The organism is Pseudomonas sp. 14P_8.1_Bac3 (genome assembly GCF_025466085.1).
Lineage (GTDB): Bacteria > Pseudomonadota > Gammaproteobacteria > Pseudomonadales > Pseudomonadaceae > Aquipseudomonas.
This window is the reverse complement of the sequence record NZ_JANLOD010000066.1, coordinates 1-57671: the sequence shown is the minus strand read 5'-3', so window position 1 is coordinate 57671 and position 57671 is coordinate 1. Positions and strand designations below refer to the sequence as shown.

Genomic DNA, 57671 nt, shown 5'->3' with positions numbered 1-57671 from the left:
TCGCCCCCACCGGCGGCACGCGCATGACCGAAGGCCTGATCCCGCCGCAAGTGTTCGAGCAACTCAAGCCGGAGCTGGTCAGCCCGCTGGTGGTGTACCTCGCCAGCGAAACCTGTCAGGAAACCTCCGGTCTGTTCGAAGTCGGCGGCGGCTGGATGGGCAAGGTGCGCTGGGAGCGCAGCCTCGGCGCCGGGTTCGATCCGCGGGTTGGTTTCTCGCCGGAAGACGTGGCGGCGCACTGGCAGCAGATTTGTGATTTCGAAAGGGCGGCACATCCGAAGGACAACATCGAAGCCCTGAGGGAAATGATGGGGAACTTGCAGAAGTATTCGCTTTAACGGCGTGAACAAGGCCATCGTCGATGGCCTTGCTGGTGTTGATCTTCATACCCTGTTCAGGGGAAGTACTTGCTCACCAGCGCCGCCAGATTCGCCGCTGTTTGCGCGTCCATGATCCCGTCGTAATTCTCCGGACGAAAGTGTAACTGGAAGGCCCGAACCAGTTGGGTGAAGCCTTGTTCGGTTCCTGCGCCGGAGACGTCATACCCATAGGTCTTGAATAATTTCAGCAGTTCGCTTCGGGCCGGAATGGCTGTTTCGGTATAGCGTTCGAGGAAGGTATTCCGGGTGGCTTCGTCATACCAGGCGCCGATACCTTTCAAATAAAGCGCATGCCAGGGAAACTGCGGCCCCGGATCACTCTTGCGGCCGGGTGCAATATCGGAATGGCCCAGCACACGCGTAGGCGTGATATCCGGATAGCGTTTCAGGATATTCCGCGCCAATCCTTCAATCGCCGTAATCTGCGCCGGGTGATAGGGCGGAAACGCGAACACGCTGTCTTTGAACGTCGCCAGGTTGACGATTTCTATACCGATGGAGGTGTCGTTCAATTGGCTGCGATTGGCCCAGCTACTGACGCCGGCGTGCCATGCGCGATTGTTCTCATCGACCAGGTTAAATATTTCCTGCTCTGTAAAACCTGCATCCAGGTAAGTCTGATCGGTAATGTCGGGGACCAGGTAGTGGGCACTGACGTTCGGTCCTGTCAGTGTGCTGATCGAGCTGGAGAAGTCGGCGGCTGTGTAGTGAAACGTCAGAAAGCGAATCCGGCCGTTGAAGCCTTTTATAGAGCGGTACTTGTTGTAAATAATGGGTTTCATAAAAAGTGCTCGTGATAAATAAGTTCAAGTAGGCGCACGCAAATGAACGTGGACCTCTGTGAGCTTTGATCATTCGGCACTTCTCATGTTTACAGGTTGGAGTAGTCACTTTCCGAGAGTGCTGTAGGCGTGAAAAACGTCGCCCATAAAAAAGGCCGCTGCAAGCGCAGCGGCCAAAGTAAGACGTTGGATCAAGGAGCTACAAATCAACGTCAGTGAACACGGGGAGATGAGTCGAAGCGTTCGATTCATCTGAAAACGTTCGCCAATGGCGAGGACTGATCATGCGGCAGAGGCTTCACCGCGACCGCCAGGCAAGAATAAGCGCTTGAGCCCAAAGGAAAAATAGCGATTCCAGACATGCAGTGTTGCAGTCTCGGCAACAGTCCCACGCCCCCAAAACGCCAACTTCACCTCATGCGATTCGCTGATAGCGCGTCATCCAGACCGTTCATATCCCGCGCATCCCCCCGTTGCGCAAGGCCATTCATCCTTTAGAGCGACACAACGAATACCTCCTTGGTGCGCTTATCGCCCCGCACTGGCGGCAGTAGGGTGTGGCCTTCTGTCACTCACCGGGGAAGACGCATGACAAAAACAACAATGCGCGCCATCTTCACGCCGCAGGCGCTGGCCACTGCGGTTGCCTTGGGGTGCTGCGCCCAGGCGCAGGCCGTTTCATTCAACATTGGGGAAATCGAAGGGACGTTCGACTCCTCGCTGTCGGTCGGCGCGAGCTGGGGCATGCGCGATGCCGACCGTTCGCTGGTGGGCATAGTCAACGGTGGGACGGGGCAGGCGTCCACCGGTGATGACGGAAGACTCAATTTCAAGAAAGGCGAAACCTTCTCCAAGATCTTCAAGGGCATTCATGACCTGGAGCTGAAATACGGCGACACCGGGGTGTTCGTGCGTGGCAAGTATTGGTACGACTTCGAATTGAAGGACGAAGACCGCGCGTTCAAACCCATCAGCGACCACAACCGCAAAGAGGGCTCGAAGTCCGCCGGTGCGGAGATTCTCGATGCCTTCGTCTATCACAACTATTCCATTGGCGAATTGCCGGGCACGGTGCGCGCCGGCAAGCAGGTGGTCAGTTGGGGTGAAAGTACCTTCATCGGCAACTCGATCAACAGCATCAACCCGATCGACGTTTCCGCGTTCCGCCGCCCCGGCGCGGAGATCAAGGAAGGCCTGATTCCGGTGAACATGTTGTTCGCTTCGCAGGGCCTGACCGACAAGCTCACCGTCGAGGGCTTCTATCAGTTGGAGTGGGACCAGACCGTCCTCGACAACTGCGGCACCTTCTTTGGCGGTGACGTGGCGGCGGACGGTTGCACCACCGGATACACCGTCGCCAGCCCGGCGATCGCACCGTTGCAACCGATCGCCGCGGCGTTCGGGCAGGGCTTTCAGGTCGGCCGGGAGGGCGTGATCGTGCCCCGTGGCGGCGATCGCGATGCCCGTGATTCCGGGCAATGGGGCACGGCACTGCGCTGGTTGGGCGACGACACCGAATACGGCCTGTACTTCATGAACTACCACAGCCGTACGCCGAACGTCGGCACCACCACTGCCGGACCGGGGACACTGGCGCGAATTCCTGGCATCGTCGCGGCGGCCAACGCCATCGCCCCCGGCAGCGGTTCTGGTCTGGCTCAAAGCGTGATGCTCGGTCGCGGCCAGTATTACCTCGAATACCCGGAAGACATCCGCCTCTACGGCGCGAGTTTCTCCACCACCTTGCCCACCGGCACCGCATGGACCGGCGAGATCAGCTACCGGCCCAACCTGCCGGTGCAAATCAACAGCACCGACCTGACCCTGGCCATGCTCAACCCGATTGCCGGCGGCACGCTGTCGCCGATCGCCACCCGTCCCGGCGCTGACAACAAAGGCTATCGCCGCAAGGAAGTGACGCAGGTCCAGAGCACGCTCACGCACTTCATCGACCAGATCGCCGGCGCGGACCGCCTGACCCTGGTGGGCGAAGCCGCGGTGGTGCATGTCGGCGGGCTGGAAGACAAGAGCAAGCTGCGTTACGGCCGCGATTCGGTGTACGGCCAATATGGTTTCGGCGGTGACACCGACGGGTTCGTCACCTCGACCTCCTGGGGTTATCGCGCCCGGGCGATCCTCGATTACAACAACGTCATCGCCGGGATCAACTTCAAACCCAACCTGTCGTGGTCCCACGACGTCGCCGGTTACGGCCCCAATGGCCTGTTCAACGAAGGCGCCAAGGCGATCAGCGTCGGCGTCGATGCCGACTACCGCAACACCTACACCGCGAGCCTCAGTTACACCGATTTCTTCGGCGGTGACTACAACACCCTGAAGGATCGCGACTTCCTGGCGCTGAGCTTTGGCGTGAACTTCTGATCTGGCTGAGAAGGATGATTTCCATGCGCAAGATGATTCTGCAATGCGGCGTTCTGGCCCTGAGTCTGTTGGCCGCCAACGTGATGGCCGCGGTGTCGCCGGAAGAAGCGAACACACTCGGCACCAGCCTGACACCGGTGGGCGCCGAGAAGGCCGGCAACGCCGATGGCTCGATTCCGGCCTGGACCGGCGGCCTGCCGAAAAACGCCGGCGCGGTGGACAGCAAGGGTTTCCTCGCCGATCCGTTTGCCAATGAAAAACCGCTGTTCACCATCACCGCGGCCAACGTCGACCAGTACAAGGACAAGCTGTCCGACGGCCAGATCGCCATGTTCAAGCGCTACCCGCAGACCTACAAAATCCCGGTCTATCCGACCCATCGCACCGTGGCCTTGCCGCCGGAAATCTACGAGTCGGCCAAGCGCAGCGCGCTCAACGTGACGCCGATCAACGACGGCAACGGCCTGGCCAATTTCACCGGCAATCGCTACTACGCCTTCCCGATTCCGAAGAACGGCGTCGAGGTGATCTGGAACCACGTTACCCGTTATCACGGCGGCAACCTGCGCCGCACCGTTACCCAGGCGACGCCGCAGTCGAACGGCGATTTCACCGTGATCCGCTTCAAGGATGAAGTAGCGGTGCCGTACCTGCTGGGAGATCTGAAGCCCGGCAGCGACGACAACGTGCTCAACTATTTCAAGCAGGAAGTGACCGCACCGGCGCGCCTGGCGGGCAACGTGCTGCTGGTGCATGAGACCCTCGATCAGGTCAAGGAACCGCGCAAGGCCTGGATCTACAACGCCGGCCAGCGACGCGTGCGGCGTGCGCCGCAAGTGGCGTATGACGGCGTCGGTACATCGTCCGACGGCCTGCGCACCACCGACAATTTCGACATGTTTTCCGGCGCGCCGGATCGCTACGACTGGAAGCTGATCGGCAAGAAGGAGATGTACATCCCTTACAACAGCTACAGGCTCGACTCGCCGAATCTCAAGTACACCGACGTGATCAAGGCCGGGCACATCAATCAGGACCTGACCCGCTATGAGCTGCACCGGGTCTGGGAGGTGGTGGCGACGGTCAAGCCCAACGAGCGGCACGTGTACGCCAAGCGTCACATGTACATCGACGAAGACACCTGGCAAGTGGCGCTGGCCGATCACTACGACGGTCGCGGGCAACTCTGGCGCGTGGCCGAAGGGCACGCTCAGTTCTATTACGATCACCAGGTGCCGGCCTATACGGTTGAAGCGCTGTATGACCTGATCGCCGGTCGCTACATCGCCCTGGGCATGAAGAACGAGGAGAAGCGCAGCTTCGAATTCGGAATTGATGCTAAAGCAGGTGACTACACGCCCGCAGCACTGCGGAGTACAGGCGTGAGGTAACCATTCCTACGGGCTTTACAGAAAAAGGTGACTTTGCGGTCACCTTTTTTATAACGGTCGATCAGTGTGTTGAATACTTCTTCAACAAGCCGTGTGGAGAAGACTAGGGTGGCGCCACAACAATAAAAAGGCGCACCCCTATGACTGCCATGACGCCGTGTCCGGACCGTCCTGGATTCCTGCCCCGTCTATCGTCCCATCACCTGTCTCGCGAGCGGTTGATCGAGCCGTTACTGGCCTCGACCGCACGGGTGAAACTGCTCTGTGCGCCGGCCGGCAGTGGCAAGAGTGCATTGCTCGTCGAATGCCTGCTGCGCGCGCCGCAATCGTGCCACATCTGTTGGCTGCCGTTGGCCGGGGCGTCGATCAGCGCAGCTGAATGTTGTCAGCGCCTGACCCTCGCATTAGGCGTGGCCGCGACGGACGAGTCCGAATTGCTCGCGTACCTGGCCCTATTACAAACGCCGACCTGGCTGTGCCTGGATGACTACTGCCGCACACCCAACCCGGAACTGGATCAGCTGCTTGATCGCTTGCTGGCCATCAATAATCCGATGGTCACCTGGTGGCTGAGTGCGCGCCGCCGTCCGCCGTGCAATTGGCCACGACTGTTGCTCGCCGATGAACTCTACGACTGCGAGCGCGAAAGCCTGGCCTTCACCCAAACCGAAATCGCCCGGCTGTTGCATCACCTGGAACCGGAGCAGGCGGCCAAACGAGCCAACCGGATTATCGAACTGAACGGTGGCTGGTGCGCGGGCGTGCGGATTGCGCTGCTGCAAAAATGCGACGGGTCGCACAACGAGCACCTGCAAGGTCGACCGGACACGCTGCACGATTACCTCGAGCACGAACTGTTCGGCATGCTGACTTCGGAGCAGGCCGAAGCCTGGCGCGTGCTGGCCCATCTGCCGCGTTTCAATGCGCGCCTATGCGAGCACTTGTTCGGTGCCGGTGAGGGCGCGCAATGCCTGAACACGTTGCAGGCGCTGGGTTGCTTTATCGAGCCCTGGCGGGATTCCAGCGACTGGCTGCAGATTTTCGCCCCACTCAGCCGGTTGATGCGCGAAGAACAATGGCCTGAAGGGCGGTCCTGGCATCGTCGCGCCTGTCAGTGGTTCGCCGCCGAACTCGACTGGAAAGCCGCGTTTGAACAAGCCTTGCTGGCGGAAGAATTCGAAGTCGCGGTCAGCCTGTTGCAGCACTTCAGTTTTGAACAGCTGTTCGAAGAGCAGACCGTAGTGCTGTTGTTGCGCCTGCATGAGCGCCAAGGCGAAGCGTTGATGCTGGGTTCGCCGCAACTGGTGGGGCTGATCACCGCGGCGTTGCTGTTTGCCGGACGGTTCGAGCAGGCGGACGAATGCATCGAGCATTTATCGCGCTTCACGCCGCAACCGTCGGCGCCCGAGCAACGGCAACTGGTCGCGCGTTGGCAGGCGCTGCAGGGCTGGCTCCTGCATTTGCAGGGACGGATGGAGCCCTCGCGCATCCACTTGCTGGCGGCACTCGAATCGCTCGGACCGGAGCTCTGGGGCATTCGGCTGATGTGCTTGTCCGGCCTGACTCAGCAAGCCCTGCTCAGGGGGAAACTCGACGTTGCCCAGGCCCTCAACCGTGAGGCGCTGTGCCTGGCGCGGGCGCAAAGTTCGTTGGTGTTCGAAGGGCTGCTGGAGCTCGATCATGCGCAGTTGCTTGAGCAGCGCGGGGCCTGCGCCAGGGCCGAATTGCTGTTGGCGAACATGCATGACCTGCTGGTCCAGCAGCAACCGCTGGCCGAACCGCTACTGGGACGGATTGCCTTGCGGCGTGGGCGCTTGAGTCTGTCTCAGGGCCAGGATGCCAAGGCCGCTGCGTATTTCCAGCGCGGCCTGCCAATCTGCCTGCGCAACCACGACAAACGCGTGCTCTACGGCTTTCTCGGCCTCGCGCAACTGGCGGCCAATCGCCTGGATTACGCCGAGGCGTTTGTGCTGTTGCGTGATGCCGAGCGGTTGATGCAGCAGCGGCGGATTCCCGACACGGTCTACCGTGGCGTGCTGCTGCACATCAGCAGCCATTTCTGGCTCCAGCAAGGGCGTCCGGAACTGGCTCACGAAGCCCTGACCCGATTGTTGCGTCACTATCAAGGCCCCCGCGCACGACAGGCACCGCCAGCGACCCTTGAACTGATCCCCAGCCTCGAATATCTGCTGGTGCTGACCGAGGTGTATCTGGGACAGGCGCACACACCGTCGGACCGACTCGATGACCTGCTGCAGTGGGCGCGGCAGCGGGGGATGTCGGGGTTGCAAGCGCAATTGCACCTGGCGTTGGCCGAAGTCGCCTGGCTGTCGGGGGACACGTCGATGGCCCGAGAGTCGTTGCAGGAAGGCCTGGCGTTGATCGAGCGCTGCGATCTGCGACAGACATTGCGCGATCTTCAGTTGCGCCAGCCCCGGTTGCCGGAGGCCATCGGGCATACCGGGTCGGGTCAACCTGCCGAAGCGCCGCCCCCGCTGCAAAACCGATTGAGCCAGCGGGAAATAGAAGTTCTGGAGCTGGTGGCGTTGGGTAATTCCAATCAGCAGATCGCCGATCAGCTGTTCATTTCGCTGCACACGGTGAAAACCCATGCGCGGCGAATCAACGGAAAGTTGGGGGTGGAGCGCAGGACCCAGGCGGTGGCGAGGGCGAAAGTGCTGGGGCTGGTTGTTTGAACATGCCCGAGCCCGACGCCCACGAACCCATGCCGCTGGAGTAACGTCGCTTTAACCGGAAGCGGCCGCAGGCTCATGGCCCATCCGCCAACTCACGGCCTGCGTCGCCGCGAGCAGGCGCTGCGCTGCCGGACCGTTTTCGTCGGCGTGGAACAATGAAGTCGGGCCAACAATGGTGATCACTGCCGCGACGTTACCGACCGCATTGAACACGGGCGCCGACAAGGCATCGACCCCCGGCATCAATAAACCGTGCACATGATGCAGGCCGCGTTCGCGGATCTGCTCGCACAACGCGGCATACACCTGATCATTCGCCAGCGCATGGGTGGCAGTGCCGTGCAGTTCCTGCTCGCGCAGGTCCACGGTTTCGCGCTTCGGCAGGTAGGCGCCGAACACCAGCCCTGTGGACGAGCTGAGCAGCGGCAGCACCGAGCCCAATTGCGTCACCACCGTCACTGCGCGCACCGCCGGTTCGATGTGCACCACGGTCGCGCCCTGATTACCCCACACCGCCAGAAAACAGGTTTCGTTCAGTTCGTCGCGCAGTTCGGCCAAGGGCACGGCGGCGACTTTCACCACGTCCATACTGTTGAGTGCGGCCAACCCGACACGCAAGGCTTCGCGACCCAGGCCGTAGTGGTTGGTGGCGCTGTTCTGCTCGGCAAAACCGCTGGCGATCAATGCCTGCAGATAGCGATGGACCTTGCTCGCCGGCATTTGCACGTGCTCGGCTAGGCGCGACAACGATGTCGAGGGCGACAACTCGGCCAGGGCCTTGAGGATGTCGGTGCCGACCTCGGCCGAGCGGACCTTCTGTTTGTCGTTATTGCGCGGGGTTTCCATGGGGCGATCTGATCCGGGACGAATGGGCGTCTTTATAGCTTGACGGTCACTACCAATCAAATTACGTTGTGCGTAATCGAATTACGATAAAAATAACCCAGGCGTACCAGGACCTCTTCGACAGAGCGATGGGCCATCGCCTACTCCCTGTTCAGGAGGCTCCATGAACCTCGATTCAACGGCGCCAGCGCTGGTTTACCAGTCCGGCTTCGGCAACGAATTCAGCAGCGAAGCGTTGCCCGGCGCACTGCCCGTCGGCCAGAACTCCCCGCAAAAAGCCCCGTACGGTCTGTACACCGAACTGTTTTCCGGCACCGCGTTCACCATGGCCCGCAGTGAAGCGCGGCGCACCTGGATGTACCGCATCCAGCCGTCGGCCAATCACCCGGCGTTCGTCAAACTTGAGCGGCAACTGGCGGGCGGAGCGTTGGGGGAAGTGACCCCGAACCGCTTGCGTTGGAACCCGTTGGACATCCCGAGCGAGCCCACCGATTTCATCGATGGCCTGGTCAGCATGGCGGCCAATTCGCCGGCGGAAAAGCCGGCCGGCATCAGTATCTACAGCTATCGCGCCAACCGCTCCATGGAGCGCGTGTTCTTCAATGCTGACGGCGAATTGTTGCTGGTGCCGGAGCAGGGTCGCCTGCGCATCGCCACCGAACTGGGGGTGCTGGAACTCGAACCGCTGGAAATCGCCGTGTTGCCGCGAGGCCTGAAATTCCGCATCGAACTGCTCGACCCGCAAGCGCGTGGCTACGTCGCCGAGAACCACGGCGCGCCGCTGCGCCTGCCGGACCTCGGGCCGATTGGCAGCAACGGCCTGGCCAATCCCCGGGACTTCCTGACCCCGGTCGCCCATTACGAACACCCTTCGCAACCGACCCCGCTGGTACAGAAATTCCTCGGCCAGTTGTGGGGTTGCGAACTCGATCATTCGCCGCTCAACGTGGTCGCCTGGCACGGCACCAATGTGCCGTACAAATATGACCTGCGCCGTTTCAACACCCTTGGCACGGTCAGTTTCGACCATCCAGATCCATCGATTTTCACCGTCCTGACCTCGCCGACCAGCGTCCACGGCCTGGCTAACCTGGACTTCGTGATTTTCCCGCCACGCTGGATGGTCGCCGAGAAAACCTTCCGTCCACCGTGGTTCCACCGCAACCTGATGAACGAATTCATGGGCCTGATCAAAGGTGTGTACGACGCCAAGGCTGAAGGCTTCGTGCCCGGTGGTGCGTCGCTGCATAGTTGCATGAGCGCCCACGGCCCGGACGGCGAAACCTGCACCAAGGCGATCAACGCCGAACTGGCCCCGGCGAAAATCGATAACACCATGGCCTTCATGTTCGAGACCAGCCAGGTGCTGCGCCCGAGCCGGTTCGCCCTCGATTGCCCGCAACGGCAACCCAACTACGACGCTTGCTGGGCCTCGCTGCCCGCCACTTTCGACCCGACCCGGAGATAACCCATGACTCAGACTTCCATCACTCGCAGCTGGGTTGCCTCCGCCAACGGCCATGCCGATTTCCCCCTGCAAAACTTGCCGCTGGGGGTGTTCAGCGTGAACGGTTCGGCACGGCGCAGCGGCGTCGCGATCGGCGAGCATATTTTTGACCTGGAAGCGGCGCTGGAGGCCGGACTGTTCGAGGGCGCTGCCAAAGCGGCCGTCGAAGCCACGCGTGGCGGTCAGCTCAACGGATTTTTCGAACTCGGCCGCGAGGCCCGGGTTGCCCTGCGCGAACGCCTGATCGAACTGTTCAAGGAAGGCAGCACCCTGCACGGCACGCTCGAAGCCCAGGGCGCGAAACTGCTGCCGCTGGCGACCCACTGCGAACTGCACCTGCCGGCGAAGATCAACGACTACACCGACTTCTACGTCGGCATCGAGCACGCGCAAAACGTTGGCAAACTGTTCCGCCCCGACAATCCGCTGCTGCCGAACTACAAGTATGTGCCGATCGGTTATCACGGCCGTGCGTCGACCATTCGGCCGTCGGGCACCGACGTGCGCCGCCCCAAAGGCCAGACCTTGCCGGCCGGTCAGACCGAACCGACCTTCGGTCCGTGCGCACGGCTGGATTACGAACTGGAACTGGGCATCTGGATCGGCCAGGGCAACGCGATGGGCGACTCTATCGCCATCGGTGACGCCGCCGATCACATCGCCGGTTTCTGCCTGCTCAACGACTGGTCGGCGCGGGACATCCAGGCCTGGGAATACCAGCCGCTGGGGCCGTTCCTGTCGAAGAGTTTCATCACCAGCATTTCGCCATGGGTCGTGACCGCCGAAGCGCTGGAGCCATTCCGTCGCCCGCAACCGGCGCGCCCTGCAGGTGATCCGCAGCCGCTTCCATACCTGCTCGATAAACGTGATCAGGCGGCTGGCGCCTTCGACATTGAACTGGAAGTGCTGCTGCTCACCGAAACCATGCGTGAACAAAACCTGCCGGCCCATCGCCTGACGCTGAGCAACACCCGACACATGTACTGGACCGTCGCGCAAATGGTGGCGCATCACAGCGTCAACGGTTGCCAGTTACAGGCCGGTGACCTGTTCGGTTCTGGCACCTTGTCGGGGCCGGAAAACGGTCAGTTCGGCAGCCTGCTGGAAATCACCGAAGGCGGCAAAAAGCCGATCGAACTGGCCTCCGGCGAAGTGCGTAAATTCCTTGAGGACGGCGACGAAATCATCCTGCGCGCCCGGTGCAGCCGCGATGGTTTTGCCTCCATCGGTTTCGGCGAGTGCCGCGGCAAAGTGCTGCCGGCGCGCTAAGAGGATCGGCGCATGGAACTCTATACCTACTACCGTTCGACCTCGTCTTACCGGGTGCGTATTGCGCTGGCGTTGAAGGGGCTGGACTACCACGCGCTGCCGGTCAACCTGATCGCACCGCCCGGTGGCGAGCATCGCCAGCCAGCGTACCTGGGCATCAACCCGCAAGGCCGGGTGCCAGCCTTGCGCACCGATGAAGGCGAATTGCTGATCCAGTCGCCAGCGATCATCGAGTACCTGGAAGAACGTTATCCGCAGGTGCCGCTGCTGTCCAAAGACCTCGCGGCCCGCGCCCATGAACGCGGTGTGGCAGCGGTGATTGGTTGCGATGTTCATCCGTTGCACAACGTCAGCGTACTGAATCGGCTGCGCCAGTCGGGGCACGACGAAGCGCAGGTGGCGGAGTGGATCGGCCACTGGATCAGCCAGGGGCTGGCGACGGTGGAGCAGTTGATTGGCGACGATGGATATTGCCTGGGCGAGGGGCCGGGCGTGGCGGATGTGTACCTGATTCCGCAGCTGTACGCGGCGGAGCGCTTCAACATTCCGTTGGAGCCGTACCCGCGGATTCGCCGGGTGCAGGCGTTGGCCGCCGCGCATACCGCGTTCATAAAAGCACATCCGTCCAACCAGCCAGACACCCCTTAAAGGCATCACACCAATCCCGTAGGAGCGAGCTTGCTCGCGATGAACGTTGACGCGGCATTTCTGAAAGACCTTGGCGTCTGGATCGCGAGCAAGCTTGCTCCTACAAAAAACAAAACAGGTACCTGCGATGCACAATCAGATTGCCAGCTTCCGGGCAGCACTCGACGCCCGTCCTGTGTCCCGCTATCAGTGGTTGATCCTGTTGCTCCTGGCGTTGTTGCTCGTCACCGACGGCTATGACGCCCAGGTGCTCGGTTATGTGGTGCCGGCGCTGGCTCAGGATTGGGGCCTGGAGAAAGCCGCGTTCGGGCCGGTGTTCAGCGCCAACCTGCTGGGCTTGACCCTCGGTTCTCTCGCAGTAACACCCTTGGCGGACCGGTTCGGCGTACGCCGCATCCTGCTCTGCTGCGTGCTGATCTACGCCAGCCTGACCGTTTTGATGGTCTTCGCCGATTCGTTGAATACCCTGATGGCCGCGCGTTTCATCTGCGGTATCGGCATGGGTGGCGCGATGCCCAGCGCCATGGCGTTGATGTCGGAATACTCGCCGCCACGCCTGCGCACCTTGATGGTGACGTTGGCCGCGTGTGGATTTTCCTTGGGTGGCGCGGCGGGCGGGTTTGTCGCTGCCGGGTTCATCGACAGCTTTGGCTGGCAGGCGGTATTCCTCGCCGGCGGTGTGACGCCGTTGCTGTTGTTCCCGCTGCTCGTGGGGTTCTTGCCGGAGTCGTTGCCGCGATTGTTGCGCGATGCCCCGCCGTATGCGCGTTTGCGCAAAGTCTCCGCACGCATGCTGCCGGATTGGCAGCCCCCCGTGGCTTCGATCGCGCAAAACGAGCAGGAATACGGCAGCAAACTGACAGTGGTGGAGTTGTTTCGCAATGGCTACGCGCGGCCGACATTGCTGATTTGGGCGACGTTTTTTGTCAGCCTGATTCTGTTGTATTTCATGATCAGCTGGTTGCCGTCGTTGCTGCTGGACAGTGGCCTGAAACTCAACGAAGCCAACCTGGTGACCTCGATGTTCCTGTTCGCCGGCACGCTCGGCGCCATCGGCATGGCCTGGTACGCCGACCGGCTGAAAAGCAAGGTGCGTCTGCTTTCGGGGATTCTGGCGGCGGCAGCGGCGTGCACGATCTTGCTGGGGTTGAATCACGACAACCCCGGTTATCTGGTGGCCTGCGTGTTCGCGGCGGGGTTCTGCATCATCGGTGGGCAACTGACCCTCAATGCCTTCGCCAGCAATTTCTACCCGGCCCACGTCCGCGCGACGGGCACCGGTTGGGCGCTGGGCGTGGGCCGCTTCGGTTCGATTCTCGGGCCGTTGTTTGGCAGCATGCTGCTGGCGATGCACATCCCGGTGCAGCAGATTTTCTTTTTCTGCGCGATCCCGGCGGTCATTGCGGCGTTGCTGATCATTCAGGTGCGTTCGCCCGCAGACGCGGCGCAATCCTCTCTAGGAGCCCGGCTTGCCAGCGATGAACGATAACGCGGTGATCGTGCCCCTGTAGGAGCGAGCATGCTCCTACAGGGGATGATGTGGGTCAGTGGACGATGGAGTTGGGCGGCAGGTGGCCCAGGCGCTCAGTCAGGCGGATCCGCTGGATTGGGTCGTCGCTGAGCAGCAGCGCGTGTTCCAGGTCGAAGCGCTCGGCGTTCGGGCAATCCAGTCGTTGGTAGAGGCTGGCCCGGGCCAGGTAATCGGCGGCGCTGGCGTTGCCCAGTTCCAGAACGCGTTCGGCGTCGATAAGCGCACCGATGTAATCGTCGTGGGACAGGTGCAACTGGCGCAGGTTGCGGGATAAGCGCTGGAGCATCTGCACCGGTTCAGCCGTGAGCAGGTGGTCCGCGCTGAGTTTCATGTTCGGGCCGTACTGGCGCTGCAGCAGCTCGCGACAGTCGTTGGGGTACAGCCGGCGTCCGCCGCACGGATCGAGCAGATGGTCGGCCCCCGGCACCCGCAGCAGGAAATGCCCAGGGAAGTTGACCCCGACCAGCGGAATCTCCAGGCCTCGGGCCAGTTCCAGCGCAATCAACCCCAAGGCCAGGGGTTGTCCGCGCCGACGCTCCAGCACTTTGTCGAGCAACGCTGCTTGCGGGCGCAACGGCGTGAAGTCGTCCTGGGCGAAACCCAGATCATTCAGGCGGCGCAGCAGCGGTTGTGCCAGTTCGCTCACCGGCAGCATCGGCAAGCCATAACTGACCCGTTGCTGCAGATCCCGGAAGTCAGCCATTACCCGTGCCGGATCAACTTCCTTGTCGTGTTCAACCGCCATCCACAGCGCCGCCTCGAACAGCGCGGGCGGTGATCGTTGCAGGCAGTCGAAAAAACGTTGGCGGGGCGTCATCGAAATCTCCGGGGAATGCCTCGTTTTAGCCCCGTCGCCGGCATTCGTCCAGTGCCAAGCCAGGTTATGCCGGAAACCCTTGAACAGCGGCGACGCTTATTCCGGTGCGCTTCTGCAATTTTTGGGCGCGAGCCTATACTGGCGACTACAAGAAGTGATTCGGGAGCCTTTACGATGTTCGCTCTCATGCAAAGCACTCGCCTTGAATCGCTGCATCTGAGCGTCGACCCGGTCACCGGGTTGAAGGCGGTCATTGCCATTCATAACAGCCGTCTCGGGCCTGCCCTGGGAGGTTGTCGTTACCTTGCCTACCCCGACGACGATTCCGCGGTCGAGGATGCCATTCGCCTGGCCCAAGGCATGAGTTACAAAGCCGCGCTGGCCGGTCTGGCGCAGGGTGGTGGCGTGTCGGTTATCGTTCGACCGATCCACGTGGAAAACCGCGCCGCGCTGTTCGAGGCGTTCGGCCGCTGCATCAATCAGCTCGACGGGCGCTACATCACCGCGATCGACAGCGGCACGTCCGTGGCGGACATGGATTGCATCGCCCAGCAGACCCAGCATGTCACCAGTACCACCTCGGCAGGCGACCCGGCACCTCACGCGGCGATGGGCGTTTTCGCCGGCATTCGTGCCACCGCCATGGCCCGGCTGGGCAGCGACAACCTCGAAGGTCTGCGCGTGGCCATTCAAGGCCTGGGCAACGTGGGTTACGCCCTGGCCGAACAGTTGCACGCCGCCGGTGCCGAACTGCTGGTCAGCGACATCGATCACGGCAAGGTGCAACTGGCGATGGAGCAACTCGGCGCGCATCCGGTTGCCAACGATGCGTTGCTCAGCACACCGTGCGATATTCTCGCGCCCTGCGGCCTCGGCGGCGTGCTCAACAGCCACAGCGTGACGCAACTGCGTTGCTCGGCGGTGGCCGGTTCGGCGAACAACCAGCTGTCCCATCTGGACGTCGCCGATCAACTGGAGCGGCGGGGCATCCTGTATGCACCGGATTACGTGATCAATTCCGGTGGGCTGATCTACGTGTCGCTCAAGCACCGAGGCGAAGAACTGACGACCATCACTGCGCACCTGTCGAAAATCAGCTCGCGGCTGACCGAGGTGTTCGCCCACGCCCAGGCGGAAAAACGCTCGCCGGCACGGGTGGCGAATGAGTTGGCGGAGAAAGTCCTGTACCGCTGACTCCTGCATTTTCCACCGGACATGAAAAAGGCCCTGAGCCATTTGACTCAGGGCCTATTCAATTCGGGCGTTACCTACTTCGGCGCTTTCGCGGCCTTGGCTGGCTTGGTCGGTTCAGGGGCCGCAGCCTCTTCCACAACCGGTGCAACCTGTTCCACGACTTCCGCTGGCGCATTGATCAGCTCGGACAATGCATCCGGCTGGCTCTTGAACGCCTTGGCAAACACATCGCGGTTCTTCGCCATGTAGATCCCGGCTTCTTCCACTTGCTGCTCGCTCAGGGACGGAACGGCTTTTTGCAACACTTCAGCCAGCAATTCGGCCAGTTCGAGCATTTTGTCATGACGGTCAGCTTCGGCTTTATCCATGAACAAGCGCTCCAGATCTCGGCTGCTGCGGTATACCACTTCGACGGCCATTCACCACCTCACATGCCTTCACGATAGTTGTCTGTTTCGACTACTGTATTTATATACAGCGAAAAGGATAAGCGAATCCCTGCCCTTTGGGTAGTGGCTTTTTAATGTAGACCGAAATCGGGATTGTGAGGAGGGCCGGGGCAACCCCTTTCGCGAGCAGGCTCGCTCCCACAGGTTTGATGGCAACCGGGCGGGTGCGACCAAACGCCACGGCGCGTGTTTTCGAGCGCCTCGCCATCATGTCGCAGGCGCCGCTGGCCTTTTTTCTGCATGCAGAACAACCGTCACGTCCAACCCGCATCATCCGCTCGAACCGAGCTAAGGAAGAATCATCGTGAAAATCAACTGGGCCGAGAATCTGCGGCAGAACGTGCACCAACTGGCCGAGTCCCTGGGCAATCTGTTCGTCGAGACCTTCCACTACCTGGCGCTGTTCGCCATCGGTGCGGTGACCGCGTGGGCGGCGGTGATGGAATTCCTGGGGATGATCGAAGCGGGCCACATCAAGATCGACGACATCCTGCTGCTGTTCATCTACCTGGAACTGGGGGCGATGGTCGGGATTTATTTCAAGACCAATCACATGCCAGTGCGGTTCCTGATCTACGTCGCGATCACCGCACTGACGCGATTGCTGATCTCCAACGTTTCGCACCACAACCCGCCGGATCTCGGCATCATCTACCTGTGCGGCGGGATTCTGCTGCTGGCCTTTGCGATTTTGGTGGTGCGTTATGCCTCGTCACAATTTCCTTCGGTAAAGATCGAACACCCGCAACGCAAGATCGGTGCGGGTTCCGGTGAGCATCCCGAAGTGGAGAAGGGTGAGCTTTAAAAACCCATGGCGGGCCGTGGCTGGCCTTGGGCGGGCGGTGGCGGCAGGGTGCGATTGTCGCCATCGGTCATGGCTTCAAGGATGGTCATGGCGCTGTGGCCCTGTTCGATGGCTATGCCGAACTGGATGCTTTGCACCAGGCGTTTGAGACGCTTGGGGTCGTTGCGCTGTTCGGCGCTGATCATCCGCTTGGCCACGACGCGACCACTGTTGGAGAGGGTCAGCATGATGCTGCCGTCCAGCCCCTGAATGCTCAGGTTGATCTGGTAGTCCGGTGCGAAAGCATCGGTAATGAGCTGAAAAGGGTTGTCCATGATGCGTCACCGCCTGATTGAACGTGCAGTTGTTGACCGGCCGTGATCGGGTTGGTTCGCAACACCGGACCATTAGCATGTCGTTCGCGTTCTCACAACGGGATGTAGCAAGCCGCATGCCGTAACCCCTGTAGGAGCGAGCTTGCTCGCGATGAACGTCAACGATGACGCTTATTTACCGGGTGAGCGCGGCGCCTTACCGTTCATCGCGAGCAGGCTCGCTCCTACAGAAGAGTGGTTTTTTCTGCCCGTTTCAGGGCATGAGCGAGGTCCGTGCAAGCAAACCGGTCAGCATTCCACCCAGTTGACCGCCAGGCCACCTCGCGACGTTTCTATATCACCGCCTGGCAGTGCCGAATCACAAACGCTATGTGCTGCTGTATGCGCCGGCGGCGTTGAGCCATCCGGGCGTGCGCGCGGTGCATGACTGGCTGGTAGAAGAGGCGGGGATTTTTCGCACGCTGCATCCGCTGGCGCAGCGGCAGATATGAGGAATTGTGACAAACAAGCGAGTCGACCCAACTCCCGACCTTAACAGCGCTTTTATCGGTTGTCCGGCTTTTTTTGCGAATGAATATTTATCTTTTTTTAGGGGTTGAATTGTTCTGCGCACAGACCGATTGTGTAAGTAAGAGGTCACGGTGACGACGCCCAAGGGCCAGCCGAACGGCCTCTCGCGAGCTAGCTGAAATAAGGGATGAACTATGCAAATCCAAGTCAACAGTGATAACCATATTCAAAGCAGCATCCGACTGGAGGAGTGGGTACGTACTACCATTGAGAGCACGCTCGAACGCTACGAAGAGGACCTGACCCGCGTCGAGGTCCATCTGCGGGACGAGAACGGCGACAAGCCCGGTCCCCATGATTTGCGCTGCCAGCTGGAAGCGCGGCCAAAAGGCCATCAACCGATTTCTGTGACCCATAAAGCCGACACCCTGGAGCAAGCGATCGACGGTGCGGCGGAAAAACTCGAGCACGCGCTGGAGCATCTGTTCGGCAAACTGCGGGGCAAACCACGTGCCGCTGTGGTGCCATTCGAGAGGGCCGCTACCGATGCGTTGCTGGAAGACGAATTTCTCGAAAACGAACAGGCTGCCCAAAACGGCTGAGGCCTGATTCAACGTCCAACTGACCAACGACAACGGGCCTGCTGATGCAGGCCCGTTTTTTTTGCGTGATTAACGCCATCAGATCGGGAAAGCCCTGGGGGCGGGAAATCATTCGATGCCTTTGCGTATGAGAATATTTATCATTAGTATTGCGACCTTGTTGGTCCGCTGATTTCTCGCGGCCTTACCCGTTTCCAGGTCGACACATGAAAGGCAAAACCCGTTCGCTTCCGGTTTCCTACCGATTGGCCGTCACGTCCCGCGTGCTGGCCGCGGTGTTGGGTGGCTATATCGTCGCCGCGCTGGCCAGCGTCAGCCTGAGTCTGTGGGTGCCGATGCCCCGCGCCGATGCGGTGGTGACCGGCATGATGATTTCGTTCCTGGTCTACCTGGGCGCGGTGATCTGGTGTTTTGCCTGCCGCAGTGCGGCGCGAGCCTGGTTCGGCATGCTCGTGCCAAGTCTGGTGCTGGCGGCGGTGGCGGGGCTGGCGTACTGGGTGGGTCACTCATGAAAGAGGGCTTTCGTCAGGCTATGGCCTGGCTGCACACCTGGGCCGGGTTGACCTTCGGCTGGTTGCTGTTCGCGATTTTCCTCACCGGCACGCTCGCCTATTTCAAGGGTGAGATCAGCCACTGGATGCAGCCGGAAATTCCTGCCCGTTCGGTCAGCGCCGAAGCCAGTCTGACCGTCGCGCAAAACTATCTTCAGCAACATGCCGCCGACGCCTCGCGCTGGCTTATCGAATTGCCCGATGCCCGCGAACCGGGCCTGTCGGTACGCTGGCAACAGACCCCGGCCAGGCGCGGTGAACGCGGCCAGTTCACGGAAAAACGCCTCGACCCGTATACCGGCGCCGAAGTGCAGGCCCGGGAAACCCTGGGCGGTGAATTCTTTTATCGTTTCCACTTCCAGCTGCAGATGCCTTATCCGTGGGGCCGCTGGCTGTCGACCATCGCCGCGATGGTGATGTTTGTCGCGCTGATCAGCGGGATCATCACCCACAAGAAAATCTTCAAGGACTTCTTCACCTTCCGCCCGCGCAAGGGCCAGCGTTCCTGGCTCGACGGCCATAACGCGGTGGGTGTGCTGGTGCTGCCGTTTCACCTGATGATCACTTACAGCAGCCTCGTCATCTTCATGTCGATGGTGATGCCGGCCAGCATCCTGGCCTCGTACAACGGCGATGCGCGGGCGTTTTTCGACGAGGTGTTTCCAGCGTCGACCACGCCGGAGCGGGCCGGCAAACCGGCGGAACTGGCGCCGCTGACACCGTTGTTGGAAAAGGCGCGCGAGCAATGGGCGGGCGGCGAGGTTGCGCGGCTCACGGTGAACAATCCAGGCGATAGCAACGCTTCGGTGGTGCTCATACGGGACAGTGCAGATCGCGTGGTCCATGACTTTGGCCGCGCGGCGACCTTCAATGGCGTGACCGGCCAGCTGCTCGGCACGACCCCGGAGCAGTCGCTGCCCAGAGCGATTGCCGGCAGTTTCTACGGCTTGCACATGGGGCGTTTCGCTGACCCGGTGCTGCGCTGGTTGTACTTCGTTTGCGGTCTGGCCGGCACAGCGATGATCGGCACCGGGCTGGTGATCTGGCTCGGCAAGCGTCAGCTCCAGCATGTGAAAAGCGGGGTGATGCCGGTCGAATTGCGTCTGGTGGAAGTGCTGAACATCGTCAGCATGGCCGGGCTGATGCTCGCGGTGGCGGCGTTTTTCTGGGCCAATCGGCTGTTGCCGGTAGGGCTGGCCGGGCGCTCGAATTGGGAAGTGAACAGCTTCTTCATCGTCTGGGGCCTGAGTGTGCTGCATGCCGTGGTTCGACGTGGCCGCGCCGCCTGGGTGGAGCAGTTGGCGCTGGCGGCGATGCTGTTCGGCACGGTGCCGGTTCTCAACGCTCTGACCACGCCGTACCCGCTCGGCGTCACGCTGGCGCAGGGCGACTGGGCCATGGCCGGTTTCGATTTGACGTGCCTGGCCAGCGGGGTGTTTCTCGCCTGGGCCGCCTGGAAAATGCAGCGCGCCGGGCAGGCTGAAAGGGTCAACCGCCCGCGCAAGCAACCGATCACCCTTGAGCAGGAGGCGAACTGAATGTGGCTCGCTCTGTTGCTCTGTTACGGCGGTTTCACCGCATTGTGTTTATCGATGGATCGCCATCACGCCGACCTGCTGGGCCGCAAACCGTCGGCCCTTCGTCGGCAACTGCTGAAGCTGGCCGGCTGGTTGCTGCTGATCTTGTCGCTGTGGGCTGCGGTGGCGTCGAGCGGATGGGGCCTCGGCCTGGTGAAGTGGTGTGCGGTGCTGATGCTCAGCGCGCTGCTGCTGGTGCTGTTGCTGCCGTATCGCCCGCGGCTGGCGTTGTCGCTGGCCGGGTTGAGCCTGCTGGTCAGTCCCGTCGCCGTTTTCGCGCAGTATTGAGCCTATGATCGCCAGCCCTCCGGATTCCCACGATGACGAGCCGCGCGGCGCGCGGGCGCATTTCCTCCAGGTGTTCCTGTCCCAGCGTTCGCAAATGGAAGCGTTGGTGAATCGCCGCGTGGGCTGTCGGGCCACGGCGGCGGACCTGGTGCAGGATTTGTTTCTGCGCTTCTGGCGCCGGCCGTTGGTGCAGGTCGAAGAACTCAGCACGTACCTGTTGCGCTGCGCCGGCAACATCGCCATCGATCATCTGCGCAGCGAAGGCACGCGGGTGCGGGTCAACGAAGGCTGGCAGCCGGATCAACCGGACAGCCACGGCAGTGAACCGCAGGCGGCGCTGGAGGCCGGCAATGATTTGCGCCACGTTGAAGCGGCGTTGCGCGCCTTGCCCGAACGCACGCGGCAGATTTTTCTGCTCAATCGCATCCATGGTCGCAAGTACGCCGAGATTGCCAAGGCGATGGGCGTGTCCCAAAGCGCTGTGGAAAAACATATGATGCGCGCCCTCGAAGCCTGCAAGGCCAGCCTGCGGGATCCCGAACCGCGCTCGCCAGGGAAAGCACCGTGAATCAGTTCGACCGCGTCACCCCGACGCCCGCTCACGAGCAGGCGGCCTTTGCCTGGCTGAGCCTGTTGCACGACCAGCCCAGCAGCGGCGACCAGGCGACGTTTAGCCAGTGGCTGCAAGCCGATCCTGCCCACGCCGAGGCCTACGCCCAGGCGCAAGTGGTGTGGGAATTGAGCGAAGGGCCGGCGCGGACGCTCGCCAACGAAGAGGCGTTCGTCTTGCAGGGCTACCTCAACGCCATGAATCAGGCGCGCCGCAGCACTATTCGGCGCTGGTCCGCCGCGCTGACGATGGCGGCGTGCCTGCTGTTGATGATCAGCCTCGGCTCGGGCTGGCAGCCGATGCGCTGGGTCGATGACCTCGGTGCCGACTATGTGTCCGTGCCGGGTGAAGTCCGCACCGTGATTCTCCCCGACCAGTCGCAGGTGACCCTGGACGCCGACAGCGCCATCGCCGTGGATTTCAGCCGCGGCGAACGCCACGTGCGGCTGCGTCGCGGCGCCGGTTTTTTCAGCGTGACGCACACCGGCGAGCCGTTTGTGGTCGACGCGGAAAAGGGCCAGGCGCGGGTGCTGGGCACGCAGTTTGAAGTGCGTCTGCGACCCCACGGTGCGCAAGTGACGGTGTTGTCCGGACGGGTCGGCGTGACGGCGGACAAACACGCCGAACAGCAAATCCTCACCGCCGGTCAGCAAGTCGCCTATGGCGATGGTGCTGCGCAAAAGCAGCACGCGGTGGACAGCGAGGCACAACTGGCGTGGCGCCAGGGCTGGCTCAATTACTACAAGGCCACACTCGCGGAAGTGGTTGAGGACCTGCGACGTTACGACCCGGGACGGATTGTGCTGCTCAATGATGAGCTGGCGGCGCGGCGGGTCAGTGGCAGCTTCCCGAGCAAGGATCCGCGGGCGGTGTTGAGTTCGTTGCAGGGGGTGATGGGGTTTGAGCAGCACACCGTGGGGCCGCTGATCATCATTCGGTGAAGCGGCTGGCCCGCGAAGGCGTCAGTCCCGGCAACAAAACCCCAATAAAAATAATTTCAAAATTTTGGTGAGGTAAACCCAAGCCCCATCCGTGTAGTGACTGAAACTGCGAGTCATTCGCATCCGTAGCGGTTCTACACAGGTCATGAGCAATGAAGTCCAGGGCAAAATCGGTTTCGGTCACACAGTGGATGGGCGCTTCGGCGCTGCTTATTTCGGCAATGGCGTTGCTGCCCTTGAGCGTGGCCTTGGCGGCCGAGGCCGGCACTGTGCAGCCGCGCACGCAATTCAGCTTCGCCATGGCCGCCAAACCGCTGCCCCAGGCCTTGAGCGATTTCAGCCGGATCACCGGCATCAGCGTGGTCTACACCGATGAAGCGCCCTACGGCATCAACGCGCCAGCGGTCAACGGGCAGATGAGCGCCGAACAGGCGATCCAGGGCTTGCTCAGCGGTTCGGGTTTGACCTTCCGCCGCACCGATGCGCACACCATGGCACTGGAACCGCGGCCCACCGAAGGCGCCTTGAACCTCGGCGCCACCACCATCACCTCGGTGATGGATCAAAGCATGAGCTACCAGCCGCCGCCCACCAGCTCGGTGATGCGTTCGTCGGCCCTGCTTCAGGAAATCCCCCAGACCGTCAACGTGATCCCGGCCCAGGTCATTCGCGATCAGGCGCCGCGCAACCTCGACGATGCGCTGGCCAATGTCAGCGGCATCACCCAGGGCAATACGCTGGGCAGCACCCAGGACTCGGTGATGACTCGCGGCTTCGGCGACAACCGCAATGGCTCGATCATGCGCGACGGCATGCCGGTGGTGCAGGGCCGCGGCCTCAACGCCAGCGTCGACCGGATCGAAGTGCTCAAGGGGCCGGCCTCTCTGCTCTACGGCATTCAGGACCCCGGCGGCGTGGTCAATCTGGTCAGCAAGAAGCCTGAACTTGAGCAGTACAACGCCTTGACCCTGCGCGGTTCGACCTACGGTGACGGCAAGAACGGCAGCGGCGGCAGCCTCGACAGCACTGGCGCCCTCGGCGATTCCGGGCTCGCGTACCGCATGGTGCTGGACCACGAAGACGAAGATTACTGGCGCAACTTCGGCACCCACCGCGAGACTCTGGTGGCGCCCTCGCTGGCCTGGTTCGGCGAAAGCACCCAGTTGCTGTTCGCCTACGAGCACCGTGAATTTCTGACCCCGTTCGACCGCGGCACCCTGATCGATCCGCGAGACAACCATCCGCTGGACATCTCCCGCGACCGTCGCCTCGACGAGCCGTTCAACAACATGGAAGGGCGCTCGGACCTCTATCACTTCGAGGCCGACCACCAGCTCAATGACAACTGGAGCGCCCACTTCGGCTACAGCTGGAACCGTGAAACCTACGACGCCAGCCAGGTGCGTGTCACCGCGATCAACCCTGCCAACGGCACGCTGACCCGCAGCATGGACGGCACCCATAACGCCATCAGCACCGACCGCTTCACCACCGCCAGCCTCGAAGGCAAGGTCAATGTGCTGGGCATGCAGCATGACCTGGTGTTCGGCGTCGATGACGAGTACCGCAAGATCTATCGCGCCGACCTGATCCGCCAGAAAAGCCTGACCACCTTCAGTTACCTCAACCCGATCTACGGCCGTGAAGTCGAAGGCACCACCGTCAGCCCGGCCGACAGCGCGCAGACCGATCTGCTGCGCAGCGATTCGTTGTTCCTGCAGGACTCGATCCACCTCACCGACCAGTGGATCCTGGTGGCCGGCGGGCGGTTCCAAGAGTACGACCAATACGCTGGCAAAGGCGTGCCGTTCCGCGCCAACACCGACAGCAACGGCCAGAAGTGGGTGCCGCGTGCCGGCCTGGTCTATCGCTACACCGATGAGCTGTCGTTCTACGGCAGCTACACCGAATCGTTCAAACCCAACTCGACCATCGCCCCGTTGAGCGGCAGCAGCACCGTGCTCGACGGCAGCATCGCGCCGGAAGAAGCCAAGTCCTGGGAAGTCGGGGCCAAGCTGGATATTCCGGGGCGTGTGACGGGCAACGTCGCGCTGTTCGACATCAAGAAACGCAACGTGCTGGTGGCCAACGCCGAAGGCCCGGTGACCCTCTACAGCGCCGCCGGCGAAGTGCGCTCCCGCGGGCTGGAAGTGGATTTGACCGGCCAGCTCAGTGACCGTTGGAGCATGATCGGCAGCTATGCCTACACCGATGCCGAAGTCACCGAAGACCCGACCTACAAGGGCAAGCAACTGCAGAACGTGGCGAAGAACAGTGGGTCGCTGTCGGCGGTCTACGACTTCGGCACCGTTGTTGGCGGCGATCAGCTGCGGGTCGGCGCGGGTGCGCGCTACGTCGGTGAGCGGGCGGGTAACGCGGTGAACGATTTCGACCTGCCGAGCTACACCGTGGCCGACGCATTCGCCACCTACGACACCAAGGTCGAGGGGCAGAAGGTCAAGTTTCAGCTCAACGTGAAAAACCTGTTCGACCGCACGTACTACACATCAGCGGCTAGCCGGTTCTTTGTGTCGATGGGCGATTCGCGGCAGGTCTCGTTGTCCAGCACCCTGGAATTCTGATCGTAGAGCGCGCCATCGTTCTTCGCGAGCAAGCCCGCTCCCACAGGATCAGCCACCGTCCTTGCAGGAGCGGGGCTTGCCCGCGAAGGCGCCATCGCGATCACCGCAAAAACGCCTGCCGATATTCTCCAGGCGTCCCACCCAATGCCTGGCGAAACCGATGGGTGAAATGACTCGCGCTGGCAAATCCGCACGCCAACGCAATCTCCCCCAGCGGCTGCGAGGTGCTGCGCAACAGATCCCGCGCCCGGCTCAAGCGCCGTGCCAACACGTATTGATGAGGCGGCAAGCCGAAGCTTTCACGAAACATCCGCGCGAAGTGATACTCCGACAGCGCGCACAATCCCGCCAGTTGCCCCAGGCTGATCGCTTCGGCCAACTGGGTGTCAATGAACTCCACCAACTGTCGACGCTGATGCGCCGCCAGCCCACCCTTGAGGCGTAACCCTTCGCGCATCCCCACTTGGCCAAGTAACACGTGGCTGAGCATCTCGTGGGCCAGACTGCTGGTGAGCAGGCGTTCGCCGGGCTCGTCCCAATTGAGCGTGAGCATCTGGCGAAAGCGCTTTGCCTGCTGCGGATCGTCGAGAAAAGTCCCTTCGCGCAGCTGCAATTCACGTGGCTCGCGGTCCAGCAGCGTGACGCAGCCGAGGGCGAATTGTTCGGGGCTGAAATAAAGGTGGGCCAGGCGAATGTCGCCGTTGATCACCCAGCCAGACTGGTGGTCGGCGGGCAGGATGCACAACTTGTCCGGGCCGCCCTTGGTGCCCGGCTGGTCGCGGCGAAAAGTGCCGGTGCCGCCGGCGATGTAGCATGACAGCGTGTGGTGGCTCGGCGCCTCGTAGTCCTGCGCATCGTGATGGTTGCTCCACAAGGCTGCAGCCATGCCGTCACCGAGCTCGGCGCTGTGCTCCAGGCGAGCATTGGGCGAGCGGTTGAGGGCTTGAAAGACTTGCAGGGATTCCAGTGCGGGCATTTTCGTTCTCTCCAACGCCTTGCATCCTACTCCGTAGACGTTGGCCTGCCAGCCCGTCGCCCGATAAAACCGCAAGTTTACGCAAGTGCAAAAAGATCCGGCGCAGGACACTGGGCACCTATCGAGGAGCCTTTGCCATGAACCTGTCGTTGTATTTGCTGACCGTGCTGATCTGGGGCACCACCTGGATTGCCCTGAAATGGCAACTGGGCGTGGTGGCCATCCCGGTGTCCATCGTCTATCGCTTCGGCCTCGCTGCGCTGGTGCTGTTCGTGCTGCTGTTGCTCAGTCGCAAGCTGCAAGTGATGAACCGTCGAGGTCACCTGATCTGCCTGGCCCAGGGCCTGTGCCTGTTTTGCGTCAACTTCATGTGCTTCCTGACCGCGAGCCAGTGGATACCGAGTGGCCTGGTGGCCGTGGTGTTTTCCACCGCCACGCTGTGGAATGCGCTGAATGCGCGGGTGTTCTTCGGCCAGCACATTGCGCGCAACGTGCTGATGGGGGGCGCGCTCGGCTTGCTCGGCCTGGGCTTGCTGTTCTGGCCAGAACTGGCCGGCCATACCGCCAGTCCGGAAACGCTGCTCGGCCTTGGGTTGGCGCTGCTTGGGACGCTGTGTTTTTCGGCGGGCAACATGCTGTCGAGCCTGCAACAGAAGGCCGGGCTCAAGCCGCTGACCACCAACGCCTGGGGCATGGCGTATGGCGCGGCGATGCTGTCGGTGTGGTGCCTGGTCAAAGGCATTCCCTTCGATATGGAATGGAATACGCGTTACATCGGCTCGTTGCTGTACCTGGTCATTCCCGGTTCGGTGATCGGCTTCACCGCCTACCTGACCCTGGTCGGGCGCATGGGCCCGGAGCGCGCAGCTTATTGCACGGTGTTGTTCCCGGTGGTGGCGCTGAATGTGTCAGCGTTTGCCGAAGGCTACCAATGGACCGCGCCGGCGCTGGTCGGGCTGGTCATGGTGATGCTGGGCAACGTACTGGTGTTCCGCAAACCCAAGGCGCCGCAGGTGCAGGGCAACGGCAAGCTGGCCTGACCAAACACCTCCCGCCCCCTGTAGGAGCGAGCTTGCTCGCGATGGACTCGAAGCCTCCGCGGGTCATCCGGTTTCCCGCGTTATCGTTGACGACCATCGCGAGCAAGCTCGCTCCTACAGGGACAGGGTCAGCCTTTGAACACTTGCGGGTTGACCAGGTCCTGCGGGCGCTGGCCCAGCAGGGCGCTGCGCAGGTTGGCCAGGGCGCGGTTGGCCATGGCTTCGCGGGTTTCGTTGGTCGCGGAGCCGATGTGCGGCAAGGTCACGGCGTTTTTCAGCTGGAACAGCGGTGACTCGGCGAGCGGCTCTTTCTCGTAGACATCCAGCCCGGCGCCGCGGATCTGGTTGTTTTGCAGCGCCTCGATCAGCGCCGGTTCGTCCACCACCGGACCGCGGGCGATGTTGATCAGAATCGCGCTCGGCTTCATCAACGCGAGTTCGCGACGGCTGATCAGGTGTTTGGTCTTTTCGCTGAGCGGCACCACCAGGCAAACGAAATCCGCTTCGGCCAGCAGCTCATCGAGGCTGCGGAATTGCGCGCCGAGTTCCTGTTCCAGCGCCGGTTTGCGGCTGTTGCCGCTGTAGAGCACCGGCATGTTGAAGCCGAGCCGACCGCGACGGGCAATGGCCGCGCCGATGTTGCCCATGCCGACGATGCCCAGGGTTTTGCCATAGACATCGGTGCCGAACAGCGGCGCGCCGACGGTCGCTTGCCATTGACCGGCCTTGGTCCAGGCGTCCAGTTCGGCGACACGGCGGGCGCTGCTCATCAACAGGGCGAACGCCAGGTCGGCGGTGCTTTCAGTGAGCACATCCGGCGTGTTGGTCAGCATGATCCCGCGTTCGTTGAAGTAGCCGACATCGTAATTGTCGTAGCCCACCGAGACGCTGGACACCACTTCCAGTTTGCTGGCGTTCTCCAACTGCGCGCGGCCGAGCTTGCGACCGACGCCGATCAGGCCGTGGGCGTGGGGCAGGGCTTCGTTGAATTGCGCGTTGATGTCGCCGTGCTTGGGGTTCGGCACGATGACGTCGAAATCCTGCTTGAGGTGTTCGATCATCTCGGGGGTGATACGGCTGAAAGCGAGGACGGTCTTTTTCATGGGAGGCGGGCTCGTCGGGCGTGGAGAATGCCAGGCACGCTAACATTCTTCCGAGTGTTTGTGCATGGCCTGCAGGAGCGAGCTCGCGATGGTCGTCAACGATCACGCGGGGTTAATTGGCCAATCGGGCGCCGCTCAGGCTTCCGCTCAACTCATACGCCGCCAGTTCCGCCTGATGCGCTGCCAGAATCTCCGGCAACGACCCGCGAAGGTATTCGACCCAGGTCTTGATCTTCGCATCCAGGTACTGCCGCGACGGGTAGATCGCATACAGGTTCAGCTCCTGCGAGCGGTAGTTCGGCATCACCCGCACCAGCGAACCGTTGCGCAAGCCTTCGATCGCCGCATACACCGGCAGCACGCCGACGCCCATGCCGCTGGTGATCGCGGTTTTCATCGCATCCGCCGAGTTCACCAGAAACGGCGAGCTGTGGATGGTGACCATTTCCTGGCCTTCAGGGCCGTCGAAGGTCCACTTTTCCAGCGGAATCACCGGGCTCACCAGGCGCAGGCAGGCATGGTTCAGCAAATCGCTGGGTTTCTGCGCGCAGCCGTTGGCTTTGACGTAGGCTGGCGACGCGCAAACGATGCTGTAAGTGATGCCCAGCCGCTGGGAGACGAAGCCGGAGTCCGGCAGTTCGCTGGCGAGGACTATGGACACGTCATAGCCCTCGTCGAGCAAGTCCGGCACGCGGTTGGCCATGGTCAGGTCGAAGGTGACGTCGGGGTGGGTCTTGCGATAGCGGGCAATGGCGTCGATCACGAAGTGCTGGCCGATGCCGGTCATGGTGTGCACTTTGAGCTGCCCGGCCGGGCGCGCGTGGGCGTCGCTGGCCTCGGCCTCGGCTTCTTCGACATAGGCCAGGATCTGTTCGCAGCGCAACAGATAGCGCTTGCCGGCTTCGGTCAGGGCGATGCGTCGGGTGGTGCGGTTGAGCAGGCGGGTTTGCAGGTGGGCTTCCAGATTGGAGACCGCGCGCGAGACGTTGGCCGTGGTGGTGTCGAGTTGCACGGCGGCGGCGGTGAAGCTGCCGGCCTCGGCCACGTAACTGAAGGCGCGCATGTTTTGCAAAGTGTCCATGGGGTGCTCTCAAGGGCGATGGCAAATTGTGACACGAAGTTTCAGAGTCTGAGACCCCGACCAAGGGATTATCGCGATTACGGTAACAAAGATTCACAGGAATCCCAGCTTATCGCAAACAAACCCCGCCTCTAGAATTGCGCCGATCCTGTAGGAGCAAGCTCGCTACAGGGGAATTTGTACCTCCCCTCTCAGGAAATCGCAGCAGTGCCGCGTCGCATCAGCAGAGCGCTTCAGACGCTCAGTGTTTTGGCTTTAACCCTGGCAATCAGCGGCTGCATCGGAACCGGAGGTATTGCCCCGCAGGGCAAGGCGCTGGAGGCCAATGAACTGGCGACCGACGAAGCCATTCAGAGCGCCGCCCAGGATGCGCATTGGCCAGTTGCTCAATGGTGGCAGGCGTACGGCGACCCGCAACTGAACCGCTGGGTCGACCTCGCGCTGCAAGGCAGCCCGACCCTGGCCATGGCGGCGGCGCGGGTGCGCCAGGCCCGGTCCATGGCCGGCATCGCCGAATCCGCCGAATCGCTGCAGATCAACGGCGAGTCCACCCTCAAGCGCCACAACTGGCCGACCGATCAGTTCTACGGCCCTGGCGAGCTGGCCAACACCACGACCTGGGACAACAACGCCGCGCTGGGTTTCAGCTACGCCCTCGACCTCTGGGGCCGCGAAAGCAATGCCACCGAGCGCGCGGTGGACATGGCGCACATGAGCGCCGCCGAAGCGCGCCAGGCTCAGCTCGAACTGCAGAACAACATCGTGCGCGCCTACATCGAACTGTCGCTGCACTACGCGCAGCGGGACATCGTCGCCGCAACCCTGGCCCAGCAACAGCAAATTCTCGACCTGGCGCAAAAGCGCCTGAACGGCGGCATCGGCACTCATTTCGAAGTCAGCCAGGCGCAAACGCCGCTGCCGGAAACCCACCGTCAACTCGATGCCCTCGACGAAGAGATCGCCCTTAGCCGAAATCAACTCGCGGCCCTCGCCGGCAAAGGCCCGGGCGATGGCGCACAGCTGCAACGGCCGACACTGGCGTTGGGCGCCGCGCTGAAACTGCCCTCATCGCTGCCGGCACAATTGCTCGGCCAACGCCCGGACGTGGTCGCCAGTCGCTGGCAAGTGGCGGCGCAGGCGCGGGGCATCGATGTCGCTCATGCCGGTTTCTACCCCAACGTCGACCTGGTCGGCAGCCTCGGCTACATGGCCACCGGCGGCGGGGCGCTGGAGTTCTTGACCGGCAAGAAACTCAACTACAGCGTCGGCCCGGCGATCTCGCTGCCGATCTTCGACGGCGGTCGCTTGCGTGCCGAGCTGGGCGAAGCCTCCGCCGGTTATGACATCGCCGTGGCCAGGTACAACCAGACGCTGGTCAACGCGCTGAAAAACATCTCCGACCAGTTGATCCGCCGCGAGTCCATGGACAAGCAGCAAACCTTCGCTGCCGAGTCCGTCGCCACGGCGCAGAAAACCTACGACATCGCGATGATTGCCTATCAGCGAGGGCTCACCGATTACCTCAACGTGCTCAACGCCCAGACCTTGCTGTTCAAGCAGCAACAAGTGCAGCAACAGGTTCAGGCTGCGCGTTTGAGTGCGCATGCGGAACTGGTGACGGCGCTCGGTGGCGGGCTGGGTGCGGGTGAGGATGTGCCCAAAGACAGCCAGACCGCCGCCCCGAAACCCCCGGCCACCCTGACGAGTTTGCTCAATTGAACGGCGGACATCCGGGCAGCCCGGCCGTGAAACCTGGCCGCCATCCAGTGGGCGCGAGCCTGCTCGCGATCGCGGACCATCAGCCAACGCGCAGGTCGCCTGACACAGCGCTATCGCGAACAGGCTCGCTCCCACAAAGGCGTTGCCCATGAGCCCTGTGCGCTGGCTGCATTCTCTCGAATGGCGCCGTGGCTTCTTCGACTGGGCGCGCAGCGACGGTGTGACCTGGGTCTACATCTTCAAAGTGCTGTTTGCCGCCTTCCTGACCCTGTGGCTGGCGATGCGCCTGGAGTTGCCGCAGCCGCGCACGGCGATGATCACGGTGTTCATCGTCATGCAACCGCAAAGCGGTCAGGTGTTCGCCAAGAGTTTCTACCGCTTCCTCGGCACCTTGACCGGCTCGGCGGTGATGGTCTTGCTGATTGCCTTGTTCGCCCAGAACACCGAGCTGTTCCTCGGCTCGCTGGCGATCTGGGTGGGCATTTGCTCGGCGGGTGCGGCGCGTTATCGCAACTTCCGCGCCTACGGTTTTGTGCTGGCCGGCTACACCGCCGCGATGGTCGGCCTGCCGGCCCTGGCGCATCCGGACGGGGCGTTCATGGCGGCGGTGTGGCGGGTGCTGGAAATCTCCCTGGGGATTCTCTGCGCCACCCTGGTCAGCGCCGCGATCCTGCCGCAAACTGCCAGCGCGGCGATGCGCAACGCTTTGTATCAGCGCTTTGGCGTGTTCGCCCTGTTTGTCACCGACGGCTTGCGTGGCCGCGGCAAACGCGAGGCGTTCGAAGCCAGCAACGTGCGCTTCATCGCCGAGGCCGTGGGCCTGGAAGGGCTGCGCAGCGTCACCGTGTTCGAAGACCCGCACATGCGTCGGCGCAACGGTCGACTGAGTCGTCTGAACAGCGAATTCATGGGCATCACCACGCGCTTCAACGCCTTGCACCAGTTGCTCGAACGCTTGCGCAGCAGCGGCGCGGACCACGTCGTGGCCGCCATCAAGCCGGGTTTGCAGGACCTCGCCGAAGTGCTCGACGGGTTCAGCGGTCGCGCGTTGACCAGCCCCGATGCAGCACGTTTGGTGCTGGCGTTGAGCGCGTATAAAGAGGCGCTGCCGGCCCGTGTCCGCAGCCTACGGGCGACGTTTCAGGAGAGCGACCCGAGCGACGCCGAGCAACTGGATTTCCATACGGCCTACGAATTGCTCTATCGCTTTGTAGACGACCTGCACGGCTATGCGCAGACCCACGCGTCCCTGGCGGACCACAGCCATGAGCGCGAGCGCTGGGACGAACCGTTCACTCCGCAAACCAACTGGATGGCCTCGGCGGCCTCGGGGATTCGCGCGACGTTCATCCTGGTGGTGCTCGGTAGTTACTGGGTGGCGACGGCGTGGCCGAGCGGGGCGACCATGACCCTGATCGCCGCCGCCACCGTCGGCCTGTCCGCCGCGACGCCGAACCCGAAACGCATGGCCTTCCAGATGGCATGCGGCACCTTCCTTGGTGCGCTGATCGGCTTCGTCGAGATGTTTTTCATCTTCCCGTGGATCGACGGTTTTCCGTTGCTGTGCGTGATGCTGGCGCCGGTGATCGTGTTGGGTTCGTTCCTCACGTCGCGCCCGCAATACGCCGGTGTCGGCCTCGGCCTGCTGATCTTCTTCAGCACCGGTTCGGTGCCGGACAACCTCACGGTCTACAACCCCTACGCCTTCATCAACGACTACATCGCCATGGTCCTGGGCATGCTGGTCTGCGCGGCGGCGGGCGCGATCATCCTGCCGCCGAACAGCCGCTGGTTATGGCGGCGCCTGGAGCAGGATCTGCGTGGGCAAGTGGTGTATGCGATCAGTGGCAAACTCAAGGGCCTGGCGTCGAGGTTCGAAAGCCGTACCCGGGACTTGCTGCACCAGGCCTACGGCCTCGCCGCCGGTCAGCCGCAGGTGCAGCGGGACCTATTGCGCTGGATGTTCGTGGTGCTGGAAGTCGGTCACGCGATCATCGAGTTGCGCAAGGAACAGGCGATGCTGCCGGTGCACCCGGCGTATGTCGAATCGCAGCCGTGGCGCCAGGCCATCCGCGTGATGGGCCGTTCGCTGGTGCGGCTGTTCCTGCAACCGAGCCAGAGCAATCTGCAGCGTGCACTGATCGCGGTGGACCATGCGATCAGCCGGGTGCAAGCCACCGATGAGCCCTTCGCCCCGCACTTCGACACCTCGGCATTGCGGCGGGTGAAGAGCTACCTGCACTTCATCCGCACCTCGTTGCTCGACCCGCAATCCGCGCTCGCCGCGTATGTGAATACCTCGCCGCAAGGACCTGAACATGCCTCGTGAAATCGCCTTCCACGGCGTGTACATGCCGACCATGACGCTGATGTTTTTCATCGCCGCGGCGCTGGCCTGGGCGCTGGACCGGTTCCTCTCCGGGTTCGACCTGTACCGTTTTTTCTGGCACCCGGCGCTGTTGCGCCTGAGTTTGTTTACCTGTCTGTTCGGCGCCCTGGCGCTGACCGTCTACCGTTGACCCTCTATCACTGAAGAAGGCCCTGATGAAAAAGCTTTTCAGCCTGCTCGCCACCTTGCTGGTGCTGGCCCTCGCGATCTGGATCGGCCGGACCCTGTGGGTGCATTACATGGACACCCCATGGACCCGCGACGGCCGGGTGCGCGCCGACATCATCAACGTCGCCGCCGACGTCACCGGCGAAGTGGTCGAGGTGCCGGTGCGCGATAACCAGCTGGTGAAGAAGGGCGATCTGCTGATGCGCATCGACCCCGAGCACTACCGCCTCGCGGTGAAACAGGCGCAGTCCCTGGTGGCCTCGCGCAAGGCTACGTGGGAGATGCGCAGGGTCAACGCCCATCGCCGCGCCGACATGGATGCGCTGGTGATCTCCAAGGAAAACCGCGACGACGCCAGCAACATCGCCGACTCGGCCCTGGCCGATTTCCAGCACGCCCAGGCGCAACTGGAAGCCGCCGAACTGAACCTCAAACGCACCGAAGTGCGGGCAGCGGTGGACGGCTACGTGACCAACCTCAATGTCCATCGTGGCGACTACGCGCGCATCGGCGAAGCGAAAATGGCGGTGGTCGACATGAATTCGTTCTGGGTCTACGGCTTCTTCGAGGAAACCAAACTGCCCCACGTGCGGGTGGGCGACAAGGCCGACATGCAGTTGATGAGCGGTGAAGTATTGAAGGGCCACGTGGAGAGTATTTCCCGCGGCATCTATGACCGGGACAACCCGGAAAGCCGGGAGCTGATCGCCGACGTGAACCCGACGTTCAACTGGGTGCGGTTGGCGCAGCGAGTGCCGGTACGGATTCACATCGATGAAGTGCCGGAAGGGGTGCTGTTGGCGGCGGGGATTACGTGCACGGTGGTGGTGAAGCAGGAGGGTGGGGCATAACCGGTAGACCGGGGCGCCTGCATTCGCGAGCAAGCCCGCTCCCACATACGACCGAGAAATGCGATCAAATGTGGGAGCGGGCTTGCTCGCGAATGCGGACGACTCGGTGCAACAGACAAGCAACTCACTCCTTGCAGAAAGTCTCATGCAAATGCCGCCAAAGAAGCTTGCCTTCGACCTTCTCAAACACCACCGCCGAACGGCGATCGGAATGCAGGCCGGTGGCATCGGTCTGTTGCTCGCGGTAACTCACGGTGGCGCCGCCGTCATGCAACGCGAGGCCGCGTAACTCGCTGAGCTCGATCCGAAAGCCGAGTTTCTTGCCGCCCGCGAGCATGAACAACTCGTTCAGCGCGGCAAAATCCAGCACCCGGCCCAGTGGCGAGACCATGGAAAACTGTGGGGAAAAACGCATCAGCAACTGTTCCAGTTCCGATGCGTCCTGCTCTTCGGCCAGCCATTTTTCGATCAGGACGTGGGCCTGGATCACTTCGTCGAAGTATTCGGTGTAGTCGGTCATGGTGAGTCCTGAAGTTTTGTGGTGTGTGTGCTGACCTCATCGCGAGCGGGCTCGCTCCCACCGTTGGAATGCAGTTCCCTGTGGGAGCGAGCCTGCTCGCGATGGGGGCGACGCGGTCTCAAAGCTGCCCGCGCAAGCCAAACCGCTTCATCAACGCCGACTCCAGCAACCCCTTGGGCAACAAACCCGCCATCAACGGCAACGCCCGGCTGCCATTGCCGAGGCGCACCAGTCGGGGCGGCTTGCTCTGCTGCACGGCCTTGAGCAGCCCGGCGGCGAATTCGCTGGCCGGGGTCGGGTTGTCCTGGGAGGCCTTGGCCCGTGCGCGGATGCCTTCGCGTAGCGGAAACCATGGCGATTGTTCGCTGATCAATTGCTCGGCTTCATGCCCGGCATTCTTGGCGAAGCTGGAGGCGATCGCCCCCGGCTGAACCTCCATCACCCGCACGCCAAACGGCGCCAGCTCCATGCGCAACGCATCGCTCAAGGCATGCACCGCCGCTTTCGACGCGCAGTAGGCGCCGGCAAACGGCGTGACCAGAACCCCGGACACGCTGCCGATATTCACCACGATTCCTTTGGCCCGGCGCAACACCGGAAACAGCGCGCGGGTCACGCCGACCACCGCGAAAACATTGGTTTCGAACTGGCGCTGCAGGGCCGGCACGCCGCCATCGAGCAGCGGCCCCATCGCACCATAACCGGCATTGTTGATCAGCACATCGAGGCCGCCGGTTTGCTGGTTGATCCGTTCGCTCAACTGCTCGAGCGCCGGGCCGTCGTTGACGTCCAGTTGCACCGCGGTAAACCCGGCGGCGGTCAAGGCCGCCAAGTCTTCAGCCTTGCGGGCGGTGGCCCAGACTTCGTAGCCGGTGGTCTTGAACACCTCGGCGAGGGCGCGGCCGATGCCGCTGGAACAACCGGTAATCAACGCAACGGGCATGGCGCGGTCCTTGTGCATGGGGATTGATAAGGCATCAGTCGGAGAAACTACCCTGCAAACGCTCGGCGCGAAACTCCAGGGTTTGCGGGCGATATCCGGGACGCAGCGGTGGCATCGGCAAGCAGTCCTCCCAGTTCGCCCCGGCCTGCAATTCGCCGGGCCCGCGATAGCGCGGCGCGGTGTATTGGTTGTCGGCCAGGTTGACCGTGTCGCCCGGGGCATACGCAGCGATACGCCAGCGCAGTTCGGTCAGTGGCACGTCGTTGCCGTTGTTCATTTTCAGTTGCAGCGGGCGATCTGCCGGGCATTGTTCCGGGGCGTAGGTGATGCGCAATTCAAGGCGCGCCAGTTGCTTGACCTCGCGGTTGTCCAGCCAGATGACCCAGGTGGCGACCAGGCCCAGCCCAATGGCTGCCGCAATCGAGACGGGCAGGGCTTTGGTCGGGTAACGCAACAACAGGATCAGCCAGGTGATGACCAGCAGGACGCCGATGAACATGACGCACAACCTCGGGAGGGGAGAGGTTCATCCTACCTAAGCGTAAGTGAGGTGGCGATGGGATTGATGGAGTGTGGTGGCTATCAGGGCCTCTTCGCGAGCAAGCCCGCTCCCACCTTTGACCGCATGCACCGTCCTGTGTGGGAGCGGGCTTGCTCGCGAAGGGACCGGCTCAGGCAACACAAAATCCCGACAAAAAAAGCCCCCACCCAACTCGCTGCGGATGGGGAGTCGCAGCGGGCTGGATGGGGACTTCTTGTTTTGCCGAACGCTTACTGCGCGATGGTTTTCACCGACACGCCACGCTCGATCGGGGTCGAACGACCGTAGATATCTTCAAAACGCTCGATATCGTCTTCACCGAGGTAGCTGCCCGACTGAACTTCGATGATCTCGAGTGGAATCTTGCCCGGGTTGCGCAGACGGTGAACCGAAGCGATCGGAATGTAGGTCGACTGGTTCTCGCACAGCAGGAACACGTTTTCGTCGCAGGTCACTTCGGCGGTGCCGCTGACCACGATCCAGTGTTCCGCGCGGTGGTGGTGCATTTGCAGCGACAGGCACGCGCCCGGCTTGACCGAGATGTGCTTGACCTGGAAGCGCCCGCCCATGTCCACCGAGTCGTAGGAACCCCACGGACGATAGACTTCACAGTGGTTCTGGGTTTCGCTGCGGCCCTGTTCGTTGAGGGTGTTGACCATCTGCTTCACGCCTTGGACCTTGTCCTTGTGCGCGATCATCATGGCGTCCTTGGTTTCGACGACCACGATGTTTTCCAGGCCGATCACCGACACCAGTTTGCCGTTGCCGTGGATCATGCAGTTCTTGCTGTCCTGAATGACCACGTCGCCTTTGGTGACGTTACCGTTGGCGTCTTTTTCATTCACTTCCCACAGCGACGACCAGCAACCGACATCGCTCCAGCCGGCGGTCAGCGGCACGACGCAGGCGCGCTGGGTTTTTTCCATGACGGAGTAGTCGATGGAATTGTCCGGGCAGCAGGCGAAGGTGGCTTCGTCGATAGTGACGGTGTCGGCGTCCTGCTCGCTGCGCTCAAGGGTCAGCAGGCAGGTGTCGTAAATGTCCGGATCGTGTTTTTTCAGCTCTTCGAGGAAGCGGCTGGCGCGGAACAGGAACATGCCGCTGTTCCAGAAGTAACCGCCGGACTGGACGAACTCGGTCGCGCGTTTAACGTCGGGTTTTTCGACGAAGTGCGAGACGCGGCTGACGCCTTCCGGCAGCAGCGAATCGTTGGTCGACTTGATGTAGCCGTAGCCGGTTTCCGGTTTGGTGGCCGGTACGCCGAACAGCACCATTTCGCCATTTTCGGCAGCCACGGTGGCCAGGGCCAGGGCGCGTTGCAGGGCTTTCTGGTCGTCCAGCACGTGGTCGGCCGGCAGCACCAGCATCAATTCGTCACGGCCTTCGTTGATCAGCATCATCGCGGTCAGGGCCACGGCCGGCGCGGTGTTGCGGCCGAACGGTTCCATCAGGATGCGCTGGGTTTCCAGCTTGCGGGCGCTCAACTGCTCGTTGACGATGAAGCGGTGGTCCTTGTTGCAGACCACAATCGGGGTGTCCATGCCTTCGAACACCAGGCGTTCCAGGGTTTGCTGGAACAGCGTGTGTTCGCCGGTCAGGGCGAGGAACTGTTTAGGAAACTGCTTACGGGAAAGCGGCCAAAGACGTGAGCCGCTACCACCTGACAAGATCACCGGAATCATGTGTGTTACTCCTTGAAAATCGAATGGGTCAGAGCACGAACGTTGTGTCGTTTCACTCTTGTTCTTGTTCCGTGTCCCGACTGACACCGCGATCCAGGGTGGGAGCGGGCTTGCTCGCGAAAGCGTTGTATCAGTCGACATCTTGGGTGGATGTCTGACCGCCTTCGCGAGCAAGCCCGCTCCCACAGGGGGATGCGCCAGTCGGGAAAAATGGGTTAGCGCGTCGAAACCGGGCGCTTGACCCAGACTGGCGACAGGCTGCTGCCGTTACCGGTGACGTACAGCACCGCCGCTTCACCGCGCTCCAGGGCGACCGGTTTCACGTCGCCGACTTTCGTTGCGCCCTCGTAGAGCGCCAGGCTGACTTTTACCGGGTTGATTTCGCGCTCGCCACGGCCCTTGGCGGCGACGGACGGTACGACTTCGGTCTTGCCGTCGGCGGTTTTCAGGGTCAGGGCCTTGTCGCTCAGGTTCTGTACGCGAACCAGGGATTTCTGCTTGTTCTTGAACGGCGGCTCTTCGATCAGTTGCGGCGCGCCGCTGGCGTTGTTGACCAGGGTGTAATAGTGGTCGCCGGCCAGTTTCACCGGCAGGGTCTGGCTGCCGACCTTGGCGCTGTAGTCGCCGCCCGGCATGAAGCTGAAGTCGGTGCTGGACAGTGGCGCGACGTCGGCCAGGTTGGTGCTGCCGACGGTGGCGCTGACTTCAGTATTGCCGGCGTTGTAGACCCGTACGAAGCTCGAGCCTTTCGGTGCGGTCGGGCCGTAGAGGGCGGCGTCGCCACCGGCGAAGGCATTCATGGACAGCACGCTGAAGGTCGCAGCCAATGCAAAGGTCTTGGCGAGACGGCGAGGAGTTGTAGTGAAAGTCATGGAAGTACCTCTCTCTTTCAGTTTTGCGCCCGGTCGGGCGTCTCGGATTTAGTGTTTACCGCTACGTTTTGCTGGCGGGCGCCGGCTTCTTTGAGCTCTGCGACCCACTGCGGGTCGGCGTCGCCGATTTCGTTGTTCACAGGCAGATAACGTTCGGGGAACTCCCAGATCAGCACTTGTGGCGGGCTGTTCTTGAAGGCATCGCTTTTCAGGTAGCTGAGCATCGGCAGGATCGGGCCGTGGCCGTCTTCGGCGTAATTCACCACGTCGCTGTGCAGCGCTTCTTTCAGCGCGCCGACGAAGTTCCAGTTCGGGTTGGCGCTATAGCTGGTGCCGATCAACGCCACGGGCACTTCGGTGTTGGCGAACAGGGCGTCGTCGCCAGCGGCCTGATCGTCAGCCGCCACGGTGTTGCGCTTCTGCAACGGCTCGGTGGCCGGCATCAGGTTTTCGAACAGCGGGTCCAGCGGCAGGAACAGGCGCAGGTCACCTTTGTGGGTCACTTTCTCGGCCGGCTGGGTGACGAAGCGTTGCGGCTCGCCGCTCAGCGGGGTTTTCTCGGCAATCGTCCTGGCCAGGGTCTCGGCGGCGATTTGCGCGCCTTCCGGGGTCCAGTGGGTGTCGGTGCGCAGGAACACTTGCTGACCGTTCAACTTGCCCTTTTGCAGCGGCACGAGCAGGTCAGGCGCGATGATCTTGTCGGCCGCGACACGGGCGTGGAAGTCTTCATACAGGTTGGCGTGGATGCTCGAAGGCTTCACGTCGCCCAGGTGTTCCGGATACAGGCGGGTCTTGGCCGGCACGATCGCCATCACCAGTTTCACGCCTTTCTCTTTCAATGCCTGACGCACGCCTTCGACCAGCGCGTAGTTGCCTTGCAGGTTCAATTCTTCGTTGACGATCGGGTTGAATTCCTCATCGCTGTACAACCATTGGTCGCGACCGAGCACCACGCCCGGACGACCTTCGTTGAACAGTTTGAAATCCAGCGCGGCCCAGAGGTTGGTGCCCAGGCGCTTGATCGGGAACTCGTCGTCGTAGTGGGTTTCGACAGCCTTGGTCCAGCGGCCGTTGAGCACCGTCGCGTCGGCGTTGGTGCTGAAGCCGAAGAAGCTGCGCGTCGACCACAGGCCCAGGACCAGCAGGGTCACCAGGAACAAGGCGATGTAGAAGATGCGTAATGAGCGGGTCATGGTCAGATCCCTCAGAACTGGAAGTAAAGGAACGGCGAGAAGCTTTGCGCCGAGAGTTTGAAAATCGAAGCGATGAACAGCAGCAGTATCAGCGCGCGCATCACGTAACGGGACCAGTCAGCGGTCCAGTAGGCCGGTTGCACGGTGGCTTCGACGCCCACGGTGTAGCCCGGCTCGTGGATGCTCGCCGGGTTGTCGCCCGGTACGGCCTTGATCATTCCTGGGGTTGCGCCAGCAGGACCATCGGTCTCGATGTTGACGGCAGGCTTGGTCTTCTCGGGCGGACGGTTGCTGTAGAAATCACGGATGCCGAAGAACGCCAGGGTCACGTAAGCCACCACCAGGGTCGCCACTTGCAGGCCGGTGAGGCTGGCCTGGTTGAGTTCCGACAGCGACCATTCGCCGAAGCTGAACATCGCGCCGTACATACGGCCGGCGACGTGCAGGTTTTCCGCGCGGAAGATCACCCAGCCCATGACCACCAGCAGGAAGGTCAGGGCCCAGCGGATCGGGTTGATGCTGCGCGGCGAAGTATTCAGGCCCAGCGCTTTTTCAATCGCCAGCCACATGCCGTGCCAGGCACCCCAGACGATGTAGGTGATGTTCGCGCCGTGCCACAGACCACCGAGCAGCATGGTCAGGAACAGGTTGCGATAGGTCATCAGCGTGCCTTTGCGGTTGCCGCCCAGCGTGATGTACAGGTAGTCACGCAGCCAGGTGGACAGGCTGATGTGCCAACGGCGCCAGAACTCGGTGATCGACTGGCTGATGTACGGCTGCTTGAAGTTTTCCATGAAGCGGAAACCCATCATCAAGCCCAGGCCGATGGCCATGTCGCTGTAGCCGGAGAAGTCGAAATACAGTTGCGCGGTGTACGCCAGCGCGCCGAGCCAGGCATCGCCGGTGGTCGGGTTCTGCAAGGCGAAGCAATGGTCGGCGACCACTGCAAGGGTGTCGGCGATGAAGACTTTCTTGATGAAACCCTGCATGAACCGCGTGCAGCCCTCGGAGAATTTGTCGAGGGTGTGGGTGCGGTTGTTGAACTGGTCGGCGAGGTCGCGGAAACGCAAAACCGGGCCGGCAATCAGGTGCGGGAAGATCGCCACGAATGCCGCGAAGTCGATCAGGTTGCGGGTCGCCGGGGTATCACCGCGGTAGACGTCGATGATGTAGCTGATGGACTCGAAGATGTAGAACGAGATCCCGATTGGCAACAGCACGTGGGTCAGGATGAACGGCGACAGACCGACCGAGGTCATCATCGCGTTGATGCTGTCGACGCCGAAGTTGGCGTACTTGAAGTAGCCGAGGATGCACAAGTCGACTGCCACGCCGAGCAGCAGCCAGCGCTGGGCCGGTTTGGTGCGCACGCCGGCGGCGCCGACCTTGAGGCCGATCCAGTAGTTCCACAGCGTCACGGCGGCGAACAGCGCGAGGAAGTCCACGCGCCACCAGGCATAGAACACATAGCTGGCGATCAGCAGCAGCAGGTTGCGATAGCGTATTCCGCTCAAGTAGTACAGGCCGAGGAAGATCGGCAGGAACAAGAACAGGAACACGTTGGATGAAAATACCATCCCGGTCTCTCCATGTTTAACCAACAGTCAAGGGCCGCAGCCCCCCCAAACCCCCCACCAAAAAACCGGGGGAATAACACTTAGCTCAAATCCTGCACTGACCCGGTGGGAGCGGGCTTGCTCGCGAATACGGTGTGTCAGTCGACATCAAGGGTGAATGTCAGACCGCATTCGCGAGCAAGCCCGCTCCCACAAGGGTTTTGCGTTGTTCTAGGAACCTTTGCCTTTCTCGTTGGCCGGGTCGTAGACCTTGGTCAGGTCACCCCCGAGGCGGAAGGTCTTGAACGGCTGCATCTGGTGTTTCTTTTCCAGCACGTCAGGCGAGCAGGTGTAAAGCGTGCAGAACGGTTCGAGCCAGGCGAATTTCGAATCGACTTTCAGGTCGGTCATGTCCTGTTCCTTGCCGTTCTTGCTCTCGAAGCTGCTCGGGTCTTTCACGCCGGACAGCACGCGATCACCCAGGCGTTTCAGCGCGCCGTTGTTTTCCTGGCGCAGATCCACACCGTTGACCTGAGCGAAACTGGCGATCATCGCCAACGGCGGCAACGCGTAGTTGTGGTAGGCGAGGGCGCGTTGCTGGCGCTTGAGTTCATTGGGCAGGTAGCCGTCGGCGTCGACCTGGTTGGCGCCGACCTTGTATTCCTTGACGGCCCAATCGAACAGATCGCGGCGGTTAGTGGCGACGGACGTGGCCATCACCGACCAGGCGGCCCAGTACGAGTGGTTGTTGGTTTTATCCAGCGGCAGGTTGTCCCAATCGCTGACCACCTGGTCGGCCATTTTGCTGAACCAGGCTTCGATCAGCTGCGACTCTTGCTGGTGGTTGGCCAGCGGGTGCGAGTCGGAGAACTTCAGGCGGATGTACGAAGACGCCATGCTGCCCAGCGCCCATTTGCGCATGGACTTGCCGGTATGGTTGAAGTCCTTGGACATCAGCGCATCGGCCTTGGCCCAGGCGGTCAGCCAGTTCAGCGTGCATTCGAGTTGTTCCGGACGACCGTCACGCATGAACTGCATCACGCGCTTGCTGGTGCCGCGCTCGATCTTGGTGATGTCCGCGGTGGTGTCACGAAAGGCTTTTTCCGATTGCACGTTCAGGGTCGCACGGGCCTTGTCGGAACCTTCGTACTTGCTGCGAAATTGCAGCGAGCCAGTGTACGGCGCCGGCATCGCGTCACAACCTTCGCTGCTGTCGCCGGTTTTGACTTTCTCGATGGGTGCGAAATAACCCTGGGGCGGACGCAGCGGCGCGGCGGCCTGGGTGGCCCCGGCGAACATCGCCAGGGTCAGCAGGGACGGCGCGAGTAGATGTTTCAACGTTCGGTTTCGCATGGCAGACCTCATTGCCCGACCGAAGCAGTACGCTGCTCGGCACTCGGGAATACGTTGCGTTTGCAGATTTTCGCTTCGACCTTCTGTGGCGCGGCACCCGCTTCAGGGCCCTGGACTTCGACGGCCAGCAGATTCTGCGAAGCCCAGTCTTCGTCCGTGCGCAACTCGAAGGCAAAACGCCCGTCGGTGTCGGAAGTTTCCGGTTTTTCGATCTTGATGTCCTCGTGGCGCCCGTTCATGTACCAGAGGGTGGCTTGCAGGGTTTTCACCGAGGTATCGGCGAAGCGGATGTCGACCTGGTGACTGCTGTTCTGCAGGTTCAGGTTGTTGCTGTTGACCAGCAATTCGTTCTTGCCCGGTTTCAGCGTCTTGCTACCGGACATTTGTGCATCTTTACCTTCGCAACCGTTGTCCAGCAGCGCCATCATCTGGCGGTAGATGGTTTCCTGGTCCAGGCGGTAGAGCGGCGAGAATTCCCAGATCAGGATCTTCGGCGGCTTGGTCTGGAACTCTTCGCTGCCCAGGTACTGCAGCATCGAACCTTCCAGGCCCCCGCCGGGGAACGCCACGTTGAGAATGTCGGCGCCGATGGCCTCTTCGAGGAAACCGGCGAAGTTGTAGTTCTTGCCACTGTGGCTGGTGCCGACCAGGGTGATTTCCGGGTTGCCGGAGTCGCCGAAGAGGTCGCCATCCGCCGCTTCGCCTTTGGGCTCGGTGGTGAACTGATCCATGTACTGGATCGCGTAGCTGGTGCCACAGAGTTGACCGGCCATATTGTGCAATGTTCCGGTCTTGCCCATGCGACCCGACTTGTGGCTCTCGAATTCGCGTTTTGGAATGCTCGCAAATTCAGGCAGTTGCTTGATTTTTTCGCCGACGATCTTCGCGGTGCGCTGGGCGCCATACGGCGTCCAGTGCTGGTCGCCGCGGAAGTAGAAATCGTGGGCGGGCAGGGTGTCCGGCAGCGATTCGTTGGTCAGCGGCGACAGGTCCGGCACCACATAACCCATGGCGGCGAAACGCCCGAGCATGGTCTTGTAGTTCTTCAGCGCCTTGTCGAAATCGAATTTGGCCTTGTCTTCCGGGTTGAGCTTGTTGCGGTTCACCAGGCCACGGGTCGGCTGGTAAACCACGACGAGCTCCACGCCTTTGCTCTTGAACGCATCGTGCAGTTCTTTCATGCGTTTGTAGCCGGCGGGGGTGGTGTCGAATTCGGTGCGCAGGTCTTCCTGGGTACGGAACAGCCAATCGCCCTGGGCCTGCACCAGCGTGGTGAAGTTCTGCTGGTAACGCGTGGTGTAATTCTTCGCGTCGTGGGCTTCGGGGCACAGGTTGCAGCACGGCTCGGCATTGAACGTCGGGGCCTTGACGTCATCGGCGCGGGCGCCAGCGCTGGCCGCGAGAATGCCGGCGGTCAGGGCCGACAGGCTGAGTAATTTGATCAAGTGTGAGTGCATAAAATTATCCTCAGTCCTGCAGTTCGGTCTGGCGTTCGACAGGGTCGATCAGCACGGCTTTCTGCTGGCGCACCAGCAGGTCGAGAATTTCATCCTGACGCTCGCCGAGAATCCCGTTGAAGCTGATGCCACTGGATTTGGTCGGGGCGAGCATGGACACGCGATACAGTTCGACGCTCAGCGGCGAGTCGATGGACAGCGGGCCGCTGCCGTTGCCGGCCAGTTCGCCGCCAACGATGATCAGCGACACCTGGGCGTCGAACGGATCGAGCTTGATGTCACGGTCGGTGTCGGTCAGGTCCTTGATGTGGCCGTAGACACCGGTCAGGCCGTTGGCCATCGCCAGGTTTTCGTACAGGCGGATGTTCACGCTGTTACGAATGCGGATGCCGTGACGACGGTTGCTGATCACCTTGTTCGCATACAACAGGTTGTCGGCACTCTCGTAGAGGGTGATGCCGTCGGTGTGGTTCTTGTAGATCTCGTTGTAGGCAATGATGTTGTTGACGCTGTTACGGTCGATCACCAGGCCCGACAGCTTGTTGTCGTAGCTGCGGTTGTTGAAGATGAAGCTGTCGTTGACCTCGCGGGAAATGATGATCCCGTGCTTCTTCTTGGTCCCGTGGACGGTGTTGTCGGCGATGATCAGGCCGTGGGACCGGTCATGCGGGTCGATGCCGTAGACGATGTTGTCTTTGTAGGTGTTGCCCTTGACCACGAAGTCGCGGGTTTCGTAGCAGTAGAAGCCGTACCACATGTCCGAGAACTCGGAGCCGACGATCCAGCCGGTCGGTTCAGGGCGCTTGAGCACCTTGGCCATGTTCGGCGTGTACTGGGAAATACTCACGCCGTAGGACTTACTGTTGGCGTAACCGAAACTGGCGATCTTGCTGTTGGCGATGTAGGTCTCGGTGCCGCCCCAGGACAGCAGGAACGGGCGGAACTCCTTCGCCGAGTTGAACGTCGCCGGGCCGTTGTCCTTCTCGCGCCAGCCAGTGATTTTGGTATCACGCACAAACAGCTGGCCGTCGTTGACCAGGAACGAGCCGGCCTCCTGGGACAGGCGTAGTTCCTGGGTCTGCTTGTCGATTTCGAGGATGCCGTGACGGCCGACCACGATCGGCAATTTCGCCAGGTAGACACCCGGCGACGTTTCGCTGAAGTACTGCTTGGGCAGTTTCTTCGCCAGGTCCTTGAGGTTCATGTAGCCGTCGTCGACGAAGATCGCCTGCGGGATGCCGTGCTGACGCACCACCCATTCGGCCATCTTGTTGTCGCCGCCGATGAAGTCCTTCAGTGCGTCTTCCTGCATCATCCGGCGCACGCTGATTTTGCCGGCCTTGGTGCGCACGATTTTCGCGGCGATGGCTTCCGCGGTGTAGCCGGAGGTGTCCGGCAGTGTCGGCTTGGCCATCTCCAGCGGCGCGGTCGGCGCGCTGCTGACGGTGTAGGTCTTGGCCTGCTGCAATTCCTTGGCCGTGGTCACCGGCTTCGCTGGCTCGACGTTGGCGAAGGCGGCCGAGCTGGCCAGCAGCATCGCGCCGGCCAGCAAGGTCAACGCGCCTCTCTTCGGACTGTTCATGTCAGGAACTCCCTTAGCGGTTCGCATCAGAAGCGCCAGATCACGTCGATGAACGCGCGATGCATGTACGAGTCGACTTCTTTGCCGTACGCATCGCCCGGCTTGAACACACCGCCACGCAAGCGCACGAGGGCCGACGGTTCGTCGATCGACTGGCTCAGCGCGGCCGGTAACAGGCCTTGCTTGAAGTACTTGGTGACGACGAGGTCCATTTCCTGGCCCAGGTCCTTGTTGCCATCTTTCAGCGGCAGCGACGTGCTGGAGAGAATCGCGCCGGTCGGATCGGTGTCGTTCTCGACCGCGTTGATGCCGTTGCTGCCGACCGGCTTGTTGCCGTCGACACGCCAGAATTTGTGGTAGATCACGCTGGCGTCGTATTCGTCGTTGAGCATCCACGAGCCGAACAGCGTAGCGGTCTGCATGTTGTTCATTTCGCCACGGAAGGCTTCGCCGAAACGGTGAACTCGCGAACGCGTACCGGTGTAGTTCGAACGGTTGCTTTCCAGGCCGTTCTGTTGGTAATCGGCGCTGGCGCGGGCATAAGCGGCACCGACTTGCCATTGCGGATCGAGGCGCAGGCGCACACCGACATCGGTGGCCCAGCCGTTGAGGTCTTCACCGCGCTTGGCTTCGGCCGGGCGCGTGCCATCGGCGTTGAGCGCGTTGACCGTGTCGGTGTCGCCGCTCATGCCGGTGATGCTGCCCCAGTAATTGAGGGTGTTGGTGTTGCGGTAGTTGTAGGCATCGCTGTCGGCGGTGAGGCCGAGCCAGCTGATGTCGCCATTCTGTTTCTTGTCCAGCGAGTCGCCGGCCACGCCCGGTTCCGGGTAGTCGAGCTTGCCGTCATCGTGGGTGTGATGACCGCGAATGCCGACCCAATTGCCCGGGGTCCACTGGTACGCCGCGTCGGCGTAGACGTGCAGGCGATCCTTGTCTTTCGGTGCCAGCTCTTTCAGGTCGGTGCGGTATTCGCTGAAGCGCTCGGCGACGCCGACATTGGCGCGCAGCAACGTGGTGTCGAAGGTCCAGTTCAGGGCTTCGATATTGGTGTCGCGCCATTGGCCGTCGTCATTGCGCAGGCGTTGGCGACCGAGTTTCAGTTGCTCGCCCGGATACGGTGTGAGGCCGCTGTAGCCGACCCAGAATTCACGCATGGCCAGGTAGTTTTTCTTGGTCTTGCGATCACCGTTGTCGGTGGTCTGGGTGCCTTCGCTGTCGGACTGCTGCAGGGTGTCGGTCTCGATGATGTCGGTGGACGTCACCGCCTGACCCATGGCGTAGGCGCTCCAGGCGCCGCTTTCGCCGTAGATCCATGGACGCAGGTCGAGGCCGACGCCGTTGACGTCGCCGCCGCCGGCGGTGCCGAGGTCACGGTCGTCTTCGGACTGGCCGGTGATTTTCACTTCGAGGCCGAAATTCTTGGCGTCGGTCAATGCCGCCAGGGTCGGACACGACCACAGCAGGGCGCAAGTCAGGCCGATACCGGCCTTCACGAATGGGTTCAACTTCATAACGTTTCCTCGCCGTCTTCTTCTTGCAGGGCGTGCAGTTCCAGCGTGTTCTGGCTCAAGGCACCACGAACGGCCTGTTCTTGTTTCAACAGGCGTTGGGCCTCGGCGAGCTGGGCAGGCGGCAGTTGGGCTTCGAGTGTCTGGGCAAGCTCGGTGGCTTGCGGGGTGTTCTGGGCTTTGGCCAATTGGCTGAAGACATACGCGTTAAGCGGATTGGGCTTGGTGCCCCGGCCTTGGGAAAACAGTTGCGCGATGGCGAAGTCAGCGCTGTTCTGACCGTTGCGCGCAGCGGTCAGCAAGTGATCCAGGGCTTTCTGCGAATAGACCTGGCCCAGGTAACCACGGCGGTAGATCTGGCCGAGGTAGTAATCGGCGGCGACTTCCTTGCCGACGGCTTTCTGGAAATGCGCTTCGGCGACTTTCGCGTCGGCCGGCACCCATTTGCCTTCGTAGTAGAGCTTGCCGAGCAACAGTTCGGCGCGCGGCTGATCAGCGGCACGGCCGTTGTCCAGGTATTTCATCATCGTGTCGACATCGCCGAGTTCCGGGAAGTCGTAGAGCAATTGCGCCAGGCTGACCCAGGAAGCGGGGTAGCCGGGGGCGATGTCTTCGAGCAACGACTGCGCGGTTTTCTCGTCGGTCTTGCCCAGCGTCGCATCCCCCAATACACGGGCCACGCTGTCAACGCGCTGCGCGGACACGGTGCCGCGGGTATGCGCCGCCTGCATCTGTTTGATCAGTGCGGCTTGCTCTTCGGTCTTGCCCTGTTTCTGGTAGACCGTGGCCAGCTCGACGTAGCAAATGTCGGTGGTGTTCAACGCGGCTTTGCAGATGGTCGCGACTTCGTCCAGGTGCTGGTCGTAAGTACCCTGGGTGCGATAGAGCAGCACTTGGGCCAGGCCCGCTTCCGGCTTGCCTTCGGCGCGCCATTGGCTGATCTGCTGTTGGGCGTTGACGTTGGGGAAACTGTGCGGGTATTGCAGGTACAGCATCGCCAGCGGGATCAACGTGTTGCCTTCGCCATTGGCCGCGGCTTTTTTCAACAGGCCTTCGGCTTCGTGCTGTTCGGCTTCGGTCGAACCGGGCTTGGCCACCAGCAGACGACCGAGGCGAGCCTGGGCGCGCGGCGACACGTCGGCCGCGGCGCGGTAAGTCGCCTCGGCCTGCTTGATTTGCGCCGGGTCGCGGCTGTCGACCTGGATATCGGCCAGGCCCACCTGGGCCTCGCTGTAGCCGAGGTCGGCCAGTGCCTTGTAGTTCTGCTGCGCCGTTGCGGTGTCGCCACGTTTCAGGGCTTCGTTGGCCAGGCGCTGGTCGGGCAGGCCGGCGCAACCGGCGAGGCTGACGGCCAGTGCCAAAGCACACACCGCACCCCTGTGGGAGCCAGCCTGCTGGCGATTCAGGCAGCTCGGTGCTTCAGCAGAACCGCAGTGATCCAATCGCTGGCAGGCCAGCTCCCACAGGGATCTCGGTTTTCTCAGAAGGCTGGTGATCATCACGGGCATGTCCTCGCTTACAGGCCAGAAGCCATGGCTTTGTCGATCAGCCAGTTCAGGTTCGGGCCACGATCGCTGTTCACTTCAACCGGACGACCGGCGAACTTGCTGTCCAGCGGCTCGTCAGGCTGGATCAGCACGCGGATGTCGGACGACAGGTCGGCGCTTTTCAGGCTGGTGCTGCTGACGATCTTGCCGGTGCGGGATTTGTCTTCGCCGGCGATCTGGAAGCGCACCGGGCTGCCTGGCAGCACGTCGCCGAATTGGCGATAGGAGAAACGCGCCTCGACGTTGGCTTCGCTGTTGCGCGGCACCAGCTGGAAGATCACGTCGCCCTTGCTGGCGTACTGACCGTCGGCGACCAGTTGCTGCGCCACGGTGCAATCGCACGGCGAGGTCAGGGTGCCGGTCATTTGCTTGCCGAACAGTTCTTCAACCTTGGCCGGTTGCAACTGGTCTTCGTCGAGGTGGCCCTTGAGCACGTCGAGCATGCTGGTGCTGAAGGTCGCCAGCGGTGCGCCTTTGGCGGCGACACCGTCAGCCTTGATCAGGCTCTGCACGGTGCCATCGCGCGGCATGGTGATGTTCATGCCCGGCACGCTGACCAGACCGGCCTGCGCATGGCTGACGAAGTACATGCCGTACACCGACTTGAAAATGAAACCGAACGCCGCCAGGCCGACGAGGAAAATCGCCAGGCTGAACGTCACGGCGCGCAGACGACCGAACGGGGACATGCCGCTGCCGCTGTCCTTTTGCTTGCGCGCCTTGGTGAAGTTGTCGCGCTGCAGGGTGGCCAGCACTTCGCCGATGCTGACGATGTCGCCGGCCAGGTGCGAGGTGATCAGGTGGCGCAGGGTCGAGATGTCCTGCGGTTCCAGGTTCTGGAACTGGCAGCCGACACGGCCGGTCTGGCGGTCGAAGGAGCGCACTTGCAGTTCCACGTCCATGGCCAGGCCAAGGTTATCGATGACGAACTGCAGGCGAGCCTTGTGCGCATCGCCGATTTTCAGCGGCAGCTGGCCGGCGTTGAACGCCAGGCCGCCGGCGGAAAGATCGAGGACACGGGCTTCGACCGGGGTCCGGTCCGGACCGAAGAAACGCAGCTTGGCCGGGATTTTTACCCGGGCGTGTTGGCGCTGGGCTTCGGATTCATGCACTACGTTGGCGTTGACGGCGGTATTCATAGGGGCGATTTCCTTGTTAATTCAATAGGGGCGGGTCAGACCATCAACAGCAGTACGGCGACAAAGATGCTGCCGGCGGAGAAGGTCATGGTCCGAGACGACCAGGTGTTGAACCAACGTTGAAAGCTGGCGAGATCACGGGTCAGGGCAGTGGGTTGGCGAGTCCAGGACTGTTGGTCGAGGCGGAAGAACACGTAGATCTTCACCAGCGCGCCGACGATCTGGTTGTAATAGAGAATCGCCGGGTAGGCCGGGCCGATCGTGTGACCGGAACAGGACAACAGCAGCGTCAGGATCAGGCGGGTGATGCCGATCCACAGCAGGTAAGCCAGGATGAACGCGGTGCCGTACTTGAAGCTGGCGATGATCGCCACGGTCAGGCCCAGCAGCGAGGTCCACATCGACACGCGCTGATCGAACAGCACCACCGAAGTGAACAGGCCGAGGCGTTTGACCCCCAGGCCCAGTGCGCGAGCGTTCTGGCGCAGGTTGTTGCCGTACCAGCGGAACATCAGTTTGCGGCTGGCCTTGATGAAGCTTTTTTCCGGCGGGTGTTCCACGGTGTGGATCGCCGCATCGGGCACGTAGAACGTGTCGTAGCCCAGGCGCATCAGGCTGAACCAGCTCGACTTGTCATCACCGGTGAGGAACTTGAAGCGGCCCAGGCGCCAGTGTTGCAGCGAGTCGCTTTCCACGTCGGCGATGAAGTCCGGGTTGGTGACCACGGAGGCGCGGAACACCGACATGCGTCCGGTCATGGTCAGTACGCGCTTGGACAGGGCCATCGAGCACATGTTGATGTGGCGCTGGGCGAAGCGCAGCTTGTGCCACTCGCTCATGATGTAGCCGCCGCGCACTTCGCAGAATTCGTTGGTGGTCAGGCCGCCGACGTTGCCGAACAGCTGGAACCACGGCACGGTCTTGAGCACGACGCCTTCGGCGAGCACGGTGTCGCCATCGATCACTGCGACCACGGCGCGGTCGTCCGGCAGGTGACGGGAGATGGCGCGGAAACCGAAGGCCAGGCCATCGCGTTTGCCAGTACCCGGGATGCGCACGAAGTCGAGCTTGACGCGCTCCGGTGGGTTCATCCGGTTCCACAGGCTTTTCACCAGCAGCTCGTCGGACATTTCCACGATCGAGCAGACCACGGTGGTCGGCAGGCCGCAGTCGATGGCTTCGCGGATCACCGAGCTGTAGACCTGGGCGGTGGTCAGCGCGTCGATGCGGAAACTGGTGACCATCAGGAATACGTGGGAGGGGTCTGACGCTTTACCGAGCTTGCGCACTTTGCGCCGCAAGTGCGGGTAGACCACGTACAGAAACAGCATGCCGCGCAGGAAGTGCGTGGCACCCATCGAGTAACGCCAGATCCCGATGAAGCCGATCAGGAAAATGAAATCCTTCGACTCGGAATCGAACGTGGACGTGGGCAACGCCATGGCGATGCCCATCAAGATACTTAAGTAAAACAGCCAACCGGCGGCCTGAAGGAGGCCGTGCTTTAGCCTGTGCATAATTTGCATCCGTGTGTCGATCTCGGGTTAAGGCAGGCGTAGAACCCGTGGGAGCGAGCCTGCTCGCGATGGGCGCCAACGATGACGCTGGCAACCTGACACCCTGCGGTGTCTCTGATCCATCGCGAGCAAGCCCGCCCCTACGGGGAAGGCTGCTTTACCAGCAGATGCCTTCGGCGCGTCCACCTTCACGGGTGGCTTGCGACATGAAGCCCACCAGGTCGATCACTTGCTTGCCCTGCGGAACGTTCTGCACCAGGGCGCGGAATTTCTCGTCACGGTTGCCGAGGATGATCACGTCGGAGTTGTTGATCACTTCGTCGAAGTCGGCATTGAGCAAGGACGAGACGTGCGGAATCTTCGACTCGATGTAGTCCTTGTTCGCGCCATGAACACGGGCGTATTCAACGTTGGCGTCGTAGATGCTCAGGTCGTAACCCTTGCCGATCAGCATCTCTGCCAGATCCACCAGCGGACTTTCGCGCAGGTCATCGGTGCCGGCCTTGAAGCTCAGGCCCAGCAGGGCGACTTTGCGTTTGTCGTGGCTGGAGACGATGTCGAAAGCGTTCTGCACCTGGGATTCGTTGCTGCGCATCAGCGAGTTCAGCAATGGCGATTCCACGTCCAGGGCGCCGGCGCGGTAGGTCAGGGCACGCACGTCTTTGGGCAGGCAGGAGCCGCCGAAGGCGAAGCCTGGGCGCATGTAGTACTGGGACAGGTTCAGGGTCTTGTCCTGGCAGACCACTTCCATCACTTCGCGACCGTCGACGCCGCACGCCTTGGCGATGTTGCCGATCTCGTTAGCGAAGGTGACCTTGGTGGCGTGCCACACGTTGCAGGTGTACTTGATCATCTCGGCAACGGCGATGTCCTTGCGGATGATCGGCGCGTCGAGCTCTTCGTACAGCGATTGCAGAACGTCGCCGGACGCCTTGTCGAACTCGCCGATGACGGTCATCGGTGGCAGGTCGTAGTCGGCGATCGCGGTGCTTTCACGCAGGAATTCAGGGTTGACCGCCACACCGAAATCAATGCCGGCTTTCTTGCCGGAGCAGTCTTCGAGGATCGGGATGACAACGTTTGCGACGGTGCCCGGCAGGACGGTGCTGCGCACGACGATGGTGTGGCGGGTGCTCTTGTCACGCAGGACAAAACCGACCTCGCGGCATACCGCTTCGATGTAGTTCAGTTCCAGGTCGCCGTTCTTTTTGCTCGGCGTACCGACGCAGATCATCGACAGGTCGGTGTCGCGAATCGCCTCGGCGAAGTTGGTCGTACCGCGCAGGCGGCCGGTCTCGATGCCCTTGGCCAGCAGTTCGCCCAAACCCGGTTCAACGATCGGTGATTTACCGGCGTTGATCATATCGATCTTGTCTTTGGCGACATCGACGCCAACGACGTCATGGCCCCGTGCAGACAGGCAACCGGCACAGACTGCACCGACGTAACCCAAACCAAATATGCTGATGCGCATCGCATTTACCTCTCGTTAACAAGACTTTTTCAACAAGCCATTAGATGGCCCGAGTTAAGGGTATTCATCGGTCGTAGTGCACTCGGAAGTGCGGCAGACAGGCGCCACAATGCCGTGTACAGGCATGCTAAGTTCCGAGTGTCTAAATAAGTGCACTCAAGGTGTGCGCAACTAGGCCTTATTATTATGACGTGCCCTGTTATGCAGCTGAGTCCTCTTTCAGAGGTCCTTTGTGCAAAGGTCTTGCGCGCTCAATGCCAGGCAATAAGCCCGTAAATCAAGCGGTTGAGTGCTTGGGAAAGCACGTTTATAGGGGCGCAGCCTTGGCCGTGTAGGGGATAGTAGTGATGCGTTATCTCCTGTCCTTCATGTGTTGCCCAAATCAGGGATTATTGAGCCGAAGTAATTGTGACAACTTCGCTACGCTGATCTCTTCTCTGCGTAAGTTATCTCGTACATGTTCAGAGATAATCGTTACCGGTGGTATGAGCAACGCATTTGGACGAAGTTCCTGTCCGCCTATCGCGATTTCTGAAATTTCTTGAAATATTGACAAAGATGGCACTACTTTCAAATTGATGGCACTTGCTGTTTCACCCTTGTTACACGGGGCGTTAAACAAGCGCGATAGTTTTGTGCCACTACCGAGAAAAATTTTTGGTGCCACTACTGAAAAAAATGCGCGAAGTCGAGTGAAACTAAAGTTAGGAAAAGCATCGGTGTTTTTTTGACGCCAAGAGCATGGCGATTCGGGCGGGGAATTGTTCGACGATCAGACGCGGCGCACGGTGAGCACTTTGCCTCCCGTGCGCCGATTGGGTGCATCAGTCGGGAGCGTGATCGCGAAGAAACACCAGATTGTCCGGTTTAGACTGTTCGGCGCTGTAGCGATAGCCTTGGACATCGAACTGCTTGAGGGCAGCCGGATCGTTGATGCGTTCCTCGATCACGAAGCGACTCATCATGCCCCGGGCTTTTTTCGCGTAGAAGCTGATGATCTTGTATTGGCCGTTCTTCAGGTCCTTGAACTCGGTATTGATGATGCGTGCTTTCAAGGCGGGGCGTTTGACCGCCGAGAAGTATTCGTTGGACGCGAGGTTCAGCAGCACGTCGTCACCTTGATCGGCCAGGGCTTCGTTCAGCCACTCGCTGATCTGCGTGCCCCAGAAGGCATACAGGTCCTTGCCACGGGCGTTGGGCAATTTGGTGCCCATTTCCAGGCGATACGGTTGCATCAAATCCCGCGGACGCAGCAGGCCATACAGGCCGGACAACATGCGCAGGTGCTGTTGGGCGTAATCGAAATCGGCTTCGCTGAAGGTCTGGGCGTTGAGGCCGGTATAAACGTCACCCTTGAATGCCAGCAGCGCCTGTTTGGCGTTTTTCGGGGTGAAGGCGGGGGTCCAGCTGCCGAAACGCGCGGCGTTGAGCCCGCCAATTTTGTCAGAGACGTGCATCAGCTCGCTGATCTGCGCCGGCGTCAGTTCGCGCAATTGCAGGATCAGCTCCTGGGAATGGTCGAGGTACTGCGGCTGGGTAAAGCGCTGGGTCGCCGGCGGTGTTTCGTAATCGAGGGTCTTGGCGGGGGAAATCACCATCAGCATGAAGTCGTCTCCTTTAATCGTGGGGCGATTCTAGGGGGTTGTCCTTGATGACTCCAGCTATCAAGTCCATAGGTGATGATCGGTGGCATACCCACAACGTTGTGGGAGCGGGCTTGCTCGCGAAAGCGGTGTGTCAGTACCGATGATGCCGGCTGGCATACCGCTTTCGCGAGCAAGCCCGCTCCCACGGTAGATCGTGGCGCGAGTGCGGTATCAGCTATAGTGCCGCGCGGGTTTTGTTATGGAGACATCCCATTGCGTATCGTTTTTCTATTCTCGGCCTGGCTGTTGAGTTTCGGTGCCCTGGCGGCGCCGGGCGATGTGGCGACGCTGGATCGCAGCACATGGCCCGAACAACTCAGCAACCCGACGCTGTTCGACGTCGCCTCGCGGGCGGAAATCCTGATGTTCGCCCGGGTGCTGCTGGCCAGTGAGTCCCTGGATGAGGCGAGCCTGGCCCAGCGACTGGGGTTGCGCACGATCAATCTGGACTCGGTCAACAGCCTGCGCCAGCGTTTCTGGCAGCGCCTGTTGGCTAACTACAACTTTGCCCAGCAGAGCTGCGACCAGGATGCGTCCTTCTGTTTCCTGGTGGAGGACATGCCGACGTTGCGCGAGCAAGCCGCCAAGTTTCAGGTCAGTGACGACAGCTACTACATAAAGTGGGCCGAGCCGAGCCGACTGTTCCACGCGCAGTACCTCGACGAGCAGTTGCGCAAGGCCGCGCTGTTTCCGCAGACCAGCAGTGAAGTCGATCGTTTTGGCGACTATGAGCGCAACGGTGAGCAGATGCATGACCGACTGTTCCTGCTGACTTTCGACAGCGCCGCCAACGCCGCGCCGGACAACACCGCCTGGGTCGCCGACTACCTGCGCAAGGCCAATCTGACCGGCACCTTTTTCGTCCTCGGCAAGGATATTCAGGCGCGCCTGGGCGATCGCTCAGTCGCGAGCCTGCAAGCGACTTACGCCGCACAGTGCATCGGTGTGCAAGGCTGGGAGTTCCGCTCCCACAGCCACTGGCAGGACTGGCAGGACTCGGTCCGGCGCAGCGCCGAACTGGTCAAAAGCAAATTGCCGGAGAATTACGTGCCGCTGTTCCGTCCGCCCGATGGCCAGCGACGTGCGGACGCGGAAGGCTTCTTCAGGTCGCAGGGCTTGCAGGTGGCGCTGTGGGACATCGACGCCCAGGACGGCGCCGGCAAACTCAAGGCCAATCAAAGTGCGCAACGGGTGTTAACGCTGATGCTGTTGTGGCGGCATGGGGTGCTCAACTTCAACGTCAAGCAGGATGGGGTAAAAACGGCGTTGCCCTGGCTGATCACGCAAACGGCGCCCAGCGGGATCGGTTGGGAAGAATGTCAGGACGCGTTTCGCTGAAAGCGAAAAAGCCCGTAATCATTGGGGCAGGGGCGATTTGGGGAAGAATTTCAATGCAGGCGGACTTCCGACTTTAACGGCACATTGCCTGCACGCCAAGGGCTATTCGTCACTCTGAAAAATAAACTTCAAAAAAACGTCAAAGTGCTTTTTTCTGTCATGGGTTTTGGAGTATTACGAAGACAGACCGCCGAAACCTGCAACACAGGTGGCGTCTCCCAAGACCCCAGTTTGTGTGCAGTTCACTTGACTCCCCGCAGGTGAATTCGGCAGTCACTTCGAGGCGCAGCACCGCCGAGGTATTGCGTCGAATGGCTCCCACAAAGGTGACCGAGTATGGATGATCACGGACGTAGTTCTTCCTCCAACCAGCCTATCCTTTATGTACTCGATACCAACGTATTGATTCACGATCCAAACGCCCTGCTTAACTTCGAAGAACACCACGTCGCGATCCCGATGACCGTGCTTGAGGAGCTGGACAAGCTCAAGAGCGGGCATCACAGCGTGGCCGCGGAATGCCGTCAGGCGATTCGCCTGATCGACAAGACCCTGGGCGATGCCAGCCCGGAAGACGTTGAACTGGGTGTGCCGATCCAGCGCGGCAAAAGTGGGCCCAAGGGTTTGCTGTCAATTCTGATGAGCAAACGTGCCGAACCGAACATCATTCTGCCCGAGCACCTGAACGACAACATCATCATCAACCAGTTGATCGACCTGCACGCGCGCGAGCCCAAGTTGCCCGTGGTGCTGGTCACCAAAGACATCAACATGCGCCTCAAGGCCCGAGCGTGCGGGATCGCGGCCGAGGACTACAGCACTGACCAGCTGGTGGACGACGTTTCGTTGCTGCCCAACGGCTATCACACCATGACCGGCTCGTTCTGGGACCTGGTGAGCAAGGTCGAAACCCGTCAGGATCATGGCCGCACCTGGCATCAGGTGAAGTTGATCGACAACCTCCCGGCCGTGCACATCAACGAATTCATCATCGACGAGCAGGGCTTTGTCGGCTGGATCAAGGAGATCGAGGACGACCGCCTGCTGATTCTCGATTTGCATCAGGAACCCCTGTTGCACCAGGAAGCCTGGGGCCTGAAACCGCGTGACATCTATCAAAGCCTGGCGCTGTACGCCTTGCTGGATCCGGACATCCATCTGGTCAACCTCTCCGGTGCGGCCGGCTCCGGTAAAACCATCCTGGCCCTGGCCGCGGCGATCGAGCAGACCATGGTCAGCAAGCGCTACCGCCGGATCATCGCCACCCGTAGCGTGCAGGGCCTGGACCAGGAGATCGGTTTCCTGCCCGGCACCGAAGCGGAAAAAATGGAGCCTTGGCTGGGCGCCATCACCGACAACCTCGAAGCCTTGCACATGGATGACGAAAACACCCATGGCAGCGTCGACTACATCCTCAGCAAAGTGCCGTTGCAGTTCAAATCCCTCAACTACATCCGGGGTCGCAGCTTCCAGCAGAGCCTGATCCTGATCGACGAATGCCAGAACCTCACGCCGCACCAGATGAAAACCATCATCACCCGTGCCGGTGCCGGTTCGAAAGTGGTGTGCCTGGGCAACCTGGCACAGATCGACACCCCTTACCTGTCCGCGACCAGTTCCGGGCTGACCTATCTGACTGAACGCTTCAAGGATTTCCCGAACGGCGTCCACATCACCCTGCAAGGGGTGCCACGTTCGATTCTGGCCGAATACGCCGAATCGCATTTGTAACCTTCATCACAAAGCCGGGCGACCGCACAGTCGCCCGGTTTTTTTGTGCCTCACGCAAAACCAATGTGGGAGC

Annotated in this window: 47 protein-coding genes and 2 pseudogenes (1 of these 49 running past the window's edge); 25 read left to right on the top strand and 24 right to left on the bottom strand. The window is 61.5% G+C overall.

Annotation, left to right across the window (positions count from 1 at the left end; all coding sequences use genetic code 11):
- A protein-coding gene (locus tag NTD84_RS21365; RefSeq protein ID WP_262169668.1) for an SDR family oxidoreductase crosses the window boundary here: on the top strand, positions 1 to 338 show its 3' portion. The gene continues 574 nt to the left of window position 1, outside the view; 338 of the gene's 912 nt are visible here — the last part of the coding sequence; its start codon lies off the left edge, out of view; its stop codon occupies positions 336 to 338.
- 56 nt (positions 339 to 394) lie between these two features.
- Here the strand turns inward: NTD84_RS21365 and NTD84_RS21360 are convergent, their stop codons facing one another.
- Complete coding sequence (locus tag NTD84_RS21360; RefSeq protein WP_262169666.1) at positions 395 to 1162, bottom strand: N-acetylmuramoyl-L-alanine amidase; 768 nt, start codon at positions 1160 to 1162, stop codon at positions 395 to 397.
- Positions 1163 to 1750: 588 nt separating this feature from the next.
- Between NTD84_RS21360 and NTD84_RS21355 the strand changes: the two genes are divergently transcribed.
- The 3 genes from NTD84_RS21355 (at position 1751) to NTD84_RS21345 (ending at position 7631) form a co-directional block, all read left to right on the top strand.
- Positions 1751 to 3544, top strand: coding sequence for a DUF1302 domain-containing protein (locus NTD84_RS21355; protein ID WP_262169664.1), 1794 nt, complete (start codon positions 1751 to 1753; stop codon positions 3542 to 3544).
- A gap of 23 nt (positions 3545 to 3567) precedes the next feature.
- Positions 3568 to 4935 (top strand): DUF1329 domain-containing protein, encoded by a 1368-nt coding sequence (locus NTD84_RS21350; protein ID WP_262169662.1) that lies wholly within the window; start codon positions 3568 to 3570, stop codon positions 4933 to 4935.
- 140 nt (positions 4936 to 5075) lie between these two features.
- Positions 5076 to 7631, top strand: a complete 2556-nt coding sequence (locus NTD84_RS21345; RefSeq protein ID WP_262169660.1) for a LuxR C-terminal-related transcriptional regulator — start codon at positions 5076 to 5078, stop codon at positions 7629 to 7631.
- Positions 7632 to 7682: 51 nt separating this feature from the next.
- Here the strand turns inward: NTD84_RS21345 and NTD84_RS21340 are convergent, their stop codons facing one another.
- A complete protein-coding gene (locus tag NTD84_RS21340; RefSeq protein ID WP_262169658.1) occupies positions 7683 to 8477 on the bottom strand; it encodes an IclR family transcriptional regulator in 795 nt (264 codons plus the stop codon).
- A gap of 163 nt (positions 8478 to 8640) precedes the next feature.
- Between NTD84_RS21340 and hmgA the strand changes: the two genes are divergently transcribed.
- The 4 genes from hmgA (at position 8641) to NTD84_RS21320 (ending at position 13390) form a co-directional block, all read left to right on the top strand.
- Positions 8641 to 9945, top strand: a complete 1305-nt coding sequence (hmgA, locus tag NTD84_RS21335; protein ID WP_262169656.1) for a homogentisate 1,2-dioxygenase — start codon at positions 8641 to 8643, stop codon at positions 9943 to 9945.
- A 3-nt stretch (positions 9946 to 9948) separates the two neighbouring features.
- The gene (gene fahA / locus NTD84_RS21330) at positions 9949 to 11253 is read left to right on the top strand and encodes a fumarylacetoacetase (protein ID WP_262169655.1); all 1305 of its coding nucleotides are present in this window, start codon (positions 9949 to 9951) and stop codon (positions 11251 to 11253) included.
- A gap of 12 nt (positions 11254 to 11265) precedes the next feature.
- Entirely contained in the window at positions 11266 to 11901 is a 636-nt protein-coding gene (maiA, locus tag NTD84_RS21325; RefSeq protein WP_262169653.1) for a maleylacetoacetate isomerase, read from the top strand.
- A 127-nt stretch (positions 11902 to 12028) separates the two neighbouring features.
- Complete coding sequence (locus NTD84_RS21320; protein ID WP_262169651.1) at positions 12029 to 13390, top strand: MFS transporter; 1362 nt, start codon at positions 12029 to 12031, stop codon at positions 13388 to 13390.
- Between the two features lie 55 nt (positions 13391 to 13445).
- Here NTD84_RS21320 and NTD84_RS21315 read toward each other — a convergent pair whose 3' ends face one another.
- On the bottom strand, positions 13446 to 14249 hold the full coding sequence (locus NTD84_RS21315) for a SirB1 family protein (RefSeq protein ID WP_262169649.1): 804 nt from the start codon (positions 14247 to 14249) through the stop codon (positions 13446 to 13448).
- A 174-nt stretch (positions 14250 to 14423) separates the two neighbouring features.
- Between NTD84_RS21315 and NTD84_RS21310 the strand changes: the two genes are divergently transcribed.
- Positions 14424 to 15443 (top strand): Glu/Leu/Phe/Val dehydrogenase family protein, encoded by a 1020-nt coding sequence (locus NTD84_RS21310; RefSeq protein ID WP_262169647.1) that lies wholly within the window; start codon positions 14424 to 14426, stop codon positions 15441 to 15443.
- Positions 15444 to 15607: 164 nt separating this feature from the next.
- Here the strand turns inward: NTD84_RS21310 and NTD84_RS21305 are convergent.
- A pseudogene (locus NTD84_RS21305) lies at positions 15608 to 15862 on the bottom strand (YebG family protein); the annotation flags it as partial.
- Positions 15863 to 16196: 334 nt separating this feature from the next.
- On the opposite strand from NTD84_RS21305, the gene NTD84_RS21300 reads away from it, so the two are divergent.
- On the top strand, positions 16197 to 16697 hold the full coding sequence (locus tag NTD84_RS21300; RefSeq protein WP_262169644.1) for a phosphate-starvation-inducible protein PsiE: 501 nt from the start codon (positions 16197 to 16199) through the stop codon (positions 16695 to 16697).
- Here NTD84_RS21300 and NTD84_RS21295 read toward each other — a convergent pair.
- Positions 16694 to 17011: a DUF3509 domain-containing protein gene (locus NTD84_RS21295; protein WP_262169642.1), complete on the bottom strand. Its 318-nt coding sequence runs from the start codon at positions 17009 to 17011 to the stop codon at positions 16694 to 16696. The two genes, NTD84_RS21300 and NTD84_RS21295, sit on opposite strands and share 4 nt — an antisense overlap.
- A gap of 344 nt (positions 17012 to 17355) precedes the next feature.
- Between NTD84_RS21295 and NTD84_RS21290 the strand changes: the two are divergent.
- The 8 genes and pseudogenes from NTD84_RS21290 to NTD84_RS21255 form a co-directional block, all read left to right on the top strand.
- Positions 17356 to 17502 (top strand): annotated as a pseudogene (locus NTD84_RS21290) (LysR family transcriptional regulator); the annotation flags it as partial.
- Positions 17503 to 17715: 213 nt separating this feature from the next.
- Complete coding sequence (locus tag NTD84_RS21285; RefSeq protein WP_262169640.1) at positions 17716 to 18123, top strand: HPF/RaiA family ribosome-associated protein; 408 nt, start codon at positions 17716 to 17718, stop codon at positions 18121 to 18123.
- Positions 18124 to 18329: 206 nt separating this feature from the next.
- A complete protein-coding gene (locus NTD84_RS21280; RefSeq protein ID WP_262169637.1) occupies positions 18330 to 18635 on the top strand; it encodes a DUF3649 domain-containing protein in 306 nt (101 codons plus the stop codon).
- Positions 18632 to 20212 (top strand): PepSY-associated TM helix domain-containing protein, encoded by a 1581-nt coding sequence (locus NTD84_RS21275; protein WP_262169634.1) that lies wholly within the window; start codon positions 18632 to 18634, stop codon positions 20210 to 20212. The genes NTD84_RS21280 and NTD84_RS21275 overlap by 4 nt, the downstream gene beginning before the upstream one ends.
- A complete protein-coding gene (locus NTD84_RS21270; RefSeq protein WP_262169632.1) occupies positions 20213 to 20539 on the top strand; it encodes a DUF3325 domain-containing protein in 327 nt (108 codons plus the stop codon).
- A 4-nt stretch (positions 20540 to 20543) separates the two neighbouring features.
- Positions 20544 to 21107 carry an RNA polymerase sigma factor gene (locus NTD84_RS21265; RefSeq protein WP_262169631.1) on the top strand — a complete coding sequence of 188 codons (564 nt, stop codon included), beginning with the start codon at positions 20544 to 20546 and terminating at the stop codon, positions 21105 to 21107.
- The gene (locus NTD84_RS21260; RefSeq protein WP_262169628.1) at positions 21104 to 22090 is read left to right on the top strand and encodes a FecR family protein; all 987 of its coding nucleotides are present in this window, start codon (positions 21104 to 21106) and stop codon (positions 22088 to 22090) included. Before NTD84_RS21265 ends, NTD84_RS21260 begins: the two co-directional genes overlap by 4 nt.
- Before the next feature lie 152 nt (positions 22091 to 22242).
- Positions 22243 to 24672, top strand: a complete 2430-nt coding sequence (locus tag NTD84_RS21255; RefSeq protein WP_262169625.1) for a TonB-dependent siderophore receptor — start codon at positions 22243 to 22245, stop codon at positions 24670 to 24672.
- A 100-nt stretch (positions 24673 to 24772) separates the two neighbouring features.
- Here the strand turns inward: NTD84_RS21255 and NTD84_RS21250 are convergent, their stop codons facing one another.
- The gene (locus tag NTD84_RS21250; protein ID WP_262169622.1) at positions 24773 to 25648 is read right to left on the bottom strand and encodes a helix-turn-helix domain-containing protein; all 876 of its coding nucleotides are present in this window, start codon (positions 25646 to 25648) and stop codon (positions 24773 to 24775) included.
- Positions 25649 to 25785: 137 nt separating this feature from the next.
- Here NTD84_RS21250 and NTD84_RS21245 point away from each other — a divergent pair, with 137 nt between their 5' ends.
- Positions 25786 to 26688, top strand: a complete 903-nt coding sequence (locus tag NTD84_RS21245) for a DMT family transporter (protein ID WP_262169619.1) — start codon at positions 25786 to 25788, stop codon at positions 26686 to 26688.
- A 128-nt stretch (positions 26689 to 26816) separates the two neighbouring features.
- Here the strand turns inward: NTD84_RS21245 and NTD84_RS21240 are convergent, their stop codons facing one another.
- Entirely contained in the window at positions 26817 to 27791 is a 975-nt protein-coding gene (locus NTD84_RS21240) for a 2-hydroxyacid dehydrogenase (protein ID WP_262169616.1), read from the bottom strand.
- A gap of 112 nt (positions 27792 to 27903) precedes the next feature.
- Positions 27904 to 28872: a LysR family transcriptional regulator gene (locus NTD84_RS21235; RefSeq protein ID WP_262169615.1), complete on the bottom strand. Its 969-nt coding sequence runs from the start codon at positions 28870 to 28872 to the stop codon at positions 27904 to 27906.
- Between the two features lie 207 nt (positions 28873 to 29079).
- Between NTD84_RS21235 and NTD84_RS21230 the strand changes: the two genes are divergently transcribed.
- The 4 genes from NTD84_RS21230 to NTD84_RS21215 all read left to right on the top strand — a co-directional run bounded on the left by NTD84_RS21230 (position 29080) and on the right by NTD84_RS21215 (position 33999).
- On the top strand, positions 29080 to 30591 hold the full coding sequence (locus NTD84_RS21230) for an efflux transporter outer membrane subunit (RefSeq protein WP_262169612.1): 1512 nt from the start codon (positions 29080 to 29082) through the stop codon (positions 30589 to 30591).
- A gap of 148 nt (positions 30592 to 30739) precedes the next feature.
- A complete protein-coding gene (locus tag NTD84_RS21225; RefSeq protein ID WP_262169611.1) occupies positions 30740 to 32920 on the top strand; it encodes an FUSC family protein in 2181 nt (726 codons plus the stop codon).
- Entirely contained in the window at positions 32910 to 33110 is a 201-nt protein-coding gene (locus NTD84_RS21220) for a DUF1656 domain-containing protein (protein ID WP_007896379.1), read from the top strand. The genes NTD84_RS21225 and NTD84_RS21220 overlap by 11 nt, the downstream gene beginning before the upstream one ends.
- A gap of 25 nt (positions 33111 to 33135) precedes the next feature.
- Positions 33136 to 33999: an HlyD family secretion protein gene (locus NTD84_RS21215; RefSeq protein ID WP_262169607.1), complete on the top strand. Its 864-nt coding sequence runs from the start codon at positions 33136 to 33138 to the stop codon at positions 33997 to 33999.
- Positions 34000 to 34123: 124 nt separating this feature from the next.
- Here the strand turns inward: NTD84_RS21215 and NTD84_RS21210 are convergent, their stop codons facing one another.
- The 16 genes from NTD84_RS21210 to yaaA all read right to left on the bottom strand — a co-directional run bounded on the left by NTD84_RS21210 (position 34124) and on the right by yaaA (position 54487).
- A complete protein-coding gene (locus tag NTD84_RS21210; protein ID WP_262169606.1) occupies positions 34124 to 34519 on the bottom strand; it encodes a DUF4440 domain-containing protein in 396 nt (131 codons plus the stop codon).
- Between the two features lie 118 nt (positions 34520 to 34637).
- Positions 34638 to 35462 (bottom strand): SDR family oxidoreductase, encoded by an 825-nt coding sequence (locus NTD84_RS21205; protein ID WP_262169603.1) that lies wholly within the window; start codon positions 35460 to 35462, stop codon positions 34638 to 34640.
- 34 nt (positions 35463 to 35496) lie between these two features.
- The gene (locus tag NTD84_RS21200) at positions 35497 to 35961 is read right to left on the bottom strand and encodes a multidrug transporter (protein ID WP_262169602.1); all 465 of its coding nucleotides are present in this window, start codon (positions 35959 to 35961) and stop codon (positions 35497 to 35499) included.
- A 272-nt stretch (positions 35962 to 36233) separates the two neighbouring features.
- A complete protein-coding gene (locus NTD84_RS21195) occupies positions 36234 to 37685 on the bottom strand; it encodes a mannose-1-phosphate guanylyltransferase/mannose-6-phosphate isomerase (protein WP_262169599.1) in 1452 nt (483 codons plus the stop codon).
- 215 nt (positions 37686 to 37900) lie between these two features.
- Positions 37901 to 38557 carry an alginate O-acetyltransferase AlgF gene (locus NTD84_RS21190; protein ID WP_262169597.1) on the bottom strand — a complete coding sequence of 219 codons (657 nt, stop codon included), beginning with the start codon at positions 38555 to 38557 and terminating at the stop codon, positions 37901 to 37903.
- A gap of 17 nt (positions 38558 to 38574) precedes the next feature.
- Complete coding sequence (locus NTD84_RS21185) at positions 38575 to 39750, bottom strand: alginate O-acetyltransferase (protein WP_262169594.1); 1176 nt, start codon at positions 39748 to 39750, stop codon at positions 38575 to 38577.
- An 11-nt stretch (positions 39751 to 39761) separates the two neighbouring features.
- Positions 39762 to 41327 (bottom strand): MBOAT family O-acyltransferase, encoded by a 1566-nt coding sequence (locus tag NTD84_RS21180; RefSeq protein WP_262169592.1) that lies wholly within the window; start codon positions 41325 to 41327, stop codon positions 39762 to 39764.
- A 210-nt stretch (positions 41328 to 41537) separates the two neighbouring features.
- On the bottom strand, positions 41538 to 42659 hold the full coding sequence (locus NTD84_RS21175) for a mannuronate-specific alginate lyase (protein WP_262169589.1): 1122 nt from the start codon (positions 42657 to 42659) through the stop codon (positions 41538 to 41540).
- An 8-nt stretch (positions 42660 to 42667) separates the two neighbouring features.
- The gene (locus NTD84_RS21170; protein ID WP_262169586.1) at positions 42668 to 44116 is read right to left on the bottom strand and encodes an alginate O-acetyltransferase; all 1449 of its coding nucleotides are present in this window, start codon (positions 44114 to 44116) and stop codon (positions 42668 to 42670) included.
- A gap of 10 nt (positions 44117 to 44126) precedes the next feature.
- Positions 44127 to 45698 carry a mannuronan 5-epimerase AlgG gene (gene algG / locus NTD84_RS21165; RefSeq protein ID WP_262169583.1) on the bottom strand — a complete coding sequence of 524 codons (1572 nt, stop codon included), beginning with the start codon at positions 45696 to 45698 and terminating at the stop codon, positions 44127 to 44129.
- Positions 45699 to 45724: 26 nt separating this feature from the next.
- Positions 45725 to 47209 carry an alginate export family protein gene (locus NTD84_RS21160; RefSeq protein WP_262169580.1) on the bottom strand — a complete coding sequence of 495 codons (1485 nt, stop codon included), beginning with the start codon at positions 47207 to 47209 and terminating at the stop codon, positions 45725 to 45727.
- Positions 47206 to 48705 (bottom strand): alginate biosynthesis TPR repeat lipoprotein AlgK, encoded by a 1500-nt coding sequence (algK, locus tag NTD84_RS21155; protein ID WP_262169577.1) that lies wholly within the window; start codon positions 48703 to 48705, stop codon positions 47206 to 47208. The genes NTD84_RS21160 and algK overlap by 4 nt, the downstream gene beginning before the upstream one ends.
- A gap of 17 nt (positions 48706 to 48722) precedes the next feature.
- Positions 48723 to 49892 carry an alginate biosynthesis protein Alg44 gene (locus NTD84_RS21150; RefSeq protein ID WP_262169574.1) on the bottom strand — a complete coding sequence of 390 codons (1170 nt, stop codon included), beginning with the start codon at positions 49890 to 49892 and terminating at the stop codon, positions 48723 to 48725.
- Positions 49893 to 49927: 35 nt separating this feature from the next.
- Positions 49928 to 51409 (bottom strand): mannuronan synthase, encoded by a 1482-nt coding sequence (gene alg8 / locus NTD84_RS21145; protein WP_410017373.1) that lies wholly within the window; start codon positions 51407 to 51409, stop codon positions 49928 to 49930.
- 157 nt (positions 51410 to 51566) lie between these two features.
- On the bottom strand, positions 51567 to 52883 hold the full coding sequence (locus NTD84_RS21140) for a nucleotide sugar dehydrogenase (RefSeq protein ID WP_262169572.1): 1317 nt from the start codon (positions 52881 to 52883) through the stop codon (positions 51567 to 51569).
- Positions 52884 to 53707: 824 nt separating this feature from the next.
- Positions 53708 to 54487: a peroxide stress protein YaaA gene (yaaA, locus tag NTD84_RS21135; RefSeq protein ID WP_262169569.1), complete on the bottom strand. Its 780-nt coding sequence runs from the start codon at positions 54485 to 54487 to the stop codon at positions 53708 to 53710.
- A gap of 255 nt (positions 54488 to 54742) precedes the next feature.
- Between yaaA and NTD84_RS21130 the strand changes: the two genes are divergently transcribed.
- The gene (locus tag NTD84_RS21130; RefSeq protein WP_262169566.1) at positions 54743 to 55867 is read left to right on the top strand and encodes a polysaccharide deacetylase family protein; all 1125 of its coding nucleotides are present in this window, start codon (positions 54743 to 54745) and stop codon (positions 55865 to 55867) included.
- A 336-nt stretch (positions 55868 to 56203) separates the two neighbouring features.
- Entirely contained in the window at positions 56204 to 57598 is a 1395-nt protein-coding gene (locus NTD84_RS21125) for a PhoH family protein (RefSeq protein ID WP_262169563.1), read from the top strand.
- The last annotated feature ends 73 nt before the right edge of the window (positions 57599 to 57671 follow it).

What these genes read in the sequence shown, in the direction of transcription:
- NTD84_RS21185 (WP_262169594.1), bottom strand. Translation starts at nt 39,750, where the DNA reads ATGACCCGCTCATTACGCATCTTCTACATCGCCTTGTTCCTGGTGACC.
- NTD84_RS21170 (WP_262169586.1), bottom strand. Translation starts at nt 44,116, where the DNA reads ATGCACTCACACTTGATCAAATTACTCAGCCTGTCGGCCCTGACCGCC.
- NTD84_RS21350 (WP_262169662.1), top strand. Translation starts at nt 3,568, where the DNA reads ATGCGCAAGATGATTCTGCAATGCGGCGTTCTGGCCCTGAGTCTGTTG.
- NTD84_RS21125 (WP_262169563.1), top strand. Translation starts at nt 56,204, where the DNA reads ATGGATGATCACGGACGTAGTTCTTCCTCCAACCAGCCTATCCTTTAT.
- NTD84_RS21285 (WP_262169640.1), top strand. Translation starts at nt 17,716, where the DNA reads ATGCAAATCCAAGTCAACAGTGATAACCATATTCAAAGCAGCATCCGA.
- NTD84_RS21275 (WP_262169634.1), top strand. Translation starts at nt 18,632, where the DNA reads ATGAAAGAGGGCTTTCGTCAGGCTATGGCCTGGCTGCACACCTGGGCC.
- NTD84_RS21360 (WP_262169666.1), bottom strand. Translation starts at nt 1,162, where the DNA reads ATGAAACCCATTATTTACAACAAGTACCGCTCTATAAAAGGCTTCAAC.
- NTD84_RS21265 (WP_262169631.1), top strand. Translation starts at nt 20,544, where the DNA reads ATGATCGCCAGCCCTCCGGATTCCCACGATGACGAGCCGCGCGGCGCG.
- NTD84_RS21355 (WP_262169664.1), top strand. Translation starts at nt 1,751, where the DNA reads ATGACAAAAACAACAATGCGCGCCATCTTCACGCCGCAGGCGCTGGCC.
- NTD84_RS21140 (WP_262169572.1), bottom strand. Translation starts at nt 52,883, where the DNA reads ATGCGCATCAGCATATTTGGTTTGGGTTACGTCGGTGCAGTCTGTGCC.
- NTD84_RS21255 (WP_262169625.1), top strand. Translation starts at nt 22,243, where the DNA reads ATGAAGTCCAGGGCAAAATCGGTTTCGGTCACACAGTGGATGGGCGCT.
- NTD84_RS21150 (WP_262169574.1), bottom strand. Translation starts at nt 49,892, where the DNA reads ATGAATACCGCCGTCAACGCCAACGTAGTGCATGAATCCGAAGCCCAG.
- NTD84_RS21180 (WP_262169592.1), bottom strand. Translation starts at nt 41,327, where the DNA reads ATGGTATTTTCATCCAACGTGTTCCTGTTCTTGTTCCTGCCGATCTTC.
- NTD84_RS21190 (WP_262169597.1), bottom strand. Translation starts at nt 38,557, where the DNA reads ATGACTTTCACTACAACTCCTCGCCGTCTCGCCAAGACCTTTGCATTG.
- hmgA (WP_262169656.1), top strand. Translation starts at nt 8,641, where the DNA reads ATGAACCTCGATTCAACGGCGCCAGCGCTGGTTTACCAGTCCGGCTTC.
- NTD84_RS21250 (WP_262169622.1), bottom strand. Translation starts at nt 25,648, where the DNA reads ATGCCCGCACTGGAATCCCTGCAAGTCTTTCAAGCCCTCAACCGCTCG.
- yaaA (WP_262169569.1), bottom strand. Translation starts at nt 54,487, where the DNA reads ATGCTGATGGTGATTTCCCCCGCCAAGACCCTCGATTACGAAACACCG.
- NTD84_RS21245 (WP_262169619.1), top strand. Translation starts at nt 25,786, where the DNA reads ATGAACCTGTCGTTGTATTTGCTGACCGTGCTGATCTGGGGCACCACC.
- NTD84_RS21270 (WP_262169632.1), top strand. Translation starts at nt 20,213, where the DNA reads ATGTGGCTCGCTCTGTTGCTCTGTTACGGCGGTTTCACCGCATTGTGT.
- NTD84_RS21220 (WP_007896379.1), top strand. Translation starts at nt 32,910, where the DNA reads ATGCCTCGTGAAATCGCCTTCCACGGCGTGTACATGCCGACCATGACG.
- alg8 (WP_410017373.1), bottom strand. Translation starts at nt 51,409, where the DNA reads ATGCACAGGCTAAAGCACGGCCTCCTTCAGGCCGCCGGTTGGCTGTTT.
- NTD84_RS21295 (WP_262169642.1), bottom strand. Translation starts at nt 17,011, where the DNA reads ATGGACAACCCTTTTCAGCTCATTACCGATGCTTTCGCACCGGACTAC.
- NTD84_RS21345 (WP_262169660.1), top strand. Translation starts at nt 5,076, where the DNA reads ATGACTGCCATGACGCCGTGTCCGGACCGTCCTGGATTCCTGCCCCGT.
- NTD84_RS21225 (WP_262169611.1), top strand. Translation starts at nt 30,740, where the DNA reads ATGAGCCCTGTGCGCTGGCTGCATTCTCTCGAATGGCGCCGTGGCTTC.
- NTD84_RS21160 (WP_262169580.1), bottom strand. Translation starts at nt 47,209, where the DNA reads ATGAAGTTGAACCCATTCGTGAAGGCCGGTATCGGCCTGACTTGCGCC.
- NTD84_RS21205 (WP_262169603.1), bottom strand. Translation starts at nt 35,462, where the DNA reads ATGCCCGTTGCGTTGATTACCGGTTGTTCCAGCGGCATCGGCCGCGCC.
- NTD84_RS21340 (WP_262169658.1), bottom strand. Translation starts at nt 8,477, where the DNA reads ATGGAAACCCCGCGCAATAACGACAAACAGAAGGTCCGCTCGGCCGAG.
- NTD84_RS21315 (WP_262169649.1), bottom strand. Translation starts at nt 14,249, where the DNA reads ATGACGCCCCGCCAACGTTTTTTCGACTGCCTGCAACGATCACCGCCC.
- algG (WP_262169583.1), bottom strand. Translation starts at nt 45,698, where the DNA reads ATGAACAGTCCGAAGAGAGGCGCGTTGACCTTGCTGGCCGGCGCGATG.
- NTD84_RS21235 (WP_262169615.1), bottom strand. Translation starts at nt 28,872, where the DNA reads ATGGACACTTTGCAAAACATGCGCGCCTTCAGTTACGTGGCCGAGGCC.
- NTD84_RS21195 (WP_262169599.1), bottom strand. Translation starts at nt 37,685, where the DNA reads ATGATTCCGGTGATCTTGTCAGGTGGTAGCGGCTCACGTCTTTGGCCG.
- NTD84_RS21240 (WP_262169616.1), bottom strand. Translation starts at nt 27,791, where the DNA reads ATGAAAAAGACCGTCCTCGCTTTCAGCCGTATCACCCCCGAGATGATC.
- NTD84_RS21200 (WP_262169602.1), bottom strand. Translation starts at nt 35,961, where the DNA reads ATGTTCATCGGCGTCCTGCTGGTCATCACCTGGCTGATCCTGTTGTTG.
- fahA (WP_262169655.1), top strand. Translation starts at nt 9,949, where the DNA reads ATGACTCAGACTTCCATCACTCGCAGCTGGGTTGCCTCCGCCAACGGC.
- NTD84_RS21210 (WP_262169606.1), bottom strand. Translation starts at nt 34,519, where the DNA reads ATGACCGACTACACCGAATACTTCGACGAAGTGATCCAGGCCCACGTC.
- algK (WP_262169577.1), bottom strand. Translation starts at nt 48,705, where the DNA reads ATGATCACCAGCCTTCTGAGAAAACCGAGATCCCTGTGGGAGCTGGCC.
- NTD84_RS21310 (WP_262169647.1), top strand. Translation starts at nt 14,424, where the DNA reads ATGTTCGCTCTCATGCAAAGCACTCGCCTTGAATCGCTGCATCTGAGC.
- NTD84_RS21280 (WP_262169637.1), top strand. Translation starts at nt 18,330, where the DNA reads ATGAAAGGCAAAACCCGTTCGCTTCCGGTTTCCTACCGATTGGCCGTC.
- maiA (WP_262169653.1), top strand. Translation starts at nt 11,266, where the DNA reads ATGGAACTCTATACCTACTACCGTTCGACCTCGTCTTACCGGGTGCGT.
- NTD84_RS21215 (WP_262169607.1), top strand. Translation starts at nt 33,136, where the DNA reads ATGAAAAAGCTTTTCAGCCTGCTCGCCACCTTGCTGGTGCTGGCCCTC.
- NTD84_RS21320 (WP_262169651.1), top strand. Translation starts at nt 12,029, where the DNA reads ATGCACAATCAGATTGCCAGCTTCCGGGCAGCACTCGACGCCCGTCCT.
- NTD84_RS21175 (WP_262169589.1), bottom strand. Translation starts at nt 42,659, where the DNA reads ATGCGAAACCGAACGTTGAAACATCTACTCGCGCCGTCCCTGCTGACC.